This is a genomic window from Klebsiella sp. 7-CIP_Kleb. (genome assembly GCF_050378655.1).
Taxonomy (GTDB): domain Bacteria; phylum Pseudomonadota; class Gammaproteobacteria; order Enterobacterales; family Enterobacteriaceae; genus Klebsiella; species Klebsiella quasipneumoniae.
The window spans coordinates 447,534-505,204 of the sequence record NZ_JBNRLJ010000002.1; the positions used below are offsets into that span (position 1 = coordinate 447,534).

General features: G+C 57.2%; 50 protein-coding genes and 3 pseudogenes (2 of these 53 cut by a window edge). 25 read left to right on the forward strand and 28 right to left on the reverse strand.

Going from position 1 to position 57,671, the window contains the following annotated elements; translation table 11 throughout:
• The 5 genes from potF to ACQUTI_RS09780 all read right to left on the reverse strand — a co-directional run.
• Window positions 1-696 carry the 5' portion of a spermidine/putrescine ABC transporter substrate-binding protein PotF gene (gene potF / locus ACQUTI_RS09760; RefSeq protein WP_049116974.1) on the reverse strand. 417 nt of this gene lie to the left of the window's left edge, so the window shows 696 of its 1,113 coding nt (coding positions 1-696); it begins with the start codon at window positions 694-696; its stop codon lies beyond the left edge, outside the window.
• A 348-nt stretch (window positions 697-1,044) separates the two neighbouring features.
• A complete protein-coding gene (locus ACQUTI_RS09765; protein ID WP_017899416.1) occupies window positions 1,045-1,524 on the reverse strand; it encodes a YbjN domain-containing protein in 480 nt (159 codons plus the stop codon).
• 88 nt (window positions 1,525-1,612) lie between these two features.
• Window positions 1,613-2,515 carry a 30S ribosomal protein S6--L-glutamate ligase gene (rimK, locus tag ACQUTI_RS09770; RefSeq protein ID WP_004201328.1) on the reverse strand — a complete coding sequence of 301 codons (903 nt, stop codon included), beginning with the start codon at window positions 2,513-2,515 and terminating at the stop codon, window positions 1,613-1,615.
• A gap of 114 nt (window positions 2,516-2,629) precedes the next feature.
• Window positions 2,630-3,352: a nitroreductase NfsA gene (nfsA, locus tag ACQUTI_RS09775; protein ID WP_194006945.1), complete on the reverse strand. Its 723-nt coding sequence runs from the start codon at window positions 3,350-3,352 to the stop codon at window positions 2,630-2,632.
• The gene (locus ACQUTI_RS09780; RefSeq protein ID WP_004201326.1) at window positions 3,336-3,623 is read right to left on the reverse strand and encodes a YbjC family protein; all 288 of its coding nucleotides are present in this window, start codon (window positions 3,621-3,623) and stop codon (window positions 3,336-3,338) included. Before ACQUTI_RS09780 ends, nfsA begins: the two co-directional genes overlap by 17 nt.
• Before the next feature lie 202 nt (window positions 3,624-3,825).
• On the opposite strand from ACQUTI_RS09780, the gene ACQUTI_RS09785 reads away from it, so the two are divergent.
• Entirely contained in the window at window positions 3,826-4,089 is a 264-nt protein-coding gene (locus ACQUTI_RS09785; protein ID WP_002896352.1) for a GrxA family glutaredoxin, read from the forward strand.
• Between the two features lie 6 nt (window positions 4,090-4,095).
• Here ACQUTI_RS09785 and ybjM read toward each other — a convergent pair whose 3' ends face one another.
• Window positions 4,096-4,479, reverse strand: a complete 384-nt coding sequence (gene ybjM, locus ACQUTI_RS09790; protein WP_004201325.1) for an inner membrane protein YbjM — start codon at window positions 4,477-4,479, stop codon at window positions 4,096-4,098.
• 267 nt (window positions 4,480-4,746) lie between these two features.
• On the opposite strand from ybjM, the gene ACQUTI_RS09795 reads away from it, so the two are divergent.
• Window positions 4,747-6,432 (forward strand): aspartate:alanine antiporter, encoded by a 1,686-nt coding sequence (locus ACQUTI_RS09795; RefSeq protein ID WP_004179131.1) that lies wholly within the window; start codon window positions 4,747-4,749, stop codon window positions 6,430-6,432.
• 230 nt (window positions 6,433-6,662) lie between these two features.
• On the opposite strand, the gene ACQUTI_RS09800 is transcribed toward ACQUTI_RS09795, so the two are convergent.
• From ACQUTI_RS09800 to ACQUTI_RS09820, 5 genes and pseudogenes are all read right to left on the reverse strand, one after another.
• The gene (locus ACQUTI_RS09800; protein WP_155009356.1) at window positions 6,663-7,445 is read right to left on the reverse strand and encodes an FRG domain-containing protein; all 783 of its coding nucleotides are present in this window, start codon (window positions 7,443-7,445) and stop codon (window positions 6,663-6,665) included.
• A gap of 371 nt (window positions 7,446-7,816) precedes the next feature.
• Window positions 7,817-8,056: a hypothetical protein gene (locus ACQUTI_RS09805; RefSeq protein ID WP_155009355.1), complete on the reverse strand. Its 240-nt coding sequence runs from the start codon at window positions 8,054-8,056 to the stop codon at window positions 7,817-7,819.
• Window positions 8,057-8,196: 140 nt separating this feature from the next.
• Window positions 8,197-8,769 (reverse strand): annotated as a pseudogene (locus ACQUTI_RS09810) (hypothetical protein); the annotation flags it as partial.
• A pseudogene (locus ACQUTI_RS09815) lies at window positions 8,746-9,192 on the reverse strand (phage regulatory CII family protein); the annotation flags it as partial. The pseudogenes ACQUTI_RS09815 and ACQUTI_RS09810, both read right to left, overlap by 24 nt.
• A 32-nt stretch (window positions 9,193-9,224) precedes the next feature.
• Window positions 9,225-9,446 carry a regulator gene (locus ACQUTI_RS09820; RefSeq protein WP_155009353.1) on the reverse strand — a complete coding sequence of 74 codons (222 nt, stop codon included), beginning with the start codon at window positions 9,444-9,446 and terminating at the stop codon, window positions 9,225-9,227.
• A gap of 143 nt (window positions 9,447-9,589) precedes the next feature.
• Between ACQUTI_RS09820 and ACQUTI_RS09825 the strand changes: the two genes are divergently transcribed.
• The 3 genes from ACQUTI_RS09825 to ACQUTI_RS09835 all read left to right on the forward strand — a co-directional run bounded on the left by ACQUTI_RS09825 (window position 9,590) and on the right by ACQUTI_RS09835 (window position 12,778).
• Entirely contained in the window at window positions 9,590-10,147 is a 558-nt protein-coding gene (locus ACQUTI_RS09825) for a phage repressor protein CI (RefSeq protein WP_155009352.1), read from the forward strand.
• Between the two features lie 16 nt (window positions 10,148-10,163).
• Window positions 10,164-11,750, forward strand: coding sequence for a hypothetical protein (locus tag ACQUTI_RS09830; RefSeq protein ID WP_428923249.1), 1,587 nt, complete (start codon window positions 10,164-10,166; stop codon window positions 11,748-11,750).
• A gap of 71 nt (window positions 11,751-11,821) precedes the next feature.
• Window positions 11,822-12,778, forward strand: coding sequence for a phage integrase (locus ACQUTI_RS09835; RefSeq protein WP_277449046.1), 957 nt, complete (start codon window positions 11,822-11,824; stop codon window positions 12,776-12,778).
• A gap of 218 nt (window positions 12,779-12,996) precedes the next feature.
• On the opposite strand, the gene ACQUTI_RS09840 is transcribed toward ACQUTI_RS09835, so the two are convergent.
• Window positions 12,997-13,560, reverse strand: coding sequence for a TetR/AcrR family transcriptional regulator (locus ACQUTI_RS09840; RefSeq protein WP_122542891.1), 564 nt, complete (start codon window positions 13,558-13,560; stop codon window positions 12,997-12,999).
• A gap of 82 nt (window positions 13,561-13,642) precedes the next feature.
• Between ACQUTI_RS09840 and ACQUTI_RS09845 the strand changes: the two genes are divergently transcribed.
• Together ACQUTI_RS09845 and ACQUTI_RS09850 are read left to right on the forward strand one after the other, a co-directional pair.
• A complete protein-coding gene (locus ACQUTI_RS09845; RefSeq protein ID WP_017900139.1) occupies window positions 13,643-14,845 on the forward strand; it encodes an MFS transporter in 1,203 nt (400 codons plus the stop codon).
• Window positions 14,845-15,657: a Cof-type HAD-IIB family hydrolase gene (locus ACQUTI_RS09850; protein WP_017900140.1), complete on the forward strand. Its 813-nt coding sequence runs from the start codon at window positions 14,845-14,847 to the stop codon at window positions 15,655-15,657. Before ACQUTI_RS09845 ends, ACQUTI_RS09850 begins: the two co-directional genes overlap by 1 nt.
• A 38-nt stretch (window positions 15,658-15,695) precedes the next feature.
• Here ACQUTI_RS09850 and kdeA read toward each other — a convergent pair whose 3' ends face one another.
• Window positions 15,696-16,928 (reverse strand): multidrug efflux MFS transporter KdeA, encoded by a 1,233-nt coding sequence (kdeA, locus tag ACQUTI_RS09855; protein ID WP_004201293.1) that lies wholly within the window; start codon window positions 16,926-16,928, stop codon window positions 15,696-15,698.
• A gap of 326 nt (window positions 16,929-17,254) precedes the next feature.
• Here kdeA and ybjG point away from each other — a divergent pair, with 326 nt between their 5' ends.
• Together ybjG and deoR are read left to right on the forward strand one after the other, a co-directional pair.
• Window positions 17,255-17,848 carry an undecaprenyl-diphosphate phosphatase gene (gene ybjG / locus ACQUTI_RS09860; protein WP_048294431.1) on the forward strand — a complete coding sequence of 198 codons (594 nt, stop codon included), beginning with the start codon at window positions 17,255-17,257 and terminating at the stop codon, window positions 17,846-17,848.
• 102 nt (window positions 17,849-17,950) lie between these two features.
• Window positions 17,951-18,709: a DNA-binding transcriptional repressor DeoR gene (gene deoR / locus ACQUTI_RS09865; RefSeq protein ID WP_004151717.1), complete on the forward strand. Its 759-nt coding sequence runs from the start codon at window positions 17,951-17,953 to the stop codon at window positions 18,707-18,709.
• A 53-nt stretch (window positions 18,710-18,762) separates the two neighbouring features.
• Here the strand turns inward: deoR and dacC are convergent, their stop codons facing one another.
• Complete coding sequence (gene dacC / locus ACQUTI_RS09870) at window positions 18,763-19,965, reverse strand: serine-type D-Ala-D-Ala carboxypeptidase (protein ID WP_004201290.1); 1,203 nt, start codon at window positions 19,963-19,965, stop codon at window positions 18,763-18,765.
• 255 nt (window positions 19,966-20,220) lie between these two features.
• On the opposite strand from dacC, the gene ACQUTI_RS09875 reads away from it, so the two are divergent.
• A complete protein-coding gene (locus tag ACQUTI_RS09875) occupies window positions 20,221-20,847 on the forward strand; it encodes a glutathione S-transferase family protein (protein ID WP_017900142.1) in 627 nt (208 codons plus the stop codon).
• Window positions 20,848-20,849: 2 nt separating this feature from the next.
• Here ACQUTI_RS09875 and ACQUTI_RS09880 read toward each other — a convergent pair whose 3' ends face one another.
• Window positions 20,850-21,959 carry a PQQ-dependent sugar dehydrogenase gene (locus ACQUTI_RS09880; RefSeq protein ID WP_004201287.1) on the reverse strand — a complete coding sequence of 370 codons (1,110 nt, stop codon included), beginning with the start codon at window positions 21,957-21,959 and terminating at the stop codon, window positions 20,850-20,852.
• Window positions 21,960-22,074: 115 nt separating this feature from the next.
• Window positions 22,075-22,458: a biofilm formation regulator BssR gene (gene bssR / locus ACQUTI_RS09885; protein WP_004201285.1), complete on the reverse strand. Its 384-nt coding sequence runs from the start codon at window positions 22,456-22,458 to the stop codon at window positions 22,075-22,077.
• Window positions 22,459-22,835: 377 nt separating this feature from the next.
• On the opposite strand from bssR, the gene ACQUTI_RS09890 reads away from it, so the two are divergent.
• A complete protein-coding gene (locus ACQUTI_RS09890) occupies window positions 22,836-24,077 on the forward strand; it encodes an oligosaccharide MFS transporter (RefSeq protein ID WP_080935889.1) in 1,242 nt (413 codons plus the stop codon).
• A 235-nt stretch (window positions 24,078-24,312) separates the two neighbouring features.
• Window positions 24,313-25,638 carry a 30S ribosomal protein S12 methylthiotransferase RimO gene (gene rimO / locus ACQUTI_RS09895; protein ID WP_004141985.1) on the forward strand — a complete coding sequence of 442 codons (1,326 nt, stop codon included), beginning with the start codon at window positions 24,313-24,315 and terminating at the stop codon, window positions 25,636-25,638.
• Between the two features lie 530 nt (window positions 25,639-26,168).
• On the opposite strand, the gene gsiD is transcribed toward rimO, so the two are convergent.
• The 5 genes from gsiD to iaaA form a co-directional block, all read right to left on the reverse strand.
• Window positions 26,169-27,080 carry a glutathione ABC transporter permease GsiD gene (gsiD, locus tag ACQUTI_RS09900; protein ID WP_117263372.1) on the reverse strand — a complete coding sequence of 304 codons (912 nt, stop codon included), beginning with the start codon at window positions 27,078-27,080 and terminating at the stop codon, window positions 26,169-26,171.
• Between the two features lies 1 nt (window position 27,081).
• On the reverse strand, window positions 27,082-28,002 hold the full coding sequence (gsiC, locus tag ACQUTI_RS09905) for a glutathione ABC transporter permease GsiC (protein ID WP_032455765.1): 921 nt from the start codon (window positions 28,000-28,002) through the stop codon (window positions 27,082-27,084).
• Between the two features lie 72 nt (window positions 28,003-28,074).
• Window positions 28,075-29,616: a glutathione ABC transporter substrate-binding protein GsiB gene (gene gsiB, locus ACQUTI_RS09910; protein ID WP_004886272.1), complete on the reverse strand. Its 1,542-nt coding sequence runs from the start codon at window positions 29,614-29,616 to the stop codon at window positions 28,075-28,077.
• Between the two features lie 32 nt (window positions 29,617-29,648).
• Entirely contained in the window at window positions 29,649-31,508 is a 1,860-nt protein-coding gene (gene gsiA, locus ACQUTI_RS09915; RefSeq protein ID WP_017900145.1) for a glutathione ABC transporter ATP-binding protein GsiA, read from the reverse strand.
• Between the two features lie 17 nt (window positions 31,509-31,525).
• Complete coding sequence (iaaA, locus tag ACQUTI_RS09920) at window positions 31,526-32,467, reverse strand: beta-aspartyl-peptidase (RefSeq protein ID WP_023320035.1); 942 nt, start codon at window positions 32,465-32,467, stop codon at window positions 31,526-31,528.
• Window positions 32,468-32,702: 235 nt separating this feature from the next.
• Here iaaA and moeA point away from each other — a divergent pair, with 235 nt between their 5' ends.
• The 6 genes from moeA (at window position 32,703) to ACQUTI_RS09950 (ending at window position 40,585) form a co-directional block, all read left to right on the forward strand.
• Window positions 32,703-33,938: a molybdopterin molybdotransferase MoeA gene (gene moeA / locus ACQUTI_RS09925; RefSeq protein WP_428923250.1), complete on the forward strand. Its 1,236-nt coding sequence runs from the start codon at window positions 32,703-32,705 to the stop codon at window positions 33,936-33,938.
• Complete coding sequence (gene moeB / locus ACQUTI_RS09930) at window positions 33,938-34,693, forward strand: molybdopterin-synthase adenylyltransferase MoeB (protein WP_017900148.1); 756 nt, start codon at window positions 33,938-33,940, stop codon at window positions 34,691-34,693. The genes moeA and moeB overlap by 1 nt, the downstream gene beginning before the upstream one ends.
• A gap of 154 nt (window positions 34,694-34,847) precedes the next feature.
• Window positions 34,848-35,747 carry a glycyl-radical enzyme activating protein gene (locus tag ACQUTI_RS09935; RefSeq protein WP_219713694.1) on the forward strand — a complete coding sequence of 300 codons (900 nt, stop codon included), beginning with the start codon at window positions 34,848-34,850 and terminating at the stop codon, window positions 35,745-35,747.
• Window positions 35,748-35,751: 4 nt separating this feature from the next.
• Window positions 35,752-38,184 (forward strand): formate C-acetyltransferase/glycerol dehydratase family glycyl radical enzyme, encoded by a 2,433-nt coding sequence (locus ACQUTI_RS09940; RefSeq protein WP_004886253.1) that lies wholly within the window; start codon window positions 35,752-35,754, stop codon window positions 38,182-38,184.
• Window positions 38,185-38,363: 179 nt separating this feature from the next.
• The gene (locus ACQUTI_RS09945; RefSeq protein WP_004886250.1) at window positions 38,364-39,179 is read left to right on the forward strand and encodes a Cof-type HAD-IIB family hydrolase; all 816 of its coding nucleotides are present in this window, start codon (window positions 38,364-38,366) and stop codon (window positions 39,177-39,179) included.
• A gap of 140 nt (window positions 39,180-39,319) precedes the next feature.
• On the forward strand, window positions 39,320-40,585 hold the full coding sequence (locus ACQUTI_RS09950) for a DUF1479 domain-containing protein (RefSeq protein WP_017900150.1): 1,266 nt from the start codon (window positions 39,320-39,322) through the stop codon (window positions 40,583-40,585).
• Here ACQUTI_RS09950 and ACQUTI_RS09955 read toward each other — a convergent pair.
• On the reverse strand, window positions 40,582-41,655 hold the full coding sequence (locus tag ACQUTI_RS09955) for a LacI family DNA-binding transcriptional regulator (RefSeq protein WP_428923251.1): 1,074 nt from the start codon (window positions 41,653-41,655) through the stop codon (window positions 40,582-40,584). The two genes, ACQUTI_RS09950 and ACQUTI_RS09955, sit on opposite strands and share 4 nt — an antisense overlap.
• A gap of 301 nt (window positions 41,656-41,956) precedes the next feature.
• Here ACQUTI_RS09955 and ACQUTI_RS09960 point away from each other — a divergent pair, with 301 nt between their 5' ends.
• Window positions 41,957-43,258, forward strand: coding sequence for an MFS transporter (locus ACQUTI_RS09960; RefSeq protein ID WP_004886240.1), 1,302 nt, complete (start codon window positions 41,957-41,959; stop codon window positions 43,256-43,258).
• Window positions 43,259-43,273: 15 nt separating this feature from the next.
• Window positions 43,274-45,637, forward strand: coding sequence for a TIM-barrel domain-containing protein (locus tag ACQUTI_RS09965; protein WP_428923252.1), 2,364 nt, complete (start codon window positions 43,274-43,276; stop codon window positions 45,635-45,637).
• Between the two features lie 375 nt (window positions 45,638-46,012).
• Here ACQUTI_RS09965 and ACQUTI_RS09970 read toward each other — a convergent pair whose 3' ends face one another.
• Complete coding sequence (locus ACQUTI_RS09970) at window positions 46,013-47,605, reverse strand: ABC-F family ATPase (RefSeq protein ID WP_004886235.1); 1,593 nt, start codon at window positions 47,603-47,605, stop codon at window positions 46,013-46,015.
• Window positions 47,606-47,653: 48 nt separating this feature from the next.
• Between ACQUTI_RS09970 and ACQUTI_RS09975 the strand changes: the two are divergent.
• Both ACQUTI_RS09975 and ldtB read left to right on the forward strand, forming a co-directional pair.
• Window positions 47,654-48,569 (forward strand): annotated as a pseudogene (locus ACQUTI_RS09975) (tyrosine-protein phosphatase).
• A gap of 177 nt (window positions 48,570-48,746) precedes the next feature.
• Window positions 48,747-49,661 (forward strand): L,D-transpeptidase, encoded by a 915-nt coding sequence (gene ldtB, locus ACQUTI_RS09980; RefSeq protein ID WP_004886230.1) that lies wholly within the window; start codon window positions 48,747-48,749, stop codon window positions 49,659-49,661.
• A 131-nt stretch (window positions 49,662-49,792) separates the two neighbouring features.
• Here the strand turns inward: ldtB and ACQUTI_RS09985 are convergent, their stop codons facing one another.
• From ACQUTI_RS09985 to mntR, 4 genes are all read right to left on the reverse strand, one after another.
• Complete coding sequence (locus tag ACQUTI_RS09985) at window positions 49,793-50,509, reverse strand: GntR family transcriptional regulator (RefSeq protein ID WP_428923253.1); 717 nt, start codon at window positions 50,507-50,509, stop codon at window positions 49,793-49,795.
• A 67-nt stretch (window positions 50,510-50,576) separates the two neighbouring features.
• On the reverse strand, window positions 50,577-51,953 hold the full coding sequence (locus tag ACQUTI_RS09990; RefSeq protein ID WP_023320027.1) for a glycoside hydrolase family 1 protein: 1,377 nt from the start codon (window positions 51,951-51,953) through the stop codon (window positions 50,577-50,579).
• A gap of 170 nt (window positions 51,954-52,123) precedes the next feature.
• Window positions 52,124-53,236 carry an anion transporter gene (locus tag ACQUTI_RS09995; RefSeq protein ID WP_048323481.1) on the reverse strand — a complete coding sequence of 371 codons (1,113 nt, stop codon included), beginning with the start codon at window positions 53,234-53,236 and terminating at the stop codon, window positions 52,124-52,126.
• Complete coding sequence (gene mntR, locus ACQUTI_RS10000; RefSeq protein WP_004886216.1) at window positions 53,233-53,706, reverse strand: manganese-binding transcriptional regulator MntR; 474 nt, start codon at window positions 53,704-53,706, stop codon at window positions 53,233-53,235. Before mntR ends, ACQUTI_RS09995 begins: the two co-directional genes overlap by 4 nt.
• Window positions 53,707-53,891: 185 nt before the next feature.
• Between mntR and mntS the strand changes: the two genes are divergently transcribed.
• Window positions 53,892-54,017: a manganase accumulation protein MntS gene (mntS, locus tag ACQUTI_RS10005; protein ID WP_004886214.1), complete on the forward strand. Its 126-nt coding sequence runs from the start codon at window positions 53,892-53,894 to the stop codon at window positions 54,015-54,017.
• A gap of 268 nt (window positions 54,018-54,285) precedes the next feature.
• Entirely contained in the window at window positions 54,286-55,866 is a 1,581-nt protein-coding gene (locus ACQUTI_RS10010; RefSeq protein WP_428923254.1) for a phosphoethanolamine transferase, read from the forward strand.
• 96 nt (window positions 55,867-55,962) lie between these two features.
• On the opposite strand, the gene ompX is transcribed toward ACQUTI_RS10010, so the two are convergent.
• Window positions 55,963-56,475: an outer membrane protein OmpX gene (ompX, locus tag ACQUTI_RS10015; protein WP_004886207.1), complete on the reverse strand. Its 513-nt coding sequence runs from the start codon at window positions 56,473-56,475 to the stop codon at window positions 55,963-55,965.
• 351 nt (window positions 56,476-56,826) lie between these two features.
• On the opposite strand from ompX, the gene rhtA reads away from it, so the two are divergent.
• On the forward strand, window positions 56,827-57,671 hold the 5' portion of the coding sequence (rhtA, locus tag ACQUTI_RS10020) for a threonine/homoserine exporter RhtA (RefSeq protein ID WP_004886203.1). 43 nt of this gene lie beyond the right edge of the window; only the first 845 of its 888 coding nucleotides appear in the window; the start codon lies at window positions 56,827-56,829; its stop codon lies off the right edge, out of view.

Here is a 57,671-nt window from a genome sequence, read left to right on the forward strand (position 1 = left end):
GTCGTTAATATATTGCGAAGAGTGGAAGTAGCGAATGTTCGGCCGCAGCTTCAGCAGCAGATCGGTCGCCGGGCCGGTGTAATCATCCGCTTTGCCGCTGTTCGGATCTTTGCCGAGGTAGTTCAGCACGGTGGCGAAAATCTCTTCCGGCGCGTCGAGGAAGGAGACGCCGCAGCTTTTCAGTTTTTCGAGGTTCTCCGGCTTCAGCACCAGATCCCAGCTGTCCACCGGCGCATCTTTGCCGAGGACGGCTTTCACTTTATCCACGTTATAGCCAATGCCCGTCGTCGCCCACAGGTAAGGCATAGCGTATTTATTATCCGGATCATGCTTGGCGACCAGCTTCAGCACTTCGGGATCAAGGTTCTTCCAGTTGGGCAGCTTGCTCTTATCCAGCGGCTGGAACACCCCCGCCGCCAGCTGGCGCTCAAGGAAGCTTGCCGACGGCACCACCAGATCGAAACCGGTGCTGCCGGCCATTAATTTGCCTTCCAGCACTTCATTGGAATCAAAAACGTCATACACGACTTTAATCCCGGTCTCTTTTTCGAAATTGGCCACAGTGTCCGGCGCAATATAATCAGACCAGTTATAGACATGCAGGGTTTTTTGTTCGGCGGCGAGCGAACCGGCAGAGACGGCCATCAGCGCACCCGTAACCAGACCTGTTAACCATTTTTTACCAAAGGCGGTCATATCTCTTTTCCTTCTCAACGCCCGTTAACTTACGGGCTCAAATATACGCATTTCTACGCATGCAAAAATCATGCATATTTTTTCATTGCCTGAGAAAAGGAGAGCGGATCTCTCCCGGAGTGGTTGCTCGCAACTGGAAGCATCGCCAGAATAACTGTAGCCAGAATAAGAGGCTATAGCCCAGGTAAAAAAACGCCTTTTATCAAATTTTTATGCAGTAACGGTCTACGTGATAAGCCAAAACGGCCTGAATGGCGGTGAATAATGCTTTAAAGAAAGGTTAAATACAGAATAAAAGCGGGTAATACGCAGCCGCTGCGGTAGTGGCTGCGCTAATTTTAGGCAGGTTTAGTGAAGAAAATGGTATTGCACGTTTTCCGCGGCCGGCTCTTCTTCTTCGCCTTTGTACAGCAGCTGATTGGCGCCGGCTTCAAGGATCACCATCGAGATCTGCTCCTCGCTTTGGCGGAAGAACCAGGCGAACTGCTCCATGGTCACCCCAGGACCGATAGACAGCGACTGGCAGACCACCAGCTTGGGCAAATTATCGTCCTGAATGTCGATAAACGCCTTCACGGTTAACGAGCTGGCGTTGATGGCCGAGAGATCCGCTGACAGCGCCAACAGAGCAGTCGGCTTCACCTCCGCCAGGGCGGAAAAGAGCACCACGTTGTCCACCAGGTCAATTTTGGCATCAAAAATACCGTCGAAATTCTGCATATGCGGCAGGTGCAATGCCTGGCAGGAATCGCACTCAAAAAAGCTGATGCCGATCTCATCCAGCCAGCGACGTAGCGTATCCAGACCCGGTACGACCAGTGAATCCATAGTGCCTGTGACCTCTTACAGTGGAAAAACGACGCCATAGCTTACGCAAAAAAAGCGCCGCATACCATGACAGTCTTGCATCCGGCGGTTAGCCGCCTATTTTCAAACAGAATTCCGGTGTCGCCTGGCGCTCGATCCAGGCGATCATCCTGCTGGCGATGTCCACACCGGAGGTGGTTTCCACCCCTTCCAGCCCGGGCGAGGCATTTACCTCCATCACCAGCGGCCCGCGGGTGGCGCGTAAAATATCGACACCGGCGACGTCCAGCCCCAGGGTTTGCGTCGCCTTGATGGCGATGGCCCGCTCCTCGTCGCTAATCTGCGCCACCGAGGCCATGCCGCCGCGGTGCAGGTTAGAGCGAAAATCGCCCTCTTTCGCCCGCCGTTCGATCGCCGCCACCACCTCATTGCCGACCACCAGGCAGCGAATATCGCAGCCTTTTGCCTCGGCAATGTACTCCTGCACCAGGATGTGGGCGTTCAGCCCGCGAAAGGCGTCTATCACGCTCTCCGCCGCCTGACGGGTCTCCGCCAGCACCACGCCGATCCCCTGGGTGCCCTCCACCAGCTTCACCACCAGCGGCGCGCCGCCGACCATGGCGATCAGATCGCTGGTGTCATCGGGGGAGTGAGCGATGCCGGTCAGCGGCAGATCGATGCCCTGGCGCGCCAGCAGCTGCAGCGAGCGAAGCTTATCGCGAGCGCGGGTAATAGCGACCGATTCGTTCAGCGGATAGCTTCCCAGGAGCTCAAACTGTCGCAGGGCCGCGGTGCCATAGTAAGTGATCGCTGAGCCAATGCGCGGGATCACCGCATCAAAGTGCGGCAGCTGGCGACCTTTGTAGTGGATCGACGAGGCCACCGGACTGACGTTCATATAACAGGAAAGCGGATCGAGGATCTCGACCTGATGCCCGCGCTGTTGCGCCGCTTCGCGCAGGCGTCGACATGAATAAAGCGTTCCATCCCGGGATAATATGGCAATTTTCATCCTGCACCTCTGCAAAAAGACCCGCTCTGGCGGGCCTCAGCTATCGAACACATTTTCACCTTTCCTGCCGCCAGCGGTGGATACCGCCTGGCCGGAGCAGCAGTGTACACGTAATCAGCGCGTTGCCCACCCCTGCTTATGCAGATAGTCGAGAATAAACGGACGACTCTCTTTCACGATAGTGCGACGGATATGATCGCTCCAGGTATCGCGGCGGGCGTTGCTGCCGCGCGACAGATAATAGTGCGCCAACTGGTCGTCATACTCCGCCAACAGCGCGTTATCCAGCGGCTGATAGCGGTTCTCATGCACCAGCATGGCGGCCGGCATCCGCGGCTTGATGTCCGGGTTATCCGCCGGCCAGCCAAGGCAAAGGCCGAACAGCGGCAGGACGTGCTTTGGCAGCTCCAGCAGCTCGGTCACCGCCTCGATGCTGTTGCGCAACCCGCCGATATAGACGCCGCCCAGCCCGAGGGACTCGGCGGCGGTCAGCGCGTTCTGCGCCAGCAGCGCCGTATCGACAACGCCGATCAGCAGCTGTTCCGCCAGCCCCAGCTCCGCCTGCGGGCAGATCTGCAGGTGGCGATTAAAGTCGGCGCAGAAGACCCAAAACTCCGCCGCCTGGGCGACATGCTGCTGGCCGCCAGTCAGCGGGACCAGACGTTCACGCAGGGCCGGGTCAGTAATACGGATGATGGAGGTGCACTGTAAAAAACTCGAGGTAGATGCCGCTTGCGCGCTGGCGATAATCGCCGCGCGCTGTTCGTCGCTCACGGGCGCATCGGTGAAGTGGCGGATAGAACGGTGGTTGCGCAGCAGCTCAATGGTCGGCGTCATTTCGTTTTTCTCTGTCAGACAAGGATTCAGGCTCAGGAGAGTGGGTTAACTGCGGGGCCACGATCTGCGCCATCCGCCACATCACGACGATGGCGGCAGGGATCATCAGCACGATCCCGGCAAAGAGCATCACCAGCGCCGCGGTCGGGCTGGCAATGGGCGCAGGCAGCTGGACATACTGGTTAAGTGAGAGCCAGGCGAGGGTTAACAGCCCCATCCCGAGGATCTCAACCAGCAGAATGCTTTTCGGCAACGGGGCAAATTTTCGCATCACGCCTCTCCGGTTGATAAACGCAACGCGCCAGCTAATGCCGCCGCGCCGCCGGGTCAGTATACGGGTTTTGATAGTACGACATTTATCAAACATAGCCGTAAACCATCGAAGCAAAAGGCAGAACCTGCTTTCCCTCACCGGCCAATGCAGGCATCATAAGCGCCATTCGCCATCCGGCTGAGGTTTAAGGAGAGAAGCAATGTTTACCGTTATTTTTGGTCGTCCAGGCTGCCCTTACTGTGTTCGCGCCAAAGAGCTGGCCGAAAAACTGACCAACGAGCGTGATGATTTTAACTACCGTTACGTGGATATTCACGCCGAAGGCATCAGCAAAGCTGACCTGGAAAAAACCGTCGGCAAACCGGTTGAAACCGTACCGCAGATTTTCGTCGACCAGAAACACATCGGCGGTTGCACCGATTTCGAAGCCTGGGCGAAAGAGAACCTTGGCCTGTTTGCCTGAGTAAATTCATTTGCTCGATGAATGACTGCGCCAGGTATCAAGCCAGGCGCAGATAAACAAAAAGCACAACGCCCCCAGCGCACACCAGAACACCGCGCTCAGTACCCACGCCATCTCCTGCCAGAACGTCCGGTGCGTGACGAAAAACAGCCGCATCGTCACCATACAGACCGGCGCCGCCAGCATCGCGCCGAGCAAAGGACGCAGCACCCGCCGACCGGGAGAGAGACAGCTCGCCGCCGCTCCTGGCAGCAAAAAGAAGAGCAGGCCCAGCTCCGGGTTGCCGCTGGCGCGAAAGGCCCCTTTCATATGTAACAACAACGATAAGCACACCACAATGAACAGAACGAAGCCACAGATAATGCCGGCCCAACTACGCTCAGATTTCACCGTATCCTCCTGATGTTGCCTCTAACTCACGTCCACGTCGCCCAGTCAGATAAAGCATTTCGGCAATCCATGCCAATAACTCCCCTGCCAGCCTGAAAACGATTGTCACTAGCCGCCGCATCCAGGAAGGATTAAACTAGCGGGTATATTTTTGCTGGTTATAACAGGGTGCCAGAATAGGTTCGCGACAACGCGAACGCCTGAGCAACCTTAGACCAAATAACCATTTCCTTCAACAACTTACTAGTAAACGAGAAGTTGGCTTTCGTGAATATAAACGTCGCAGATTTGTTAAACGGGAATTACATCCTGTTATTATTCGTTGTACTTGCATTAGGACTATGCCTGGGAAAACTGCGTCTCGGCTCAGTACAACTTGGTAATTCCATTGGCGTTTTAGTCGTTTCTCTATTATTAGGTCAGCAGCATTTCGCGATTAACACCGATGCCCTTAATCTCGGCTTTATGCTGTTTATTTTTTGCGTCGGCGTGGAAGCCGGTCCTAACTTTTTTTCGATTTTTTTCCGTGACGGGAAAAACTATCTGATGCTGGCACTGGTGATGGTCGGCAGCGCGATGCTGATCGCCATGGTGTTGGGTAAAGTGTTCGGCTGGGATATCGGGCTCACCGCCGGTATGCTGGCGGGGGCGATGACCTCCACCCCGGTGCTGGTGGGCGCGGGGGACACTCTGCGCCATTTCGGCCTGCCCAGCGATCAGCTGGCGCAGTCGCTTGACCATCTGAGCCTCGGCTATGCCCTGACCTACCTGGTTGGTCTGGTGAGCCTCATCGTCGGCGCCCGCTATATGCCCAAGCTGCAGCATCAGGATCTGCAGACCAGCGCCCAGCAAATCGCCCGCGAGCGCGGCCTCGATACCGATTCCAAACGTAAAGTTTACCTGCCGGTGATCCGCGCCTATCGCGTCGGCCCGGAACTGGTGGCGTGGGCGGATGGCAAAAATCTGCGCGAGCTGGGCATTTATCGCCAGACTGGCTGCTATATCGAACGCATCCGCCGCAACGGCATTCTGGCCAACCCGGACGGCGACGCGGTGCTGCAGATGGGCGACGATATTGCGCTGGTGGGCTACCCGGACGCGCACGCTCGCCTCGACCCGAGCTTCCGCAACGGTAAAGAGGTGTTCGACCGCGATCTGCTCGACATGCGCATCGTCACCGAAGAGATTGTGGTTAAGAATCACAACGCCGTCGGCCGCCGCCTGGCGCAGCTCAAGCTCACCGACCACGGCTGCTTCCTGAACCGGGTTATTCGCAGCCAGATCGAGATGCCTATCGACGACAACGTGGTGCTGAACAAAGGCGACGTGCTGCAGGTCAGCGGCGACGCCCGCCGCGTGAAGACCGTAGCCGACCGCATCGGCTTTATCTCCATTCACAGCCAGGTGACCGACCTGCTGGCCTTCTGCGCCTTCTTTATCGTCGGCCTGATGATCGGCATGATCACCTTCCAGTTCAGCTCCTTCAGCTTCGGCATCGGCAACGCCGCCGGCCTGCTGTTCGCCGGCATCATGCTTGGCTTCCTGCGCGCCAACCACCCAACCTTCGGCTATATCCCGCAGGGGGCGCTGAACATGGTGAAAGAGTTTGGCCTGATGGTGTTTATGGCCGGGGTCGGGCTCAGCGCCGGGGCCGGGATCAATAACGGGCTGGGCGCCGTCGGCGGCCAGATGCTGGCGGCAGGGCTTATCGTTAGCCTGGTGCCGGTGGTGATCTGCTTCCTGTTTGGCGCCTATGTGCTGCGCATGAACCGGGCGATGCTGTTCGGCGCCATGATGGGGGCGCGCACCTGCGCCCCGGCGATGGAGATCATTAGCGATACCGCGCGCAGCAACATTCCGGCGCTCGGCTATGCGGGCACCTACGCCATCGCCAACGTGCTGCTCACCCTCGCCGGGACGCTCATCGTGATCATCTGGCCGGGGCTACAATAAATTTTTTGCGAAAAAAGCCGCCACAGGTAGAACTTTTTCTCAGGGCATCAGTCATAAGTAATGCCACTGCTTTTCTTTGATGTCCCCATTTTGTGGAGCCCATCAACCCCGCCACTTCGGTTCAAGGTTGATGGGTTTTTTGTTGCATGGAATTCAATTCATTATAAGTCAAACACTTAGATACGAGCTTAACTATAAGTGGCGACAAAATGGCGGCAGAGTATTTCTCATTACCATCGTTCGTTGTCCCAGCGCCCATTCTTTTCTGTATTGGCATGGCAGAATCCATCAAGATCAGGGAAGAGAGTAAGCTGACGAACATCAAAAGTACCTTCTAGAAGCCTTAAAAACTCTTCTTTCATACTTGCCGTGATAGCAATTGGAAGATAGGCCTCTTCTGAGTGATCAAAATCGAGACTTCCCATTGGGTCATCACTTACGATGCTATACATAAATTGCGCACTTTGAGCTGCAATTCTTTTAGTTACCGCTGGAGGCTCCCATGTTGTAGCACCACCATTGCTTATCCCTTTCTCAAATATCTGATCATAGTTGCGCTCCTCTGTTTCTCCTTCCTGCCCATATATAGAATCTGAATGAATCCCAAACAGCAACCCTGGCTTTCCTCTTTCTGATTGGCAAGCGAACCACAATGCAACCAGCATATTCCTTGAAAAATCTATTAAACGAGTAGCTGCACCATGGTGTTGAAGCTTAGCAAGTACTTCGAAATCAGCTAGACGTCTTCCCTCTTCATACCCATAACCCTTGTGGCGAGCTTTTCTTAACAACTCAACCTCGTAGTTTCTCATTCTTCGCTCAGAGACATTACGGTGAGTAAACTTCAACCGTCTATAAGCAGCACTGTGAATCGCCCAATCAACGTTTCCCTGCCCTCTCCACATATAAACATTCATTCGGTTAGCTGCATGTTCTTCTGTTATTTCAATTAGTTGCCCTAAATTCTTGGGCGCTTTGATTCTTCCAAATAATTTCGTTTCAATTGAATCCACTGCTGTATCCCCAATAGTGGTGGCTATTACTTTTAGAACAAGCTAATTCTTTCTTTACATAGCAGGCTAGGCATTTGTATAAACATATCTAACCTGTTTTACGCTTCAAGGTTCCCCTTCGCTGGGTTAACCTACTAAACAAATGGTTATGAATCTATATTGGTGCAATTTTTACCGCCGTCGCCTTGAGTTTGACAGCGTCAAAGTATCTGCTCTAATCGTTACCACATTTTTCAGTGGTTGAAATATATCCTTCTTCCATGAAACCCGTACCAGTTCTAGCATTGCGGGTTTTTCTTGCTTATCAAATTTTTCATTATTTGATCCTACCGATTCACCTAAAAATATTTTTATCCTTATTTATCAACTAGTTAAAAATATATTAGATCCTCCGCAGATCCATAAAACTGAAAAAAACTGAAATTCTTTTCAATCTTTTCAGTTTTGGATTTCTGGTAAGCCGCCAGCACTGGCGCGGTGCGGCGACCTGGTTTGTAGAAAAATAAAACTGAAAAATTTTTATGATCCAGAAACCGCAGGCGGGTGCGGTGTAGCGCCGTTTTCGTCACGGAAAGATTTATTTTGTCAGGCTCACACGCTGCCAGCGCCATGCTGTGCGCACGATCTGTTTTGCATGTTGCGGTGGATTGTTTAGCCGCGAAAAGACCGCTGCGGGCGTTACGCAGCGTTTTATGGGGGGCATAAAAAAACCCGCATTACGCGGGCTTTAATTCTGGCTGGGGTAGAATGGTTACTGGCCAATCACAGGCGAGTACTTACCGTTAAGCTGATCGGCTTTCTGGCCAGCGCCACGGATAGCGCCCGCATTCGTGGGGGCCCCCGTATTACTGTGGGTATGGCTGGCCGTCTGTTCCGCCAGCTCCTTTAATACGTCAAGGGTATCCAGCATCAGCTGTGCCACGTTGATACTGCCGGAACCAATCCACACCACCGGCGCAATTATTTGCTGCTGAATCGCCGCCACACTTTTGCGAATTTTCCCGATCTGTTCAGTCAGATCCCCGCCAGCATGCATTGTACGATTACCGGCAATTCTGGTTTCAGCATTACCGCTGACACTGGCCAGCCAGTTCCCTTTCACCGCCTGGCTGTAATCTCCGGCGCTCACCTGCTGAATGGCACCGGCCATCAGCGTGGCGGTACCCAGCACGCGAGTGTTATCCGTGGCTTTGATTGTTGTGTCACGGCTGACCAGTTCACGGCTTTCCGTATCGGCCTTGATAACCCTGGTCATTGACGATTCATCAATGGCTTGATCGGTCTGTCTCACCCAGTCACCGGCCTGCGTAATACGGCTTTCAACGGTATAAGCCAGCACGGAAAGGCTGCGGATGGCATCGCGGGCGCGATCAAGGATTTGAGTTCGGCGGGCGGAGGTCATGCACTCCGTTGATACGGCTTCCCCAGCGATCGCACCGACACTGGCGGTGGCGGTCAGGGCACAAAACTGCATGTTCGCTTCAGTGGCGTTATTGACCGGAACGGAAGGAAGGCAGTTAATCTGCCCCAACATCCCATCCAGTAAACGCGCATCTTCGGTGTAATCGGTAATTGCCAGTAGCTCGTCACAGGTCAGACGATGCGGTTGAACCGGGTTCAACTTATTGCGCAGGATCTGGGGACGCATACCAACGGCAGTGGCCACATCTTCAAGATTGTGGGACAGCGCAAACGCTCGGCAAGCTGCATCAAAATGAGCATGTTTGGAAGTTTGGTAATCAAACATAGTAACCGTCTCCTAAAGATTTCAAAATCGAACTAAGAGATAACTACGTTGCTATTTGAGAGCGCGTCGACAGTCATTGCTGCGATGTTAATCATTACTTTTTCACGCTTTTTATCTTTGCGAAGACGATGTCTTATTAGGCGTCCATCAGCCAGCATGTCATTTATGGTTTCTACAGACAGCCCTGTAAGTTCGCTATAGCGTTCAATGGTCACATGAGGAGTTGCGATTGAGATTGAAATGTGTTGGTTCATGATGCATGATTCCATGTTGGCCAGCTTGTGGTGAGCAAGGTTAACGAGTGTTATCTGGTGAAGATTCCAAATGGAACCATCAAGTGCGAGATTACGATCGCTTTTGGAATCAGTCAAGAAGGATTAGACTCCAAGGGGAATCAATGGATTTTAATAGTGGCGGGCGTAAAGCCATAGAAAGGTTGGTAGAAGCATATGGTTTTCATACAAGACAGGCTCTAGCTGATCACCTTGGGGTATCAAAAAGCACTTTGGCCACAAGATATATGAGAGATATTTTCCCTTCTGACTGGGTAATTACATGTGCCCTGCAAACAGGTGCATCTCTAGCTTGGCTCGTTGAAGGGAAAGGGCCAATGTTCGATATCGGGAAAACGGATATTCTGAGGCTAAAAAAGGAAAAAGTAATTGGTGGAAATTTACTAGATTCCGGAACTGTTTATTTTGATAAAACTATATTACCTCTCAACATAACTTCTCCAATTATTTTGGAAGAAGATAACAACTTATATGTTGCTGATAAATCATTCAATGAAATAGTAGATGGACAATGGCTTATTAGCATCGATGGTAAATACAGTATTCGAACTGTTTCTCGCATCCCTAACAACAACATTCGCGTAACAAAAGGCGAAATAACTTTTGACTGCCCAATCGATGATCTGCACTTTACCGCCATCATAAAAAAATCCTTTATATGATAAAAGGGAATTAATAATGACATCAGAAACCTACTCGCTTGTAGATACAGCATTAAAATATGCTTTATGGCCTTTTCTGTTAATTTTAATTATTGTTTTATTTCGCAAACAAATAAAAGAATTTTTAAACACATTAAATTCCGCAAAAAAAGTTAAGCTAGGTGTTGATGGTTTTTCTTTTGAAACAAATACAGACAATCCAATTATAAACAATGAAGTTAATGATGAGAATGGGAAACTAGATCCACCTCCCATTATTAAAGAAAAAGAGATTGAGAAAACTTACTGGTATTTATCTGTAAACGACTTGTTAAAAGACAATAAGATCCAAGAGGCAAAAACTGAGTTTGAAACATTCGTTCGAGAGCACAAGGACACTATTAATTATGATGCCGAGTATGCTTTTTTTTCATATCTTTTATACCAAACAACAAAAGATGAAAACATACTGGATGATTTATTACTGAACATAAAACAGTCCAAAGAGCCAAATATTAAAAAAGAATATGTTAACTCATACATATATTGTCTTAATCTTACACTTCAATACACTAAAGCAATAAGTTTTTTAAAAAAAATAATTTCTGAAACCGATGATTTGAAAATAAACTCGGCGTACATAATTTCACTTTCAAAAATCTACTTATCAAGTCTTGATATAAATAAGGGGGAAAGTGAAATTATAAAACTAATTAGAACTCTTTCCAACGATGATATAGAAAAATTCGAAGATGAACTTTTCCTTGCTTATCTTCAGCTAGCTGAAATTGAGAAAACGAAAGATGACAAAATTAATTATGCCCTGTGTCTCGATAAGGCACTAGAATTTAAACCTTCAAACGAAAGCACTCTATTTTCTGCAGCCTATGAATCCAGTCAGTTGAACTTTTTGGATTCATTGGCTATTTCTAATTATTCTCACCTTGAAAATCTCGCTCCGAAAAATGATGCTGTAATTAACAATCTAGGAGTTGCAGCCAATAAATTAGAACTGAAAATTATAGCGTGTGATTATTATAGAAAAGCTAAAGACTTAAACAGTTCAATTTCATACTCGAACATTGGCTATAAATTATTGGAGGCTGGATGTGCAAAAGAGGCTGAAGAGCTTGCAAGAGTAGCGATCACGTTTGCCAATCCCGACAAAAATAACTATGAATTACTAGCAAAAATAAAAAAAGACACTGAAGAAGAGCATGTTAAATGGCAAAAACACAAAACAAAATCCAATGAAAAACAAAAATTCATTAGAAACTATGTCGGTAGAAAATATAATTCACAAAATCAGTTTCCAACAAATCAACTTTGGATCGATGAAAAAGAAAGACAAGTTAAGATCGCAATTACAGAAAAAAGTATAGCCATTACATGGCAAGATCCAATTAAAGATATTAAATTTTACGGTTCAATTAGCAATACAACTTTAAAAGGAATCTACATTTCATCACCGCTGCAATCGCAAACTCTATTAGGCGGTGGCGATAAAACGATAACCGCTCACTGCGTTGGATATTATGATGAGAAACTATCTCAAATAATTATATCAGCAACAGAGTCTGACAGTGACTTAAAAATAATACTCAAGAAAAATGACAATGTTTGAGTTGCTAATTAACATACATTAACACTGTATACATATCCAGTAAAAATATCCTACTGATGGAGGACATTTTTATGACTGTGCGAAAACTTATCTCAGGTAAATGGATTTGTGAATGCTACCCCGCAGGGCGTAGCGGGAGACGTGTGCGTAAGCAGTTCTCCACAAAAGGTGAAGCTCTGGCTTTTGAAAGGCATGCTATGGCAGAGGCTGAATTGAAGCCTTGGATGAGTGAATCGATTGATCGTAGGACTCTAAAAGACATAGTTGAACTCTGGTACAAACTACACGGTAAATCTCTTTCAGCTGGCAAGCATGTTTATGACAAGCTTCTCTTGATGGTTGATGCTCTAGGAAACCCACTTGCTACGGATCTCACTTCTAAAAGGTTCGCTCACTATCGAGATAAGCGCCTAACTGGCGAAATCTACTTTAGCGAGAAGTGGAAAAAAGGAGCCAGCCCCGTAACAATAAACCTCGAGCAGAGCTATCTAAGTGGTGTTTTTAGCGAGCTTACCCGACTCGGTGAATGGGCTGCGCCAAATCCACTTGAGAATATGCGTAAGTTCACTATCGCAGAAAAGGAAATGGCTTGGCTAACTCATGAGCAAATCACTGAACTTTTGTACGACTGTTCTCGTCAATGCCCTCTGCTTGCATTGGTTGTTAAAATCTGCCTGAGCACAGGAGCTCGCTGGCGTGAGGCGGTGAACCTGACACGCTCTCAGGTCACCAAATATCGGATCACATTTGTTAGAACCAAAGGCAAAAAAAATCGTAGCATTCCAATAAGCAAAGAGCTGTATAACGAAATCATTGCTCTCGACGGTTTTAAGTTTTTTACAGACTGCTATTTCCAGTTTCTGTCAGTCATGGAAAAAACTTCCATTGTTCTCCCTAGAGGGCAGTTAACACACGTTCTACGTCATACTTTTGCTGCACACTTTATGATGTCCGGAGGAAACATACTTGCCCTTCAGAAAATCCTGGGGCATCACGATATAAAGATGACCATGCGCTACGCTCACTAGGCCCCTGACCACCTTGAAACAGCCCTGCGATTTAATCCGTTGGCTACGCTTCCAAATGGCGACAAAGTGGCGGCAGCTATTGGCATTTCTCCGTAATCACCACTCCTTATCACTGACCTAACTCATTGATTAAATTACAAGTCATTATTTTTTCTAACCCATTTACATAAATGGGTTTTTTGTTGCCTGCGTTTAGCCATCCCGGGTAAAACACCGCCTCAGCGCCCCTCTTGCTGCGCCCTCTCCCCCGCCAGCTGCCCGACCATCATGCGGATCGCCGCCTTCGACAGCGGCGCGCGGTCGGTGACAAAGTGCAGGGTCATCCCTTCAATAAAGGCGTCGAGGCCGCGGGCGGTGTCGGGGGCAAACCACTGCTCCAGCGTCTGCTGGCTGCGCCGCATCCAGTTCTGCATCACCGCCTTCAGCGCTGGCTGGCTGCTACAGAACGCATACAGCTGGTACATCAGCTCCATATTGCGCGCCGTGGTCACCTGGGCGCTGAAGATCAGCTCCGAGATGGCATCGCAGGCTTGTTGCCGGTTCGCTACCCCGGCGAAGCTTTGCTGATACTGCGCAGACATCTCGGCGGTAAACAGGCTGAACGCCTCCTCGATCAGCGCCTCGATGCCGCTGAAATAGTAGGTCAGCGACCCCAGCGGCACATTCGCGCAGGTGGCGATTTTACGGTGCGTCACCGCATGGACGCCGTGCGCCGCGATGGTGTCCAGCGTCGCCTGCAGGATGCGCTCGCGGCGCTGCGGATCGTTCGGTCTACGGGCCATGATTTTCCTCTTCCGGTTTATGTACAAATGTACACATGCTTGCTACTGTTGTCTTCATTCTTCTCCTTTAAGGCGTTTACGGATGACGACGCAATCTTCGCGCAGAGCGCTCCAGCTTCGACTGTGGGCGCTGTTTATGTTCTTTTTCATCCCTGGCTTATTAATGGCCTCCTGGGCCACCCGCACGCCGGCGATCCGCGATCTGCTGGCGCTTTCTACCGCAGAGATGGGCGTCGTGCTGTTTGGCCTGTCGGTGGGGTCGATGAGCGGTATTCTCTGCTCGGCGTGGCTGGTGAAGCGCTTTGGCACCCGCAAGGTCATCCGCACCACCATGTCCTTCGCCGTACTCGGCATGCTAGTGCTCAGCCTGGCGCTGTGGCTTGCCTCCGCCCCGCTGTTCGCCTTCGGTCTGGCCATCTTTGGCGCCAGCTTTGGCTCGGCAGAGGTCGCCATTAACGTCGAAGGCGCGGCGGTTGAGCGGGAGATGAATAAAACGGTGCTGCCGATGATGCACGGCTTCTACAGCTTTGGCACCCTGTTCGGCGCCGGGGTGGGCATGGCGGTGACCGGGTTCGGCCTTCCCGCCGCCCCGCATATCCTGGCGGCCGCGCTGGTGGCCATCCTGCCCATCGCCATTGCTATCCGTGCCATTCCGGAGGGTACCGGTAAAAATGCCGCCGAAGCCGCCCACGGCGAGGCGAAAGGTCTGCCGGTATGGCGCGATGCGCAGCTGCTGCTTATCGGGGTTATCGTCCTGGCGATGGCCTTCGCCGAAGGCTCAGCCAATGACTGGCTGCCGCTGCTGATGGTGGACGGCCACGGCTTTAGCCCCACCTCCGGCTCGCTGATCTATGCCGGCTTCACCCTCGGCATGACGCTGGGCCGCTTTACCGGCGGCTGGTTTATCGATCGCTACAGCCGGGTGACGGTGGTTCGTGGCAGCGCGGTGATGGGCGCTCTGGGCATTGGCCTGATTATCTTCGTCGACAACCCCTGGGTGGCGGGCATTTCGGTGCTGCTGTGGGGCATTGGCGCCTCGCTCGGCTTCCCGTTGACCATCTCCGCCGCCAGCGATACCGGTCCGGATGCCCCTAAGCGCGTCAGCGTGGTGGCGATTACCGGGTATCTTGCTTTCCTCGTCGGGCCGCCGCTGCTGGGCTTCCTCGGCGAGCATTTCGGCCTGCGCAGCGCCATGATGGTGGTGCTGGGCCTGGTGATGGTGGCGGCGCTGGTCGCCCGCGCGGTGGCTAAGCCACAGTCTGAACCCGTTATGGAGAACAGCTAATGAGCATCAAACTGATTGCGGTGGATATGGACGGCACCTTTTTAAGCGATGCCAAAACTTACAACCGGCCGCGCTTCCTCGCCCAGTATCAGCGGATGCGCGAGCAAAACATTCGCTTCGTGGTCGCCAGCGGCAACCAGTACTACCAGCTGATCTCCTTCTTCCCGGAGATCGCCCACCAGATCGCCTTCGTTGCGGAAAACGGCGGCTGGGTGGTGAGCGACAATGAAGACGTCTTCAACTGCCAGCTGCCGGTTCACCATTTCAACGCCGTGGTCGACCATCTGCAGACGCTGCCGAATATCGAAATCATCGCCTGCGGGAAGCGCAGCGCCTACACCCTCAACCGCTACAACGACGCGCTGAAGACGGTGGCGGCGAAGTATTATCACCGCCTTGAACTGGTGGATGATTTTAACCATCTCGATGACACCATCCTCAAATTTGGTCTCAACGTGCCGGACCGCCTGATCCCGGAAATTCAGCCGAAGCTGCACGCGGCGCTGGGGGACATGGTGACAGCGGTAGCCACCGGCTACGGTAGCATCGACTTAATTATCCCGGGGGTGCACAAAGCCAACGGCCTGCGTATTTTGCAACAGCGCTGGGGTATTGAAGATCACGAGGTGGTGGCGTTCGGCGACAGCGGCAACGATATCGAAATGCTGCAGCACGCCGGATTTGGCTTCGCCATGGCCAACGCCCGGGAAGACGTCAAAGCCGTCGCCCGCTATCACGCGCCGCACAATAACGAAGAGGGTGTTCTGCAGATTATCGATAAGGTATTGGATCGCGAAGCGCCATTCGCCTGATAAGACCCGGATGCGAGCGCATCCGGGTTTTCAACCGGTTATCCCTGCTGCGAATTGCCGACGCTTTTATCTTTCAGGAAGTAGATCATCAGCCCCAGCCACAGTACACCGCCCAACAGGTTAAACAGGCTGAACAGCCCGTTGCCGCCGAGCTCGTAAGCATGTTTGCTGAGCTCGATGCCGACGGTGAAGATCAGCATCTGCAGCATCCCCATCGCCGCCGAAACCGTGCCTTTGCTCATCTCGCTGGCGAACAGGGTTAAGCGCACCAGGCCGGCGTTCGCCAGGCCAATCCCGAAGGCGTAGAAGCTCAGACCGGCGGTCATCCACAGATAGGCGTGGGAAGAGACCACCGTCGCCGCCGCGGAGAGGAGCAGGCCAAACACGATCGGCCAGCCGCCCATGATAATCAGCGAGCGCACGGTACGGCGCGAAGTCAGGCGCGCCAGCACTAGGTTGCCGGCAATCAGCGCGCCGAAAATCGGCACCTGCAGCATGCCATACTCATAGCTTGTCGCCTGTTCGCCGCTGATAATAATCACCGGCGACTGGGCGATCCACGCCAGCAGCGGCAGGCTGACAAAGCCGGTAGCCAGCGCGCCGGCGACGAAGCGCAGGTTCTTCAGCACCAGCCGATAGTCGCGGCCCAGCTCTTTGACCGACAGCTTTTCACCCAGTCGCGTCGCGGTTTCCGGCATCGCCCGCTGCAGGCCGACAAACGAGATAGCCGCCAGCACGGCGAACAGCACGAACATCATCTCCCACGGCAGGATATGCACCCAGGCGGCGCCCACCAGCGGCCCCAGCAGCGGGGCAATCAGCGCCACATTGGCCATCAGGGCGGTGATTTTAATACACACCGCCTCCTCAAAGGACTCCTGGATCGCCGCGTAGCCGACCGCGCCGATAAAACACAGGCTGATCCCCTGCAGGAAGCGCAGCAGGGTGAACTGTTCAATGGTCTGCGCCAGCAGCGTCGCCAGGCAGGTGACGATAAACCACACCACCCCGGTCAACATCACCGGACGGCGGCCAATACGGTCCGACAGCGGCCCCAGCAGCCACTGTAGAAACATGCCGCCGGCCAGATAAGCGGTCATCGAGGTGGGTACCCACTCGTTGCCCACCTGAAACTCCTGAACCACGGCCAGCATACCCGGCTGGATCATATCGTTGCCGATATAGGTGGAAAACTCGTACAGCACCAGACATAGCGGGAACAGCAGCGCCTGCCTTCCGAGGCGGCGACCTGAAAGCGAATAATTTTGCATGAAATCTCTTATCTATCAAAAATCGCGCAAAGTGTAATGAAACTCCCGGCGCGGAGATAGTGAATTGTGGGTGACACCGCACAATATTGCGAGTTGCGCGCCAGCATCAGGGCTCGCCTTAGCAATTCACTCTGCGTATATATTCCGTTTATGTTTCAGCCATGTGACAAAGGATATACTGACGCTTTTCAGGGGGTTAGCGCCGCACCTCAGAAGGCGACATTTCTTAACAACCTGATATTTAAGACAATACTGCTTTATCTCCGCACCGCTTTTATTTAGGGTAAGCGGCTTATTTGCTATCGGACCAACGAGCCTGGAAGTCTATGCTGGAAAATATTAACTACGCGCTGTTCGCCCTGCTCAACGCGACCCCGGCCTCGCCGCAGTGGGCCATTGAGGTGGCGATTTTCATCGCTAAAGATCTAATTCTGATCGTGCCCCTGCTGGTGGTGACCTTGTGGCTGTGGGGGCCTGCCCAGCGGCAGATGGTGTTTAAGCTGATGCTGGCGCTAACCATCAGCCTGACCGTCTCATGGGCGATCGGCCACCTCTATCCGCACGATCGGCCGTTTGTCGCTGGCGTGGGCTATAACTTCCTACACCACGCGGCGGACGATTCCTTCCCCAGCGACCACGGCACCGTCAGCTTTACCTTTGCCCTGGCCTTCCTGTTCTGGCACCGCGTCTGGTCCGGCGCCCTGCTGATGGCCCTTGCCGCCGCCATCGCGTGGTCCCGCGTCTATCTCGGCGTCCACTGGCCGCTGGACATGGTCGGCGGCCTGCTGGCCGGGATGTGCGGCTGCCTTGGCGCGGCGCTAATCTGGCATACTGTCGGCTCGGCGCTGTACCGTCAGCTGCAGCGCCTCTATCGCCTCTGCTTCTCCCTGCCGATCCGCAAAGGCTGGGTGCGCGGCTAAACGCCGACCGTCGCGGCGGCGAGCGCGTGACTAACCCGCAAGCGACAGGTAAAATCCCGCTAACGCCCTGCCTCCGCAGGGCGATTTTAGCGCAGAGGGAATATGGAAACTCGCCGTGACGAACGCATCAGTCAGCTCATTCAGGCACTCAAGCGCAGCGATAAGCTGCATCTGAAAGAAGCGGCCTCCCTGCTCGGGGTGTCGGAAATGACCATTCGTCGCGACCTCAACGGCCACAGCGGTCCGGTCGTGCTGCTCGGCGGATACATTGTGCTGGAGCCGCGCAGCGCCACCCATTACCTGCTCAGCGACCAAAAAACCCGGCTGGTCGAGGAAAAACGCCGCGCCGCCCGCCATGCGGCCGCGCTGCTGGAGGCCCATCAGATGGCCTTCTTCGACTGCGGAACCACCACCCCGTGGATCATCGACGCCATTGACGACGCCCTGCCCTTCACTGGCGTCTGCTACTCCCTGAACACCTTTCTGGCCCTGCAGGAAAAGCCCCAGTGCCGCGCGGTCCTGTGCGGTGGGGAATTTCATGCCAGCAACGCGATTTTTATGCCGCTGAGCCTTGAGGATACCCTCAGCCATCTGAGCCCTGACATCGCCTTTTACTCGGCGGCGGGCATTGACTGCGAGCAAGGGGCAACCTGCTATAACCTGGAGGAACTGCCGGTCAAGCACTGGGCGATGCGACACGCGCGCTACCACGTGCTGGTGGTAGACCACAGCAAGTTTGGCAAAGTGCGTCCGGCGCGCATGGGGGCGTTAGCGAAGTTTGACGTGATCGCCAGCGATATCTGCCCGGATGATGAGCTGGTGGCGCTGGCGAAGGCACAGCAGATCTCCCTGCTGTATTGAAGCGTCACTATAGAAGCGTAACTGACCGCGCCCCGCCGGGCGCGGTCATGGCATCAGGAGAACCAGCTGCCGAACCAGCCGTGCAGTTTCATCAGTACGAAGTCGATCATCCGGCTGAAGAAGCCGCCCTCTTTCACCGGCTCCATGACGATCAGCGGGCGCTGCTCGATGGTTTTATCATTCAGCTTAAAGTCGATAGTCCCGACCACCTGCCCCTTCTCCAGCGGCGCGGTAAGCTGCGGCTGGTTTAAGGTGTAGCTGGCTTTCAGGTTTTTCAACTGCCCCTTCGGCAGGGTGATAGAGCCCGCTTCGCCAGCCCCCAGTTTCGCTTCGCTGCTGTCGCCAAACCACACGCGCTGAGTGACGAAGGTGGCATCCGGTTTAATCGGCGTCACGGTTTCATAGAAGCGGAAGCCCCAGGTCAGCAGTTTTTCTGACTCGTTAAAACGAATGCGGTCGGTTTTGGTCCCCAGCACCACGGCAATCAGACGCATATCGCCCTGCGTGGCCGAAGAAACCAGGTTATAGCCGGCCCCGGCGGTGGTCCCGGTTTTCACGCCATCGGCGTTGAGGTTGGTGCTCCACAGCAGACGGTTACGGTTTGGCTGACGAATTTTATTAAAGGTGAACTCTTTCTCTTTATGTACCGCGTACTCTTCCGGTACATCGTGGATCATCGCTTTGGTCAACAACGCCATATCGCGAGCGGTACTGAACTGCCCCGGCGCATCAAGGCCGTGAACGGTCATAAAGGTGGTGTTGGTCAGCCCCATTTTTTTGGCGTAGCCGTTCATCAGGCTGACGAAAGCATCCTGGCTGCCCGCCACGTAGTCCGCAATGGCAATGCTGGCGTCGTTACCGGACTGAATGATGACCCCTTTGTTCAGATCTTCCACGGAAACCTGCATGCCGGGCTTGAGGAACATCACCGATGAGCCGCGCAGCGCCGGGTTGCCGGTCGCCCAGGCATCGCGCCCGACGGTCACCATATCGGTCAGTTTAATTTTTCCCGCTTTTATCGCCTGCCCCACCACGTAGCTGGTCATGATCTTCGTCAGACTGGCCGGGTCGAGTTTTTCATCGGCATTGCCTTCGCTCAGCACCTTCCCGCTGGCGTAGTCCATCAGGATCCAGGCGCGAGCGTCAATCGAAGGGGCGTCGGGGAGTTGTTCTGCAGCCTGCACCGCAGGTGCGACAAGAAATAACAGCGCGCAACCTGCCGCGAGGCCGCGAAGGGAAAAAGCGTCATGCATCATAAGAGCCACCCAAGTATCCTTTCCAAACAAAATATGCCGCGCCACTCTGACCGCGCCGCAGCAACCGGTGAGTAAAGCGTACAAATGACCTTAAAGAAACAGCGAGTTGGTAAAGTTTTTAAAGTTTACGCAATAACATGCCGCCGTGCTTTAATCAGAACAATTTTTTTGATCGTGATTGCCTAAATATTAACTTTATCCCAACATGATCGCCGATCGCGCTGCAACGGCAGTGAAACAAACTCAGGAGCGAAAATGATTACACTGTGGGGACGTAATAATTCGACCAACGTGAAGAAAGTGCGCTGGGTGCTGGAGGAGCTGGATCTGCCGTATGAGCAGATCCTCGCCGGGCTGGAGTTTGGTCTCAATCATGACCCGGAATATCTGGCGATGAACCCCAACGGGCTGGTGCCGCTGTTAAAGGACGATGCCACCGGGGTGGTGTTGTGGGAATCAAATACGATTATTCGCTACCTTGCCGCCCAGTATGGCGTTGACCGTCTGTGGCTGGCCGCGCCGGCGCAGCGCGCGCAAGGCGAAAAGTGGATGGACTGGTCCAACGGCACCCTCTCTCCCGCCCATCGCCCGGTGTTAATGGGCCTGGTGAGGACGCCGCCGGAGCAACGCGACCCGGCGGCCATAGCCGCGGGGATCAGCGCCTGCGAAGCGCTATTCGCCATGCTGGATGACGAACTGGCCAAAATGCCGTGGCTCTCTGGCGAGCAGTTCGGCCTTGGCGATATTGCCGTCGCCCCCTTCGTCTACAACCTGTTGTCGATCCTCGACAGCTGGCAACCGCGGCCCCATCTGCAGCGCTGGTATCAGCAGATTAGCCAGCGTCCCGCCTGGCGCGAAGTGGTGCAGATCCCGGTCACCTGACGCTACTTCTCCGGACTCAGCCGCAATAGCTCGCCGTTAGACTCGTCGGTTAACACATACAGATAGCCGTCGGGTCCCACGCGAACGTCGCGGATACGTTTCCCGCGCGCCTCCAGCAGGCGCCCCTCCTCGCGGACCTGGTTGCCGTCCACCGCCAGGACAATCAGCGACGTCTCCTTCAGCGCGCCGATAAACAGCTTATGTTGCCACTGGGGAAAGGTCTGCGCCGCGTAGAAGGCCATCCCGCTTACCCCGGGTGAGACCGGCCAGACATACAGGGGAGGCTCGGTTCCCGGAACCGTTTTGCCCCTGGCCTCCGGAATGGGCAGGCCACTGTAGTTAATGCCGTGCGTCGCCAGCGGCCAGCCGTAGTTTTTTCCCGCCTGCGGGATATTAATTTCATCCCCGCCGCGCGGGCCGTGCTCGTTCAGCCACAGCGCCCCGCTCCACGGATTTATCGCCATCCCCTGTGGGTTGCGGATGCCGTAGGCCCAGATCTCCGGCCTCACGTCGGCCCGGCCAACAAAGGGATTATCCGGCGGCACACCCCCGTTCTCCGTCAGGCGGACCACTTTTCCCTGCAGCTTGTCGAGATCCTGAGCGGTGGGACGCTGATTGTTCTCCCCGAGGCCAATAAAGAGATGCCCTTTGCCGTCAAACACCAGCCGGCCGCCAAAATGATTGCCGACGGAGAGTTTCGGCTGCTGGCGAAACACCACGGTGAAATTCGTCAGTTGAGTGGCATCCTGGCTCAACTGCCCGTAGCCCACCGCGGTGCCCGCTTTGCCGCTGGCGTCGCTTTCCGCATAGCTTAGCCACACCCGCCGCGACTGCGCGAAATCCGGGGCCAGCGCCACGTCCAGTAAGCCCCCCTGGCCGTTGGCCCACACCTGCGGCACGCCGGCTATCGGCGCCGACAGGCCTTTACCCGGCTGCCAGCGCTTGAGCTCGCCGCCACGCAGGGTAATCAACATGCCCTGGTCGCCGGGGAGAAATGCCAGGCTCCACGGATGGGCCAGCCGGTTCTGCAATACCTCCACCCGCGCCGCGGCCTGGCTCAGGGCCGGCAGCGACAGGGCGCTCAATAGCAACAGCAGCGGGATCGGACGCATGGCATTCTCCTTTCGTCAGCTCTGCGCTAAAGGGTAGCCAGCGGGGAAATTTGCGCGGGGATTTTTACATAACCTTTAACAGGGGAAGCATCCACTTCCCCTGGGTTTCAGCCGATCAGGCATGAGGAATTGGCGACAATTTATTCAATTTATGAATATTTGAAGTCAATCCTGTCAGACAGCGTTCTAGCTTCTCTACGTTAACAGCGATGTACAGCGGACAATCATGATGCCCGCTCATCAGGCATACTGCAGCGGCGGCGACGGACTCGCCGGCCAAACGAAGGGCATCCTTTTCCTCCGGTGAAATGACATGCTGCAGGCGCGGCGCCTGGGCACGCATTTCACGGCAAAGCTCAAACAAGTTTTCACGCAGATGGTCATTTTCGCTGACTGACATGTAGCCTTTGGCCTTCCGCAGCTGCAGATAGGCGTCAATATCGATATTGGCGTTAATGAGCTTCTGCAAAAGGTGGCGGTATAGTCTGTCAACGGTCATCACGGTTCCTCCTCTGTCGTCCTTTACCCTATCCATGATACGGTTATTTTTTGTACAAAATGATGCGCCAGGTCAATTATTCCCAAGACTTTAACACCATTTACAATTTGACAACCTTGCCGCTTTGTCAGGTCTATAACAAAAATAATGTAATACGATCACATTTAATTTCGCAAAGAAACAAAATCGCTATCATCGCTATTAAGTGGCCAAAATAGTGCTGCAATGATCACATTATATCGCAGACTCTATTGCACGATCGTCAGCCAGAGTGCCATAACAAATCATTAATGTAATACGTATAACATTTAATAAAAACAGCGACCGCGGCCGCGGTTCGCTGATAATCTCTCTGCCCGTTTGTAAGGAACTGAACCATGACGTCCGGTAAAAGAAACTACCTTCTGTTGAGTCTTTTCGATTTCCTCTACCTGTTCGCCTGGTCGTCGACCATGGCTTTCTTTGTCATTTGGACCACCCAGCATCTTGGCATCAGCGCCACGAAAACCGGCCTGCTCTACTCGGTAAACGCCTTTATCGCCCTGCTGATGCAGCCTTTCTTCGGCTTTATTTCCGACAAGTTCGGCCTGAAAAAACGGCTTATTTGGCTGCTGGTCGCCCTGCTCCTGCCGGTAGGCCCCTTCTTTATCTACGTTTACGCGCCGCTGCTGATGCACAGCTTCTGGATTGGCGCGCTGCTGGGGGGGATCTATCTGGGGATCATCTTTAACTCCGGCTGCGGGGTGATCGACTCTTATATCGATAAGATTTCCCGCCGCTACCAGTTCGAATACGGTCGGGTGCGGATGTGGGGCTCGTTAGGCTGGGCGGCAGCGGCCTGGATCGTCGGTAAATATATCGACAGCAATCCCAATCTGGCCTTCTGGCTCGCCAGCCTCGCCATCGTCATCGCCGCCGTCTGCTTTATGCTGACCAAAATCGAATTAACCGACGCCGATGTAGCGCGAAGCGAATCGCTGAAGGTCTCCCATGCCCTCGAGCTGGCGAAGAATGGTCAGTTCTGGATGCTGCTGCTCTTTACCCTGTTCGTCACGCAAATTTATGACACCTACGATCAGCAGTTTGCCCAGTACTTCTCGCAACAGTTCCCGACGCCGGAGGAAGGCAACCGCTGGTATGGGATCCTCGCCTCCATTCAGGTTTGCGGCGAAACGCTGTTCTTATGCCTGATGCCGTGGTTTGTTAACCGGACCGGCGCCAAGTGGGCGCTGATCATTGCCGGGCTGATCATGTCGGTACGTATTGTTGGTTCGGCGGTGCCTCTCGGACCGGTGTGGATTGGCGCAGTAAAAATGATGCATGCCCTGGAGAAACCGTTAATTCTGGTGTCGGTCTTTAAATTCATCGCCGCCAACTTCGACCACAAGCTCTCTTCGACAGTCTATTTACTGGTGCTGTTTGTCGCCTCGATCGCCACCGCCATTTACTCCCCGCTGGCTGGCTATCTGTACGATACCATTGGCTTCGCCGACACCTATCTGATCCTCGGCGGCATCGCCGGGCTCTTTACTTTGATCTCTGTCTTCACGCTGCAGGATAAGCGCGAGCCGAAAAAGCCCGGCGCCGCCCCCTCCGGAGCCGTCACCCCGGCGCAATAAGTCTCTGCCCGGCAGCAACGCCGGGCGTGAATCGCCGCCTGCGCGCACGGCTTGCCGGAAGCGTTTCCCGCCCCTCTGCTCCGGGGCGTGCGGGATCCGCTTTAGCGGCAGGGGCATGAAAGGCAGGGCTGGGTGCGCTTTTTCACCATTAACCGTGACGGAGCTATACTCTTTTTCGCAAAGATCTGTAGAATTCCTGCCCTGACCATTCCAATAATTGAACACTTTTTAAGCTATGAGCAATGTCACGCACCAGCCGAAAATCGGCTTCGTCTCCCTGGGCTGCCCGAAAAACCTCGTGGACTCAGAGCGTATCCTGACCGAACTGCGCACCGAAGGTTATGACGTCGTCCCTACCTACGACAACGCCGATATGGTGATCGTTAATACCTGCGGCTTTATCGACAGCGCTGTGCAGGAATCGCTGGAAGCGATCGGCGAAGCGTTGAAAGAGAACGGCAAGGTGATCGTCACCGGCTGTCTCGGCGCAAAAGAGGATCAGATCCGTGAAGTGCACCCGAAGGTGCTGGAGATCACCGGTCCGCACAGCTATGAGCAGGTGCTGGAGCACGTCCACCACTATACGCCAAAGCCGAAGCACAACCCGTTCCTGAGCCTGGTGCCGGAACAGGGCGTTAAGCTGACGCCGCGCCACTACGCCTACTTAAAAATTTCTGAAGGCTGCAACCATCGCTGCACCTTCTGCATTATTCCGTCCATGCGCGGCGACCTAGTGAGCCGTCCGATTGGCGAAGTGCTGGCGGAAGCCAAACGCCTCGCTGACGCTGGCGTGAAAGAGCTGCTGGTGATTTCGCAGGACACCTCCGCCTACGGCGTCGACGTCAAGCACCGCACCGGTTTCCACAACGGTATGCCGGTGAAGACCAGCATGGTCAGCCTGTGCGAAGAGCTGGCGAAGCTCGGCATCTGGGTGCGCCTGCACTATGTCTACCCGTACCCGCACGTTGACGATGTGATCCCGCTGATGGCAGAAGGCAAAATTCTGCCGTACCTCGATATTCCGCTGCAGCACGCCAGCCCGCGCATCCTGAAGCTGATGAAGCGTCCAGGTTCCGCTGACCGTCAGCTGGCGCGCATCAAGCAGTGGCGTGAAATCTGCCCTGATCTGACCCTGCGCTCCACCTTTATCGTGGGCTTCCCGGGGGAAACGGAAGAAGATTTCCAGATGCTGCTCGACTTCCTGAAAGAGGCGCGTCTCGACCGCGTCGGCTGCTTCAAGTACAGCCCGGTTGAAGGCGCCACCGCCAATGAGCTGGCGGATCAGGTGCCGGAAGAGGTGAAAGAGGAGCGCTGGAACCGCTTTATGCAGCTGCAGCAGCAGATCTCTGCCGAGCGTCTGCAGGAAAAAGTGGGTCGCGAAATCCTGGTGCTGGTGGATGAAGTTGATGAAGAAGGCGCCATTGGCCGCAGCATGGCCGACGCCCCGGAAATCGACGGCGCGGTCTACCTGAACGGCGAAACCCGCGTTAAGCCGGGCGACGTGGTGCGGGTGAAAGTCGAGCACGCCGACGAATACGACCTGTGGGGAACCCGGGTCTAGTCCAGCTTCCCGGATAGCGGCTTAGCGCATTCCCAGCCTACGGGGTCCTCCCGTAGGCTCCCCCCAGGCCCCCGCAAGCGCAGCGCTGCCAGGCAAGCGTTGATGACCTTCCAGGCAACCCTGTTGCGCCGTTATTTTGCCGGGTGGCGCTACGCTTACCCGGCCTACGTTCGTACGACCTGTCGTTAATTTATTCACCTTTGTTGCTGAAACTGCCGATGCTGGCGGCCTCAACATCGCTGAGACGTTCCCGGAAGGCCGGGGCAGCCCGCATGGATGCGGGCTGAGGGCCGTGTTTTGCACGGACGCTGCCTCGGCCCGACCCGAAGCCTGCAGGGATAAGTCGAAGGCACCACGCAGTGGCGATGTTGCTGGCCGGAGCCCGGGGGTACAGGGGGCGGCGGCGACTGGCCGCCCCCTGTGCGCTCCCTGCGCTATGAGAGACATAACGCAGAAGATTAACCGGGAGCGCAATGTGCGCTGAAGCCACAAATAATATAAAGCACCGCACGGCGGTGCTTTCCCTCACCCTACCCCTTTAACTTCGGATCCAGCGCATCGCGCAGGCCATCCCCCAGCAGATTAAACGCCAGCACGGTCACGAAAATCGCCACCGCCGGAAACAGCGCCACGTGCGGGGACATCACCATATCCGCCCGCGCCTCGTTGAGCATCGCGCCCCACTCCGGCGTGGGCGGCTGCGCGCCGAGACCGAGAAACGACAGACTGGCCGCCGAAATAATCGATACCCCAATGCGCATGGTGAAATAAACCACGATCGACGACACCGTCCCCGGCAGGATGTGGTGGAAGAGGATGGTGGAATCGCTGGCGCCAATGCTGCGCGCCGATTCAATAAAGGTCTGCTGCTTTAATACCAGGGTGTTGCCCCGCACCAGCCGGGCGAACGCCGGGATCGAGAAGATCGCCACGGCGATAATCACGTTGGCCATCCCGCTGCCCATGACGGCGACCACCGCGATCGCCAGCAGGATCCCCGGAAAGGCGAACAGCACGTCGCACAGACGCATAATCAGCCGGTCCCACCAGCCCTCATAGTAGCCGGCCAGCAGCCCAAGCACCGTGCCGATGGCCGCGCCAATCAGCACCGCCAGCACCCCGGCGGCCAGCGAGATCTGCGCCCCCACCAGCACCCGGCTGAAAATATCGCGCCCCAAAGAGTCGACACCGAACCAGTGCACCAGCGAAGGCCCCTCGTTAAGCCGGTCGTAGTCGAAATAATTTTCCGCATCGTACGGCGCTATCCATGGGGCGACGATGGCCACCGCAATCAGCAACAGCACGAAAATACCGGCGCCCATGGCCACCGGCTGACGCCGAAAGCGCCGCCAGAACTCATGCCAGGGGGTATGGATTTCGCCGGGCCTGATGCCCGGCATGGCGTTCAGCGCCGCCTGCCTTCTCCAGTTAAGCAATCGCACCTTACTTATACCTGATAGCCGGGTTTATGGCCGCGTACAGCACATCCACCACTAAATTGATAAGAATAAACTCCAGCGAAAAGAGCAGCACTTCCGCCTGAATCACCGGGTAATCGCGCATTTCTACCGAATCGACCAGCAGTCGCCCCAGCCCGGGCCAGTTGAAGACCTTCTCCACGACGATCGAGCCGCCGAGCAGGAAACCGAACTGCAGCCCCATCATGGTGACCACCGGGATCATCGCATTGCGCAGACCATGCTTGAGCACCACCCGCGTTTCGCTCACCCCTTTCGCCCGGGCGGTACGCATATAGTCTTCATGCAGCACATCGACGAACGACGCGCGGGTAAAGCGCGCCATCACCGCCGCCACCGCCGCGCCGAGGGTCAGCGACGGCAAAATATAGTGCCGCCAGCTGTCGGCGCCCACCGTCGGCAGCCAGCCCAGCTCAACCGAAAACACCTGCATCAGCAGCATGCCGAGGGCAAAGGCCGGAAACGAAATACCGCTCACCGCCAGCGCCATTCCCAGACGGTCAGGCCAGCGATTGCGCCACACCGCCGCCGCGATCCCCGCCGCCATGCCAAACAGCACCGCCCAGCTCATGCTGGCCAGCGTCAGCCACAGGGTGGGCATAAAGCGGCTGCCTATCTCACTGGCAACGGGACGCCGCGAGGCCATGGACATGCCAAAATCGCCGCGCAGCACGTTGGTGATGTAGTGCCAGAACTGGACGTGCAGCGGCTGGTCAAGTCCCAGCTGCTGGCGCACCATCGCCACCACCTGGGCATCGGCCTCTGGTCCGGCAATCAGCCGCGCCGGGTCGCCGGGCAGCATATGGACGAAGAGAAACACCAGCACCGCGACGATTAGCAGGGTGGGGATCAGCCCCAGCAGGCGCTTAATCACATAGTTGAGCATCGTACCTCCACAACCCGCCCCGCGGAAAAACCGCCCTCCGCCCACTAGCGCCGGAGGGCATCATCTCGACCTTCACGGTGTTAAATCTGCCTGTTCGAAGCTGAAGCCGGTGTCCGGCTGGATATAAAAGCCGGTGAGGTTCTTGCTGTGGGCGGAGACCAGTTTCTCCACCACCAGCGGCACCCACGGCGACTCTTTCCAGATAATATCCTGCGCCGCTTTGTAGAGTTTGGTTTTCTCTTGCGGATCGGTGGTTTTCAGCGCCTCGCTCAGCGCGCTATCCACCTGCGGGTTGCTGTAAAAAGCGGTGTTGAACAGGGTCGGCGGCCAGTTTTGAGAAGCAAACAGCGGCGAAAGCGCCCAGTCGGCTTCGCCAGTGGAGGCGGACCAGCCGGTATAGAACATCCGTACCCCGCTCTCTTTCTGCCCTTTACCTTCCACTTCCGCCGCCCGCTGACCGGCGTCCATCGCCGTCACTTGCGCCTTTATGCCCACCTGCGCCAACTGCTGCTGGGTAAACTGCAGCACTTTCTGCGCGGTGCTGTGGTTATGTGACGACCACAGCGTAGTGCTAAACCCGTTGGGGTAGCCGGCCTCTTTTAGCAGCTGGCGCGCTTTCGCCGGATCGTAAGGCCACGCGGGGTAGCTCTGAGCGTAGGCAATCGATGGCGGCACCACGCCGGTCGCCGGGGTGGCATAGCCGGCAAACGCCACCTTGACCAGCGCCTGGCGGTTGATGGCGTAGTTGATCGCTTCGCGCACCTTCGGATTATCGAACGGTTTCTGCGTCACGTTCATGCTGATGTAACGCTGCATGATCGACGGACTGGCCACCAGCTCCAGTTTGCTGTTTTTCGCCAGCAGCGGCGCCTGCTCGTAGGGGATCGGGAAGGCAAACTGCGCCTCGCCGGTCTGCAGCATCGCCGCCCGGGTATTGTTATCGACCACCGGTCGCCAGGTAATGGAATCCAGCTTCGGCAGCCCCGGCTGCCAGTAGCCATCGAACTTGCTGACCTTCACGAAGTCGGTCTGGTTCCAGGTATCGAGCTTATACGGCCCGGTGCCCACCGGGTGGAAGCCGATATCCTTGCCATATTTTTTCAGCGCCGTCGGCGAAATCATCGCCGTCGCCGGATGGGCGAGAATATTAATAAACGCCGAGAACGGCTGTTTGAGGGTGATTTTCACCGTGGTCGGATCAACCGCCTCGGTGCTGGCGATATTTTTATACAGGTTATAGCGCTTGAGATGGTTTTCCGGGTTGCTGGCGCGGTCGAGGTTAGCCTTGACCGCCTCGGCGTTAAAGTCGGTGCCATCCTGGAATTTCACCCCGCTGTGCAGCTTGATGGTGTACACCAGGCCATCCGGCGACACGGTGTAGCTCTCGGCAAGGACATTTTGCAGCTTCATCTCTTTATCAAGGCCGAACAGGCCTTGATAAAAGGACTTCGCCACCGCCTGCGACAGAGTATCGTTAGCATCATAGGGGTCGAGCGTCGTGAAGTTAGACCCGACCGCCACCACCACATCTTTGGCAGCAAAAGCGGGGGCGCTCGCCAGGGCCGCCGCGATACTCAGCGCCAGCCACCATTTGCGTGAAACAGGTTGTGTCATCGTGTTCTCCTGAAAAGGTGCGTTATGTGTTGTTATGTTCTGCCCAGCACGTCGGCGGCGTCGCGGGCGACAAAGTGGCCCGGCCCAACTTGCTGCAATGGCGGGCTGGCGATCTCCTCGCCCCGCTTATAGATATTGCCCGGGACGTCATCAGACAGCAGGACCCGCTGCGGATGACGGTAGGCCGGGTCGGCCACCGGTACGGCAGCCATGAGCTTACGGGTATAGGGGTGCTGCGGGTTTTCAAACACTGCGCGGCGCGGGCCGATTTCGACTATCCGGCCGCGATACATCACCGCCACGCGGTGGCTGATGCGCTCCACCACCGCCATATCATGGGAAATAAACAGAAACGCGATGCCCATCTCGCGCTGCAGGTCGAGCATCAGATTGATAATCTGCGCACGAATGGAGACATCCAGGGCCGACACCGACTCATCGGCAATCACCACCTTCGGATTCAGTGCCAGCGCGCGGGCAATGCAGATCCGCTGCCGCTGGCCGCCGGAAAAGGCGTGGGGGTAGCGCCAGGCATGCTCCGGCTGCAGCCCCACGCGCTTCAGCAGCCAGGCGACCCGCTCGCGCGCCGCCTCCCTGTCCAGCAGGCCATGCACCCGCAGCGGCTCCATAATCGAATCGCCGACCGTCTGGCGCGGATCGAGCGAGGCGTAAGGATCCTGAAAAATAAACTGAATATTGCGCCGCAGGGACTGCAGCTTGCTGCCGGAGAGGGTATCGATCCGCTGACCATCGAAGGTAATGGTGCCGCCCTGGGTCTCAACCAGCCTCAGCAGCGCCCGGCCGGTGGTCGACTTGCCGCAGCCGGACTCCCCCACCAGAGAGAGGGTCTCTCCCGGCCAGAGATCAAAACTCACCTTCTCCACCGCATGCACTTCGCGCGTCACGCGATTGAGCAGCCCGCCGCGCACCGGGAAACGGGCCACCAGATCGCGCACCTGCAGAATCGGCTCCCCCGCCACCACCGTGTCTGGCGTTTCTGTCTCCGCCAGCGGCTGCCCCGGCAGCGGAAAGCGGCGCGGCAGATCCCGACCGCGCATCTCACCCAGCCGGGGGACCGCCGCCAGCAGGGACTGCGTATAAGGGTGCTGCGGTGAACGGAAAATCTCCTCGACGCTGCCGGTCTCCACCGCCTCGCCGCGATACATGACCAGCACCCGATCGGCGATATCGGCCACCACCCCCATGTCATGGGTGATAAAGATTACCCCCATCGCCATCTCCTTTTGCAGGACAGCGATAAGTTGCAAAATTTGCGCCTGGATGGTGACATCCAGCGCCGTGGTCGGCTCGTCGGCAATCAGCACCGCCGGCCGACAGGAGAGCGCCATGGCGATCATCACCCGCTGGCGCATGCCGCCGGAGAGCTGGTGCGGATAGCGTGAGAGCATCTCTTCCGCCTGGGGAATACGCACCTGGTCGAGCATCTTTTTTGCCGCGCGCAGCGCCTCTTCGCGCCCCAGCCCCTGGTGCAGACGCAGGGATTCGGCGATCTGCTCGCCGATGGTGAACACCGGGTTCAGCGAAGTCATCGGCTCCTGAAAAATCATCGCCAGGTCCGCGCCGCGTACCCGGCGCATTTCGGCCTCCGATTGCTCATTGAGCGCGATCACCTGCCGGTTGCGCCGTCGCAGCCACAGCCCCTCGCTGCTCACCTCGCTGCTGGCGGCGTCAAGCAGACGCATCAGCGCCAGAGCGGTGACCGATTTTCCCGAACCGGACTCCCCGACAATCGCCAGCGTCTCGCCGCGGCGCAGGCTGAAGGAAAGCTGACGCACGGCCTGCACCTCTGGCGCATCCTGCTGGCGAAACGCCACGTTCAGGTTGCGCACCACCAGTACTTCGCAGGTATCCGTTTCGTGAGTTTGCGGCACTCTCCCTCTCCCTTGTTCTATTCGCGATAAATGCCAATGGTCGGCGTATCGCCGGCATAGCACCAGGCGCGGTACATGCCTTCGCTGTTAAACGGTAAAACGACGTTGCCTTCGCGATCGACGGCAATCAGTCCGCCGCTGCCGCCGAGGGCCGGCAGCTTCTCCATCACCACCCGCTCGCAGGCGGAATAGAGACTGAGCTGACCGTACTCCATCAGGGCGGCGATATCGTAGGCCGCCAGAGTACGCATAAAGACTTCGCCGGTGCCGGTGCAGGAGACCGCCACGCTGGCGTTGTTGGCGTAGCACCCCGCGCCCGGCAGCGGGCTGTCGCCAACGCGTCCGGGCAGTTTGTTGGTCATGCCGCCGGTGGAGGTCGCCGCCGCCAGATTGCCGGCCAGATCGAGCGCCACCGCCCCGACGGTGCCCATTTTCTGGCGTTCGTCGAGCGGAGCGGCATGGTGGTCAAGGATGATCTCCCCACCCGCTTTCGCCTCCTGCAGCTGCAGCAGGCGCTCGGGGGTGGAAAAGAGATCGTTATCGACGCGCGCCATTCCGTGGGAGAAGGCGAAATTTTCCGCCCCCTCGCCGATCAGCAGCACGTGCGGGCTCTTCTCCAGCACCAGACGCGCCGCCAGCACCGGATTACGTAAATGTTTGACCCCGGCCACCGCCCCCGCCTGCAGGCTGTAGCCGTCCATCACGCAGGCGTCCAGTTCGTGGGTTTGATCGTGGGTAAATACCGAGCCGATCCCGGCGTTAAACAGCGGACACTCCTCCAGCAGACGGACGGCCTCGGTCACGGCATCCAGCGCACTGGCGCCCGCAGCCAACATTTTCTGTCCGCTTTCGACGATAGCCGACAGCGCCGCCACGTACTCCCGCTCCCGCTCCGGCGTCATCTGCGCGCGAGAAATCGCCCCTGCGCCGCCGTGAATTGCTATAACCGCCTTGCCCATTTCGCCAGTCCTTAACGATGAAGTGGATAGCCCCCGCCCTGTCGTAGCGCGTCGCGGCGCCGGTCACGTCAGGAATAAGGGTATTGATATCATTATATTGCTGAATGTCTTATACAATTTTTGAATATAGAAAGAGCGGCGGGCGATGTAAAGCCTCGTACCCAGGTGGCATACAGCCCGCGGCGCTTTTCTGCCATAATAGGCGTTTTCGCCGTTTTGCCCGCAGGAGTGACCCATGGATTTTACCGCCGGACTGATGCCGCTCGACACAGCCCTCACCCAGATGCTCGATCGTATTACGCCGCTGAGCGCCACGGAAACTGTACCGCTGTTGCAGGCCTTCGCGCGCGTTACCGCCCATGACATTATCTCCCCGCTGGATGTCCCCGGCTTTGATAACGCGGCGATGGATGGCTATGCCGTCCGGTTGAGCGACCTTCGCGACGGCGCGGCCCTGCCGGTCGCCGGGAAGGCCTTCGCCGGCCAGCCGTTTCACGACGCCTGGCCCACCAGCACCTGTATCCGCATTATGACCGGCGCGCCGGTGCCTGCAGGCTGCGACGCGGTAGTCATGCAGGAAGAGACTGAACAGACCGACGCCGGCGTGCGCTTTACCGCGCCGGTGAAAGCCGGGCAGCATATTCGCCGCCGCGGAGAAGATATCGCCCACGGCGCGGTGGTCTTCCCGGCGGGAACGCCGCTGACGGTAGCCGAGCTGCCGGTGCTGGCCTCGCTGGGCATTGCCGACGTCGAGGTGGTGCGCAAGATTCGCGTCGCGGTCTTCTCGACCGGCGATGAGCTGCAGCTGCCGGGTCAACCGCTCGGCGACGGCCAGATTTACGATACCAACCGCCTGGCGGTGCATCTGATGCTCGAACAGCTGGGCTGCGAGGTCATTAACCTCGGCATTATTCCTGACGATCCGGCGCAACTGCGTGAAGCCTTTATCGCCGCCGACCAGCAGGCCGACGTGGTCATCAGCTCCGGGGGCGTCTCGGTGGGCGAGGCCGACTACACCAAAACCATTCTTGAAGAGCTGGGGGAGATCGGCTTCTGGAAGCTGGCGATCAAGCCGGGCAAACCCTTCGCCTTCGGCAAGCTCAGCAGCAGCTGGTTCTGCGGCCTGCCGGGCAACCCGGTTTCCGCCACCGTCACCTTCTGTCAGCTGGTGCAGCCGCTGCTGGCGAAGCTCTCGGGCAAGCACGGTCCGCTTCAGGCAACCCACCTGCGGGTACGCGCCGCCACGCGACTGAAAAAGTCGCCGGGCCGCCTCGATTTTCAGCGCGGTATTCTGCAGCGCAACCCGGACGGCGAGCTGGTGGTGACCACCACCGGCCATCAGGGCTCGCACATTTTCAGCTCTTTCAGCCTCGGCAACTGCTTTATCGTGCTGGAGCGCGAGCGCGGCCACGTTGAAGCGGGCGAATGGGTCGACGTCGAACCGTTCAGCCATCTGTTTGGGGGGCTGTAATGGCCGTGGAGCTGAGCGATGAAGAGATGCTGCGCTATAACCGGCAGATTGTTTTGCGCGGTTTTGATTTTGACGGCCAGGAGCGGCTAAAGGCCGCTCGGGTGCTGGTGGTCGGCCTCGGCGGGCTTGGCTGCGCCGCCGCGCAGTATCTGGCCGCCGCCGGGGTGGGGCAGCTCACCCTGCTCGATTTCGACACCGTCTCGCTCTCCAATCTGCAGCGCCAGACGCTGCACAGCGATGCCACCCTCGGCCAGCCTAAGGTGAATTCCGCCCGCGAGGCGCTGGCGCGCATTAATCCGCACGTTCATCTGGTGCCGCTCAATGCCTTACTGGATGAACCGGCGCTGGCGGCGCAGATTGCCGGGCACGATCTGGTGCTCGACTGCACCGACAACGTCGCCATCCGTAACCAGCTCAACGCCGGCTGCTTCCGCCACCAAACCCCGCTGGTTTCCGGGGCGGCGATCCGCATGGAGGGGCAGATCAGCGTCTTCACCTATCAGCAGGGCGAACCCTGCTACCGCTGCCTGAGCCGCCTGTTTGGCGAAAATGCCCTCACCTGCGTCGAAGCCGGCGTGATGGCCCCGCTGGTGGGCACTATCGGTTCCCTGCAGGCGATGGAGGCCATTAAGCTGCTGACCGGCTACGGCACCCCTGCCAGCGGAAAAATCGTGATGTACGACGCCATGACCTGCCAGTTTCGTGAAATGAAGCTGATGCGCCACCCGCAGTGCGAGGTATGCGGCTCGCACTAACCCCCCTACCGGCGACGAGAGTCGCCGGTGGTTTTGTGACCGCTCTCGTTATTTTCTCCCCTCTGACTTATCCCCATCCCGCTTGTTGATTTGCGTCAATATAACTTTCATTCGAAGGTGTTTTTATATTCATACGCAAACAAGAGGGTAAGCCATGATCTTCAATATCCAGCGCTATTCCACCCATGACGGCCCAGGGATCCGCACCGTCGTCTTCCTGAAAGGCTGCTCGCTGGGCTGCCGCTGGTGCCAGAATCCGGAGAGCCGCGCCCGCAGCGAAGACCTGCTGTATGACCCGCGCCTGTGCCTTGCCGGCTGCGAGCTGTGCCAGCAGGCGGCGCCGGCGGTTATCACCCGCACCCTCGATGGCCTGATCATTCACCGGCAACACGTTAACGACAGCCATATCGCCGCGCTGCGCGACTGCTGCCCCACCACCGCGCTCACGGTGTGCGGCGAAGAGAAGAGCGTCGAGGAGATCATGGCGACGGTGCTGCGCGATAAACCCTTTTACGATCGCAGCGGCGGCGGCATCACCCTTTCCGGCGGCGAACCCTTTATGAATCCGGGCCTGGCGCGGGCCCTGTTCGAGGCCAGCCATCAGGCAGGGATCCATACTGCTGTGGAAACCTGCCTGCACGTCCCCTGGAAATACATTGAACCGGCTTTACCCTTCGTCGACCTGTTTCTCGCCGACCTGAAGCATGTCGACGAGGCCGTTTTCCGGCAGTGGACCGACGGCAGCGTCCGCCGGGTGCTGGACAACCTGCAGCGTCTGGCGCAGGCGGGGAAAAACATGATCATTCGCGTGCCGTTAATCCAGGGATTCAACGCCAGCGAAGCCGACATCACCGCCATCACTGATTTTGCCGCCGACCGCCTGCGGGTCAGCGAAATCCATTTCCTGCCCTACCACACGCTGGGAATGAATAAATACCAGTTACTCAGTCAGCCCTACACCGCACCGGATAAACCGCTGGATGCTCCCGAGCTGCTCGCCTTTGCGCAGGATTATGCGCGGAGCAAGGGGCTAACGGCGATCTTACGAGGATAACCTTATGACGACTCTGAAACTCAACACCCTCAGCGCCCGCATCCAGGCCCATAAAATGGCGCTGGTGCATATTGTCAAGCCACCGGTCTGTACCGAACGCGCCCGCCACTACACCGAGATGTATCAGCAGCATCTTGATAAGCCAATCCCGGTGCGTCGTGCCCTGGCGCTGGCGCATCACCTTGCCGAGCGCACCATCTGGATCAAGCACGATGAGCTGATCGTCGGCAACCAGGCCAGCGAAGTGCGCGCCGCGCCGATCTTCCCGGAATACACCGTCAGCTGGATCGAAAAAGAGATCGACGATCTCGCCGACCGCCCCGGCGCCGGCTTCGCGGTCAGCGAAGAGAACAAGCGCGTGCTGCATGAAGTGTGCCCGTGGTGGCGCGGCCAGACCGTACAGGACCGCTGCTACGGCATGTTTACCGATGAGCAGAAAGCGCTGCTCGCCACCGGCATTATTAAGGCAGAGGGCAATATGACCTCCGGCGACGCCCACCTGGCGGTCAACTACCCGCTGCTGCTGGAGAAAGGCCTGGACGGCCTGCGCGCGAAAGTCGCCGAACGCCGGTCGCGCATCAATCTGACGGTGCTGGAAGACCTGCACGGCGAACAATTCCTGAAAGCGATTGATATTGTGCTGGCGGCGGTCAGCGACCACAGCAAACGCTTCGCCGCGCTGGCGCGCGAGATGGCGACGGCAGAATCCCGTGACGCACGCCGCGAGGAGCTGCTGACGATTGCCGAAAACTGCGACATCATCGCCCATGAGCCGCCGAAGACCTTCTGGCAGGCGCTGCAGCTGTGCTACTTCATTCAGCTGATCCTGCAGATTGAATCCAATGGCCACTCGGTCTCGTTTGGCCGCATGGACCAGTACCTCTATCCGTACTACCGCCGCGACGTTGAGCTGCAGCAATCGTTGGATCGCGAACAGGCCATTGAGCTGCTGCACAGCTGCTGGCTGAAGCTGCTGGAGGTTAACAAGATCCGCTCCGGCTCGCACTCCAAGGCCTCGGCCGGCAGCCCGCTGTATCAGAACGTCACCATCGGCGGCCAGAACCTGGTGGATGGCCAGCCGCAGGACGCGGTCAACCCGCTGTCGTATGCCATCCTGGAATCCTGCGGTCGTCTGCGTTCGACCCAGCCGAACCTCAGCGTGCGCTACCACGCCGGAATGAGCAACGATTTCCTCGACGCCTGCGTCCAGGTGATCCGCTGCGGCTTCGGTATGCCAGCGTTTAATAACGACGAAATCGTGATCCCGGAATTTATCAAGCTGGGTATTGAGCCGCAGGACGCCTACGATTATGCGGCCATCGGCTGTATCGAAACCGCGGTCGGCGGCAAATGGGGCTATCGCTGCACCGGCATGAGCTTTATCAACTTCGCGCGGGTGATGCTGGCGACGCTGGAAGGCGGCCGCGATGCCACCAGCGGCCAGGTGTTTCTGCCGCAGGAGCACGCCCTGTCGAAAGGCAACTTCGCTAACTTCGACGAGGTGCTGGCCGACTGGGACCGCCAGATCCGCTACTACACCCGTAAGTCGATTGAGATTGAGTACGTGGTCGATACCATGCTGGAAGAGAACGTCCACGATATTCTCTGTTCGGCGCTGGTGGACGACTGCATCGAACGGGCGAAGAGTATCAAGCAAGGCGGCGCGAAATATGACTGGGTGTCCGGTCTGCAGGTGGGCATCGCCAACCTCGGCAACAGCCTGGCGGCGGTGAAAAAGCTGGTCTTCGATCAGGGCGTTATCGGCCAGCAGGAGCTGGCGAAGGCGCTGGCGGAAGATTTCGACGGCCTGACCCACGAGCAGCTGCGCCAGCGGTTGATCAACGGCGCGCCGAAGTACGGTAACGATGATGACAGCGTGGACACGTTGCTGGCGCGGGCCTACCAGACCTATATCGACGAGCTGAAGCAGTATCACAACCCGCGCTATGGCCGCGGCCCGATCGGCGGCAACTATTACGCCGGCACGTCGTCTATCTCCGCCAACGTGCCGTTCGGCGCGCAGACCATGGCGACGCCGGATGGCCGTAAAGCGCACACCCCGCTGGCGGAAGGGGCCAGCCCGGCTTCCGGAACCGACCATCTGGGGCCGACGGCGGTCATCAGTTCGGTGGGTAAACTGCCCACCGGGGCGATCCTCGGCGGCGTGCTGCTTAATCAGAAGCTGAATCCGTCCACCCTGGAGAACGAGTCCGATAAGCAGAAGCTGATGGTGCTGCTGCGCACCTTCTTCGAGGTGCATAAAGGCTGGCATATCCAGTACAACATTGTCTCGCGCGACACGCTGCTGGAGGCGAAGAAACACCCCGACCAGTACCGCGATTTGGTGGTGCGCGTCGCCGGGTACTCGGCGTTCTTTACCGCCCTGTCGCCGGATACCCAGGACGATATCATCGCCCGTACCGAGCATACGCTCTAACCCCTCAGGCCCGCTGGCGCGACGCTTAGCGGGCCTTCCCTGTCCTGCAGGCCGGGAAAGGCAACGCCGCCTCCCGGCATTTTCTGAATGCATGAACTTTCATTCGAAATAAATTTGTGCTCCCCATCACATTGTAATTAGAATGTTACTGGTCGAAGTTAAGCCAGGAGCACCCCCTTATGACCGTTAAAGTTATCGTCACCGATATGGACGGAACTTTTCTCAATGACGCCAAAACCTACGATCGCGCACGGTTTCTGGCGCAATTCGCCCAGCTGCAGCAGCGCGGCATTGAATTCGTTGTCGCCAGCGGCAACCAGTACTATCAGCTGATCTCCTTCTTCCCGGAGATCCGCGAGCAGATCTCATTCGTCGCCGAAAACGGCGCACTGGTCTTTGCGCATGGTAAGCAGCTGTTCCACGGCGAACTGACCCACCACGAATCGCAGGTGGTGATTGGCGAACTACTCAAAGATCCGCAGCTGAACTTCGTCGCCTGCGGCCTGCAGAGCGCTTACGTCAGCGATAACGCCCCGGATGCCTTCGTCGACCTGATGTCAAAGCACTACCACCGTCTGCAGCGGGTAAGCGACTATCACGCCATCGACGATACGCTGTTCAAATTCTCTCTGAACCTGCCGGACAGTGAGATCCCGCAGCTGATCGATAAACTGCACGTGTCGCTCGACGGCATTATGAAGCCGGTCACCAGCGGCTTTGGCTTTGTCGATTTGATTATTCCCGGCCTGCATAAAGCCAACGGCATCAGCCGCCTGCTCAAGCGCTGGAACCTGTCGCCGCAGCAGTGCGTGGCCATCGGCGACAGCGGCAACGACGCCGAAATGCTGAAGCTGGTGAAATACGCTTTCGCCATGGGTAACGCCGCCGACAGCATTAAGGCTATCGCCGGATACGCGACCGACGATAATAACCATGACGGCGCGCTGAACGTCATTCAGGCCGTCCTCGATAACAGCGCTCCCTTCAACGATTGACCTCTCTCCGGGGCTGCGCGCCCCGGCTTGTCCATTTTGTGCGCCGCAGCAAGATTTTAAACTTGCATTAACTTCATTTTAACTTAAATTAACGTTTGTAAGATTTAATACTTTCGAATGAAAGATACAGCGAGGTTATTATGGCTGCTCTCCCGACCCACGAAACACTCCCCGCCGACCACAAAGCGGCGATTCGCCAGATGAAGCAGGCGCTGCGGGCGCAAATCGGCGACGTCCAGGCGGTGTTCGATAAGCTCTCAGCGCGCATCAGCGAGCGCCTGCAGGAGATTGAGACGCTGAAAGCCGCAGGCCAGGAGGTCTGGCCAACCATTCCGTTCCGCGATATCGCCGAGGGAACCGTGAGCGATGCCCAGCGCGCGGCCATTAAGCGCCGGGGCTGCGCGGTGATCAAAGGCCACTTTCCGCGCGAACAGGCGTTGGCGTGGGATACCGCGATGCTGGAATATCTGGATCTGAACCATTTCGACGAGGTCTACAAAGGGCCAGGCGACAGCTTCTTCGGTACGCTGGAGGCTTCGCGGCCGGAAATCTATCCCATCTACTGGTCGCCCTCGCAAATGCAGGCCCGCCAGAGCGATGAAATGGCGGCGGCGCAGTCCTTCCTCAACCGCCTGTGGCGCTTTGAGCAGGACGGCAAGCGCTGGTTCGATCCGGACGTCAGCGTCATTTACCCTGACCGCATTCGCCGCCGTCCGCCGGGAACCACCTCGAAGGGGCTGGGCGCGCATACCGATTCCGGTGCGCTGGAGCGCTGGCTGCTCCCCGCCTACCAGCAGGTCTTCGCCAACGTGTTTAACGGTCATGTCGACGCTTACGATCCGTGGGACGCCGCGCACCGTACTGAAGTGGAAGAGTACACCGTCGACAACACCACCAAATGCTCAGTGTTCCGCACTTTCCAGGGCTGGACCGCGCTGTCGGACATGATCCCGGGTCAGGGGCTACTGCACGTGGTGCCGATCCCCGAGGCGATGGCTTATGTTCTACTGCGCCCACTGCTTGACGATGTGCCGGAAGATGAGCTGTGCGGCGTCGCGCCGGGCAGAGTACTGCCGATCTCTGAGCAGTGGCACCCGCTGCTGATCAAAGCCCTCAGTTCGATTCCGGCGCTGAACGCTGGCGATTCCGTCTGGTGGCACTGCGACGTCATTCACTCGGTGGCGCCGGTGGAAAATCAGCAGGGCTGGGGCAATGTGATGTACATTCCGGCAGCGCCGATGTGCGAAAAGAACCTCGCCTACGCGCAGAAAGTGAAAATTGCTCTGGAAAAAGGGGCCTCGCCGGGGGATTTCCCGCGCGAGGACTATGAGGCCAGCTGGCAGGGGCGCTTCACTCTGGAAGATCTGAACATCCACGGCAAGCGGGCGCTGGGTATCCCGGTTTAATTGTCATACAGCCCCTGCGGCTCCACGGCGGTATGGCCTTTGCCCGGCCGGATCCGCCGTACCGAATCGCGCACCACCAGCGTGCCGTGCAGCAGCAGCGAACCGTGCGGCGCCTCCGGGCGCAGCAGGCGCTGCTGCAGGAGATGCACCGCCTCGCTGCCCAGTTCATCCCGCGGCACATGCACCGCGGTCAGCGGCACCTCCTGGATCGCCGCCAGATTAAACCCGTCGATGCTCATCACCGAGACATCCTGCGGCACCCGCAGGCCGCGCTTTTGCAATGCGCTGACCGTGCCGGCGGCCATGAAATCGCCGCCCACCAGGAAGGCGGTGGGCAATGGCCTGCCCTGTAAGCCATCAAGCCAGGCCCCCACCTGCTCTTCGGTCTCTCTGGCGCTAAAGTTGGCGACGCTGATGAGATCCCGGCTGGCGGTAAAGCGCAAATTGCGCGCGCGCCACGCCTCCTCGATCCCATCCAGCCGCAGCTCCATGGTATAGCGGCGCAAACACATGACGTTCATCACCACCCGATGCCCCATATCAAACAGATAGCGGGCGGCGCACTGGCCAATCAAACGATGATCGGGGGCAATGGACGGCAACCGCATCCCTTCATCCCGACAGTTGATCAAGACGCAGGGTTTACCCAGATCCGCCGCCAGGCCATGAATATGCGGATCGTCGATCCCCAGCAGCACCGCGGCCTGGGTTTCCGCTTCGTTCATGCGGGCAAGAAACAGATTGGCGTCACTGTCGTTTTCGTCCAGCGCGCAGTAGCGCAGGCGCACTTCATGCGCCGCCAGCGCGTTATTGATGCTCTGGATCACCCGGTAGTAGAAGATATCCGACCGCTCATCGAAGGCGCGCTGCGGGGCAAACACCAGCAGATTATTGAGCAGCAGACGCCCGGCGGCCAGCCCCTGCATGACCCCCAGCTCGCGGGCGCACTCCAGCACCGCCCGGCGCGCCTTGTCGCTGGTATTCGCCTTTCCGGCCAGGACGCGCGAAACGGTACTGGCCGACAGCCCAGTGCGGGCAGCGATTTCGGCGACGCGCAGCTTTTTATCCATTTTGTGATCCAGCTCCGATTGGAAAATGAAAGAATTTTCATAATCGCCAAAGCGCTCACTGTAAGCAAATGACAGCGCAAAATTTGAGATCCCGGTCATTTCATGAAAAAACTTGCATAAATAGCACTTTGCCCGCCGTTTTTTCTCCCTTAGCCTGAATTGGTCCAACATCTCCCATACTAGTTATACCAATGATGTTGAGATAAAAAAAATAGACTATTCAAATAGTTAATAACACTACGTGGCCACTCAAGGATTGAGGTCGTCACTTTCCCCCTACTAACGTCATGTGGAGTGTGCTATGAGTCAAGGCCTCAACAATGATATCGCGGTCAGCAAAACGCGCCGGGTGGTAAAAAACCTGCGCTGGTGGGTGCTGGTCCTGTTTTTACTTGGCGTCACCGTCAACTACATCACACGCAACTCGCTGGGGATTATCGCCCCGGAACTGAAAGCGACGCTCGGCATTACCACCGAACAATATTCCTGGATCGTCGGCGCGTTTCAGCTGGCTTACACGATTTTCCAGCCGCTCTGTGGCTGGCTTATCGACGTCATCGGCCTGAAGCTCGGGTTTATGATCTGCGCCACCTTGTGGGCGCTGGCCTGTATCGCCCACGCCGGGGCCGGCAGCTGGCTGCACCTGGCGATATTGCGCTTCTTTATGGGCGGGGCCGAGGCGGCCGCCACCCCGGCCAACGCCAAGACCATCGGCGAGTGGTTCCCGAAGTCTGAACGGCCAATCGCCGCCGGCTGGGCTGGCGTCGGGTTCTCTATCGGCGCAATGCTCGCCCCGCCGATCATCTACTTCGCCCACGCTTCCTTCGGCTGGCAGGGGGCGTTTATGTTTACCGGCGCGCTGGCCCTGCTGTGGGTGGTGCTGTGGTGGGCCTTCTATCAGAACCCGGAAAAGCACCCCAACCTCAGCAAAAGCGAGCTGGAGTACATCAAGCAGGATAACGAAGCGCCACCGGTGAAACAGCCCTTCTTTACTGCACTCAAAACCGTCTCGAAGAATAAACGTTTCTACGGGATCGCCATTCCCGCGTTTATGGCCGAGCCCGCCTGGGCGGTGCTGAGCTTCTGGGTACCGCTGTACCTGGCCAAAGAGCACGGCATGGATCTCAAGCAGATCGCCATGTTCGCCTGGCTGCCTTTCCTCGCCGCCGACCTCGGCAGCGTGGTCAGCGGCTACCTCACCCGCCTGTACGTTCGCTGGTTCGGCTGTACGCGAGTCAACTCAGTGATCGCCAGCTCGGTGACCGGCGCATTTCTGATGATCTCCCTGGCCCTCGTCGCTATCACCCGCGATCCCTATATCACCATCGTCCTGATCTCCATTGGCGGCTTCGGACATCAGATCATCTCCTGCATGCTCAGCGCGCTGGTGGTGGAGTCGTTCGACAAGGGACAAATGGCGACGGTAAACGGTATGCGCGGATCCGCGGCGTGGATCGCCAGCTTCCTGTTCTCGTTATTAATCGGGGTGACCGCCGACAAAATTGGCTTCAACCCGCTGTTCATCGCCATGGGTTTCTTTGACCTGATTGGCGCCGTTTTCCTGGTGGCATTTATTGCTGAACGTCGCGCCAAGCGCGCCTGAGAGTGGATGTAAGATATGAAAACGTTGAAACACTGGAGTTTACATCAACAGCTGGAGCATCACGTTGAACTGACGGTCGATGGCCAGCACACCCTGTGCCTGTACGTACTGGAAGAGAATTTATTCCGCGTGCTGCTGAAACGCCAGGGCCAGCTGGCGCTGGATCGCACCTGGAGTATCGCTCCGCAGCAGGATGTGCCGTGGGAAGGCCGCGCCCGGGATGACCTCAGCGGTTTTAGTCTCCCGGCCTGGCAGCTGACACAGGAGGGCGATACGCTGACCATCGCCACCCGCCAGCTGCGCGTCACCGTCCATCAGCCGCTGTGGCTGGAGTGGAGCTATTGCGACGACGCCGGGGAATGGCAGCTGCTTGCTAACGACCGCCCCACCAGCGCCTATCTGGCCAATGCCCACGGCGACGGCGTCGCCCACTATCTGAGCCGCCGGAAAGACGAGCGTTTCTATGGTCTGGGCGAAAAGGCCGGCGATCTGCAGCGCACCGGTAAGCGTTATGAGATGCGCAACCTCGACGCTATGGGCTACAACGCCGCCAGCACCGACCCGCTGTATAAACATATTCCGTTCACCATCACCCAACGCAGCGACGTCAGCTATGGTCTGTTTTACGACAACCTGAGCAGCTGCTGGCTGGATTTGGGTAACGAAATCGACAACTACCACACCGCCTACCGCCGCTGGCAGGCGGAAGCCGGCGATATCGATTACTACCTGTTCACCGGTAAACAGGTGCTGGATGTCACCAAAGCCTTTGTACGTCTGACCGGCAAAACCCTGTTCGGGCCAAAATGGAGCCTCGGCTACAGCGGCTCGACCATGCACTACACCGACGCGCCGGATGCGCAAAATCAGCTGATGAACTTCATCCGCCTGTGCGATGAGCACGCTATTCCGTGCGATTCGTTCCAGCTCTCATCCGGCTATACCTCGATTAACGGCAAGCGCTACGTCTTTAACTGGAACTACGACAAGGTGCCGCAGCCGAAAGTGATGAGCCAGTCGTTTCACGACGCCGGGCTGAAGCTGGCCGCCAATATCAAACCCTGCCTGCTGCAGGACCATCCGCGCTATGGCGAGGTGGCGGAGCGCGGCCTTTTCGTTCGCGATTCGCAAACCGACGCTCCGGAGCGCTCCAGCTTCTGGGACGATGAAGGATCGCACCTCGACTTCACCAATCCGCAAACCGTGGCCTGGTGGCAGGAAGGGGTCACCAGCCAGCTGCTGGAGATGGGCATTGATTCGACCTGGAACGATAATAACGAGTATGAGGTGTGGGACGGCGAAGCGCGCTGCTACGGCTTTGGCCGCGAAATCGCCATCAAGCATATTCGCCCGGTGATGCCGCTGCTGATGATGCGCGCCTCGATGGAAGCCCAGCAGCGCTTTGCGCCGGAAAAGCGCCCGTATCTCATCTCCCGCTCCGGCTGCGCCGGGATGCAGCGCTACGTCCAGACCTGGAGCGGCGATAACCGCACCAACTGGGATACGCTGCGCTATAACATCCGCATGGGGCTGGGCATGAGCCTTTCCGGGCTGTTTAACGTCGGTCACGACGTCGGCGGTTTCTCCGGCGATAAACCGGAGCCGGAGCTGTTTGTGCGCTGGGTACAAAACGGCGTGATGCACCCGCGCTTTACCATTCACTCATGGAATGACGACCAGACGGTCAACGAAGCCTGGATGTATCCGGCCGTTACCCCGGCCATTCGTTCCGCGATTGAGCTGCGCTACCGCCTGCTGCCCTATCTGTATACCCTGCTGTGGCAGGCGCATGCTGACGACGAGCCGATGCTGCGCCCGACCTTCCTCGATCATCAACACGACGCGCAGACCTTCGCCGAATGCGATGACTTCCTGCTGGGGCGCGACCTGCTGGTGGCCAGCGTGGTCGAGCCTGGCGCCCGTCAGCGTGAGGTGTGGCTGCCGGATAATCAGGCCGGCTGGTATGATTTCTACAGCCACCAGTGGTTCGCCGGCGGCCAGTGGGTCACCCTCGACGCGCCGCTGGAAAAGCTGCCGCTGCTGGTCCGCGCCGGGGCCGGATTGCCGCTCAGCGAGCGCATCCGTCATGTTGCGGCGCAACAGGACGATCGTCGCGAACTGCAGCTGTTCCCGCTGAAAGGCGTCGGGACCTCTTCGGGTCTGCTGTTTGAGGATGACGGCGAAAGCTGGGGCTATAAACAGGGCGATGCGCTATGGCTGGAGTGGGAAATGGCGTGCGACAGCAGCACCATCAACCTGAAGGTCAACGCCCGCGGCAACTATCGCCCGGCCTGGAAAGCGCTGAAGCTGTCATTACCGGCGGGAGAAAAACGCAAACTGCTGGTGAATGGCGTTGAAGGAACGGAGTGGAGGCGCTAAGCGATATGCCGGGCGGCGGCTTACGCCTTGCCCGGCCTGGATTTAATGATGTTCCCGGATTGCGCTACGCTAATCCGGGCTACAAACTGGTGGCCTCAAAATCCACGGTGTCGCTACCGCTTACCGGGGCTACAGCACTGTGCGGTTTGGTAGCCCGGTAACGGACAGTTTCAGTAACCATGGGTACAAGATAGGGCTCTTAAGCTCACAATAGCACCGACCGTAGGCCGGATAAGGCGCAGCCGCCATCCGGCGCGAAAGTGGCTCTTTACCCGCGGTTATTGCCCGGCGGCGCTACGCTTGCACGGGCCTACAGATCCCATACCAGGCGTAGCCCGGGTAAGGCGTAGCCGCTACCCGGGTAACGAAGAGGGATTACTCGATACCTTTGCTGCGCAGGTAGTCTTCGTAGTTGCCGCTGAAGTCGATCACCCGTTCCGGGGTAATCTCCAGCACGCGGGTGGCCAGCGAGCTGACGAACTCTCTGTCGTGGGAGACGAATATCAGGGTACCCTGATACATCTCCAGCGCCATGTTCAGCGATTCGATGGATTCCATATCCAGGTGGTTGGTCGGTTCGTCCATGATCAGGATGTTTGGCTTCTGCATCATCAGCTTACCAAACAGCATCCGCCCCTTCTCACCACCGGACAGTACTTTCGCCGGCTTCTTGATGTCATCCTGGCTAAACAGCAGTCGACCAAGGATACTGCGCACCGCCTGCTCGTCGTCGCCTTCCTGTTTCCACTGGCTCATCCACTCGAAGACCGTCAGGTCGTTTTCGAACTCGTATTCATGATCCTGCGCGTAGTAGCCAAGTTGCGCGTTTTCAGACCATTTCACGGTGCCGTTATCGGGCTGCAGTTCGCCCACCAGGGTTTTCAGCATCGTGGATTTACCCACACCGTTGGCGCCCAGAATGGCAATCTTCTCGCCCACTTCCAGCAGCAGGTTGACGTTTTTGAACAGCGGACCTTCTTCAAAGCCTTTGGTGAGGGCTTCCACTTCCAGCGCGTTACGGAACAGTTTCTTGTCCTGCTCGAAGCGGATAAACGGGTTCTGACGGCTGGAGGCTTTAACCTCTTCCAGCTTGATCTTGTCAATCTGACGGGCGCGCGAGGTGGCCTGACGCGATTTAGAGGCGTTGGCGCTGAAGCGGCTAACGAAAGACTGCAGGTCGGCAATCTGCGCTTTTTTCTTGGCGTTGTCCGCCAGCAGACGCTCACGCGCCTGGGTGGCCGCCGTCATGTATTCGTCGTAGTTGCCCGGATAGACGCGCAGCTCGCCGTAGTCCAGATCCGCCATGTGCGTACAGACCATGTTCAGGAAGTGACGGTCGTGCGAGATGATAATCATCGTGCTGTCGCGGTCGTTCAGCGTCTGCTCCAGCCAGCGAATGGTGTCGATGTCCAGGTTGTTGGTCGGTTCGTCGAGCAACAGAATGTCCGGGTTAGAGAACAGCGCCTGTGCCAGCAGGACGCGCAGCTTCCAGCCCGGGGCGACTTCGCTCATCGGGCCGTAATGTTGTTCAACCGGAATGCCCACGCCCAGCAGCAGTTCGCCCGCGCGCGCTTCAGCAGAGTAGCCGTCCATTTCGCCATATTTAACTTCCAGGTCGGCCACTTTATAGCCATCTTCTTCGCTCATCTCAGCGAGGGCGTAGATGCGATCGCGCTCCTGCTTCACTTCCCACAGCTCGCTGTGGCCCATGATCACCGTATCCAGCACGGTGAACGCTTCAAAGGCGAACTGATCCTGACGCAGCTTACCGATGCGCTCGTTCGGGTCGAGAGAAACGTTGCCCAGCGTCGGTTCGAGATCGCCGCCGAGGATCTTCATAAAGGTCGATTTACCGCTGCCGTTGGCGCCGATCAGACCATAACGGTTGCCGCCGCCAAATTTAACGGAGATATTTTCGAACAGCGGCTTACTGCCAAACTGCATGGTAACGTTGCTGGATACTAGCACGGGGATATCCTGAAAAAAGAGTATGAGGGGTGTGATACAGCAGACATTATGCCAGTAAATGACGCACTTTTCACGGTCTGCGGTAAATTCCGCCGCGGCGCTTGTGCTATGGTCTTTGTCAGATGCGCCAGAGACCTGCGCGCAAACCGTTATTCTGTACGTGATGATGAGGAGTACCATGACCACCAGCCTACCGCGACATCCGGCCTTTTTATCCCTGCAGGGCGGCATCAATTTTCGCGACCTGGGCGGCCAGCGCACCGCCGACGGACGCCGGGTACGCAGCGGCAAGCTGCTGCGCTCCGGCGCGCTAAACCGGCTAACGGCTGAGGATCTCAACCACCTGGATACCCTGCCGCTCAGCCGGGTGCTCGACTACCGCGACCCCGGTGAAGTGCAGCGCACCCCGGACAAACTGAGCCCGCTCACCCACTATCTCAACGCGCCGGCCAATCCGCCGCTCGGCGAGGTCAATGCGAAGGTCACCGAGCTGAATGCCGCCACCCTTAATGCGCTGAACGGCGAGCAGTTTATGCTGCAACTCTATCGCCAGCTGCCGTTTAACAACCCGGCCTATCGCCAGCTCGCCGCGTGGCTGACGACCCCTTTCGACGGCGCCTTGCTGCAACACTGCGCGGTCGGTAAAGATCGCACCGGCGTCGGCTGCGCGTTAACCCTGTTCGCCGTCGGATGCGACAGCGAGACGGTGATGGAGGAGTATCTCCTCACCCATGGCATGCTGACGCAGGTGGAGGCCTGGATGCTGGAGATGCTTGGCAACGACCTGACGGCCCAGGGGCGCCAGAGCCTGGCGGACATCCTGACGGTGAAAGAGTCCTATCTCGCCGCCGCGCTGTCGGCCATTCAGCAGCGCTATGGCAATGTCGACGCCTGGCTGGCGGAAGAGTATCAGCTCACCGCCCCGGCCCGCGTCGCGCTGCAGGCCCGGCTGCTGGAAGACTAACCCCTGTCGCCCCCAACGCCAGGGCGCGGCAGCCGAGGCGACAGGGAAAAAAATGTGATTTCGTACACATCTGATTTACCTGTTCAGCGGAATGCACATATAATGCGCTCCCATCTACTGTCTCAATCATTAACAAAGGCCTGTGTGGCGTTGATTTCGCACACGACATTAAAAACTATGAAATTATCTACACTCTTAGCGGCAGCCTTCGCCATCGTAGGCTTTTGCAATACAGCGTCTGCTGTCACCTATCCTTTGCCAACCGATGGCAGCCGTTTGGTTGGTCAGAACCAGGTCATCACCATTCCGGATGATAACAAGCAGCCGCTGGAATACTTCGCGGCCAAATATCAGATGGGGCTTTCCAACATGCTGGAAGCCAACCCGGGGGTGGATACCTATCTGCCGAAGGGCGGTAGCGTCCTGAACATCCCTCAGCAGCTGATCCTGCCGGATACCGTGCATGAAGGGATCATCATCAACAGCGCGGAAATGCGTCTGTACTACTACCCGAAAGGCACCAATACCGTGATCGTTCTGCCGATCGGCATCGGCCAGTTGGGTAAAGATACGCCAATCAACTGGACCACCAAAGTCGAACGTAAGAAGGCTGGCCCGACCTGGACCCCGACCGCCAAGATGCATGCGGAATACGCTGCCGCCGGCAACCCGCTGCCTGCCGTCGTACCGGCCGGTCCGGATAACCCGATGGGTCTGTACGCGCTGTATATCGGCCGCCTGTACGCCATCCACGGTACCAACGCTAACTTCGGTATCGGCCTGCGCGTGAGCCACGGCTGCGTGCGTCTGCGCAACGATGACATCAAATTCCTGTTTGAGAACGTGCCGGTCGGCACCCGCGTGCAGTTTATCGATGAGCCGGTAAAAGCCACCACCGAGCCGGACGGCAGCCGTTACATCGAGGTTCATAACCCGCTGTCGACCACCGAAGCCCAGTTCCAGGGCGGCGAGATCGTGCCTATTACCCTGACTCAGCCGGTACAGGCGATCACCAGCCAGTCTGATGTCGATCAGAGCGTGGTTGAGCAGGCTATCCAGAACCGCTCCGGTATGCCGGTGCGTCTGAACTAAGTTCTGCATGACAAGAAAAACGGCGGGCATCAGGCCCGCCGTTTTTTTATCTGTATTGTCCCGGGCTGCGGCTGACTAAACCTGACAACACCGTGGCCCTGTTGAGCGCTGCGCCGGCAGGGTCCCCCGGTCTAGCCGTTATTCACCAGAATAATCCCGCCGTGGTCGTAGCGATAGTGGCAGTGGGCGTACTCCAGCGGCGTGCCGTCTTCCAGATAGATAACCTGTTCCACCTCCAGCACCGGATCGGTGGCCTCGCAGTGAAGATGCTGTTTATCCAGTTCGTCCGGCTTCATCGCCCGCACCACGCGGTAAGATCCCATCAGCTTCAGCCCCAGCGTCTCCTGCACGTAGCGAAACACCGAACCCTCAAGATGGCTTTTGGTTAACCCCGGCACCAGCCCCACCGGCATGACCGTCAAATCCAGCGACACCGGCTCGCCGTTGAGCAGCCGCAGGCGGACAAAGTCATATACCGGGGCATCGGCGTCGATCAGCAGCGAACTCTGCTCCTTCTCAGTGGGAAAACGCACCTCGAAGCGCACCACTTCGCTTTGCACCTCGCCAAGATGTTCCCAGGTTTTGGTGGCGCCGAAATAGTCGCTGCCGGGCAGCTCCCACTGCGACAGCTGAAGGAAATTTTTCCGCACAAAGGTGCCCTGCCCTTTGCGAGTATAGATAAGCCCTTCGACGATTAACTGGCGCATCGCCTGCTGGATGGTCATCCGGCTGGTGTTGAACTCCGCCGCCAGCGCAAACTGGTCGGGTAGCGGCGCGCTGGAAGGATACTGCTGGCTGATGATGCGTTTTTTTATTTCCCGCGCAATTTGCAGATACTTCGCCGTCATTCCCGGTCCTTTTACATTCTGTGAGTGACTGGCGGGCAGCATACTTGACCTGACCGCCAGAACATCGTTACATCACGTCGCCGTTGCTGTGGATCACCTGCTTCAGCCACGCATAGCTCTTCTTCGGCACCCGCCGCAGATCCTTGAGGTCATGGTTCTCGCGATTGACGTAGACCACGCCGTAGCGCTTACGCATATCACCCTGCGAGCTCAGGATATCGATTAATCCCCAACCGAGATAGCCGATCACCTGCGCCCCATCCTCAAACATGGCCGCTTTCATGGCGTTGATATGGTCGCGATGGTAGGCGATGCGGTAATCGTCGGCAACCGGATGTTCACCGTCCCACGACTCAATCACCCCGATGCCGTTTTCAATCGGGAACACCGGCAGGCGCCAGTCGTTATAATAACGGGTGATGATGGTCCGGAAGCCCAGCGGATCGATCTGCCAGTTCCATTCTGTCGCTTTCAGGAACGGGTTATCCTGATTGCCAAACAGCATATAGTTGTTAACCGCCGTTCCCGCCGGGATCGCGTCGCTGTTCAGCGTCCGGCTGGCGTAATAGCTGAACGCCAGATAATCGACCTTCACCGTCGCCATCAGCGCCAGATCCTCAGGACGATAGATATCATCGAACCCTTCAGCGGCGACAAAATGCATCACTTCAGGGCTGTAGCCCTCCCCGGCGTAAGCCCGCAGCAGGTTCTGGTTTAAAAACTCGTCCAGCTGCTGGGCGCACAGGATATCGCGCGGTTTGCAGGTCGCCGGATAAACCAGGGCGTGGGCCAGCATTCCGCCCATCAGACACTGCGGCTTTGTCTGATGCAGGTGATCGGTCAGATGGACGTGCGCCATCATCACATGATGCTGGATCAGGTACAGCTCGCGCAGGGTCTTCTCCCCCTGCAGGTAGCCGGAAATCAGAAACGCTTCCGGCGAATGGTACAGATTCTGTTCATTAAAGGTGAGCCAGTATTTCACCTTGTCGCCATAGCAGGCGATCATCTTCTGGCCATAGCGAATAAAGGCGTCCATCACCCGGCGGTCGGTGAATCCGTTGTAGCGCTCCGCCAGCGAGAGCGGCATGTCGAAGTGGTACAGGCAGATCATCGGCTCGATGCCGCGGGCGATCAGTTCATCAATAAACTGATGGTAGAAGGCGATGCCCTCTTCATTAAATTCGCCGTCTCCCTCAGGACACACCCGGCTCCAGGCGATCTGAAAACGATAGCAGTTCATGCCCAGATCCTGCATCAGATCGAAATCTTCCCGATAGCGATGATAAGAGTCGGTCGCCACCTTCCAGTCGGAAGCGAATTCCGCCGGTTGCCGGATATCGTACACCGACATCCCCTTGCCGCCCTCGTTCCATGCCCCCTCCGTCTGCATGCTGGAGACGGAATTACCCCATAAGAAATCTGCCGGTAGTCTGTTCTTCATCCTGCGCCTCAGTATATGACTAGTCATTTAAATTTCATGACTAGTCATATACCGAAAAGCGAACGGATGCGCAAAGCCAGGGGTCGTTTTCTGTGAGCCGGGCAAAAAAAAGATCGCCCCGAGGGGCGATCCTGTCGAACGGCGTGGAGGGCGGCGTACCGCTGCGGAAATCAGGCGCAGAGTTTGAAGAGCCAATAGCCGGTAAGGGCCGCCCACAGCAGCATGGGAATGGAGTAGAGATGGAAACGCCACCAGATCCGCCGATCGCCTGCCATGCGCAGCGCGATGATATTGGCCAGCGAGCCCGGCAGCAGACCAAAGCCGCCCACGTTAACCGCCCAGGCGAGGAGGATCGACGGCGGGACATAGTTGAGCAGCAGAATGGTCGAGGGCACATTGCTGATCACCTGCGACAGGCCGATGGCGGTCAGCCACAGTCCACCGCCGGAGAGCGTCCCGACCCCGCTCAGCACCTGGTGCAGCGCCGGAAGCTGGGTCAGCAGATGGACGTCGATAAACATCACCATAAACACCAGCAGTAGCGACCAGTCTACATGGACGATCACCGCCCGGGCCAGTATCAGGAAGCCCAGCAGCACCAGCGCCAGCCCCCACAGCGCCTGATTCATCTCCAGCGCGGCCAGGAACACCAGATACAATCCCAGACAGCTCCAGACCAGCTTTGGCTGCCACGATGGCGCCTTATCGCTACTCTGGTAGTTGAGCCGGTTTGCCGGGAAACAGAACCAGCACAGCGCCAGCAGGGTCAGCATCATTGCCGCCGCCAGCGGTAGCATCTGGCCGATGAATCCAGGGAAAGAGAGACCGGAGCGTCCCCACAGTAAGATATTCTGCGGGTTGCCGATCGGCGTCAGCAGCGACCCGGCGTTCACCGCCAGCGCTTCGAAAATAATCAGCCGGTTCACCGGGATGGCGCACCACTTCTTCAGCGTCAGGGTCAGGGGCACCACGATAAACAGCGCGACGTCGTTGGTGAGGAAGGTGGATAGCAGCGCCGCCGCCAGCACCATAAACATAGCCAGCTGGCGTTCGGTGACAAAGCGGCGGGCCATTTTACGCCCCAGCACGTCAAAATAACCGCTCAGTTCAATCCCCTTGGTCAACAGCATCAGGCCGCTGAGGGTGATGATAGTATGCCAGTCAATGGCCGCCGGCCAGCTTGCCGGGACAAACGGCACCATCACGCTGAGTACGCAGGCGATAATCAGTAGCAGATGGAGAAAACGGTCGCGCAGCAGCGACTGGACGAAGGGAAGAGTCATGCTTCCTGAGATCCCTGTGTTTGGGTAAATTTCAGGAACATCGCCAGCGTCTCCTCGCTCACGTGATGCTCCATTCCCTCCGCATCGCGGCGGGCAATCTCCGGGCTGACGCCGATAGCCAGCAGGAAGTTCTCCACGATTTGATGGCGCTCGCGGCTCTCCTGGGCCAGCTTCTCACCCTCCGCCGTTAAGAATATGCCGCGCCACGGGATCTGTTCGATAAGGCCGACGCTGGCCAGCCGTTTGAGCATCTTGGCGACGGTGGGCTGCGAGACCCCCAGCCGGGCGGCCATATCCACCTGACGCGCCTCGCCCACCTCGCGGATGAGATCGGAAATCAGTTCAACATAGTCGTCAATCAGCTCGCGTCGATGCGCTTCCCGCACCTGACGGAACCCTTCAACGTGCTCTTCAACATTTACTAACTGCGTCACTTTTTTTGTTATTGGCTTACCTGCGCGACGGTTCATTGTGCTTCCTCATTCGTGTGACGCGTCAAGCATCATATAAAAAGATCCACATTGTAATGGATTGCGCCAAGAGCACAAAAATTTAACGTTTTAGCCATAGCTATAAAATATAGCCTGTGCTATATCTGTATATAATGCAAACATCCATCAGGGAATGATGGAGCGAACAGGCAGGAGGAGAGCAGATGAATGAATTCAAGAGGTGCTTAAACGTGTTTAGTCATTCCCCCTTTAAAGTACGCTTAATGCTGCTCGGTATGCTGTGCGAGATGATCAACGGTAAACCGCAGCAGGACAAACCCCATTCCTGAGGCGGCGTCGCGGTACGCCGCTTCATTTTTCTGTCATCATCCGCCGCTAAACTGACCGGTTTATCCCGTTTCCCCCACCTTTTTTCAAGTTTTGTAAGCGCCCTCGCAAAACAATCTGTTATGTCTGGTTGACCTTACCATTTACAAGCCCTATCTTTGCACAGCCCTGCCACATTCGCGGCTCGCAGAGACCCTCTTCACGCACTGTCCAGCAGGTTTTACCCCTTGAAGCCAGGGGATGCGCATGGCCTCTTTTTGATTGTTTACTATGAATGTCACCACCCTGAAAGATACGCTGGTCGCCCGCCGACTGGCACTGAACCCATGGACAGGATTCTACTTTTTACAATCGCTGTTGATTAACCTGGCGCTGGGCTATGAATTTAGCCTGCTCTATACCGTGGCATTTACCTGCGTGTTACATCTTCTGTGGCGCGCCTTTCCGCGCGTGCAGAAAGGGGTGGTCGGCGCCTATTCTCTGCTGGCGGCCCTCTACTACCCCTTTGGCCAGGCTTACGGCGCGCCCAACTTCAATACCCTGCTGGCGCTGCACGCCACCAACGTGGAAGAGTCCACGGAAATTCTCACCATCTTCCCGTGGTACAACTATCTGCTGGCGGTATTTATCTTCGCGCTGGGGATCATTGCGGTCCGCCGCAGGATCGTCGAGCAGACCCGCTGGGGAAAAATGGAGACCCTGGGACTGCTGTTCAGCATCGGGATCTTTTTTCTCCAGCCGGTGCAAAATCTCGCCTGGGGCGGGGTATTCAAGGTGATCGATACCGGTTACCCGGCCTTCCGTTTTGTCAAAGACGTGGTGGTGAATAATAACGAGGTGCTGGACGAGCAGGCGCGGATGGCGCAGCTGGCCGGCATGAAAGACAGCTGGCACGTGCTGGCGGTGAACCCGAAGTACCATCTCTATGTGGTGGTGATCGGTGAAAGCGCCCGCCGCGACGCCCTCGGCGCCTTCGGCGGCCACTGGGATAACACGCCGTTTGCCAGTTCGGTGAACGGGTATCTGTTTAACAACTACGTCGCCGCCAGCGGCTCGACGCAAAAATCCCTCGGCCTGACGCTTAACCGGGTGGTCGATGGCAAACCGCAGTTTCAGGATAACTTTGTCACCCTCGCCAACCGCGCCGGTTTCCAGACCTGGTGGTTCTCCAATCAGGGACAGATCGGCGAGTACGACACCGCTATCGCCAGTATCGCCAAACGGGCGGACGAAGTGCAGTTCCTGAAAAACGGCGATTTCGAAGCCAATAAAAACACCCAGGACGAGCAGTTACTCAAGTTGACCGAGCAGGTGCTCTCCACCCAGCGCACCCAGCCGCAGCTGATTGTTCTGCACCTGATGGGCTCGCACCCGCAGGCCTGCGACCGGACCAAAGGCAAATACACGGTTTTCGTCCAGTCGAAAGAGACCTCCTGCTATCTCTACAGCATGACGCAAACCGATACCCTGCTGGCTAAGCTCTACAGTCAGTTGCAAAATTCCGGCGCCACCTTTTCCCTGACCTACTTTTCCGATCATGGTCTGGCGTTCAAGGAGCGAGGCAAAGAGGTGCAGTATCTGGCGCACGACGATAAGTTCCAGCAGAACTTCCAGGTGCCGTTTATGGTGCTCTCCAGCGATGACAAAGCGCATAAAGTGATTAAGGCGCAGCGCTCGGCGAATGATTTCCTCAGTTTCTTCTCGCAATGGACCGGAATCAAGGCGGCGGAAATCGCCCCGCGCTATCGGTTTATCTCTGAGCAGAAGGCCGGCCCGGTGTATATCACCAACTTCCAGCTGCAGAAGGTAGACTATTCACACCTCGGCAGCGATGAGTTCACCATCAACTAAAACGACGCGATCAGCGCCGGCCAGCCGGCCGGGCTGGCGATCGCCAGGCAAAAAAAATCCGCCCCGGGAGGCGGATTTTTTATATCACCGGAGTGATTAGAAGCGGTAACCCACGCCAGCAATCCAGGTGCCGACGTCAACGTTACGAATACGAGACTGCTCGTAGGAGAAGTCCAGGGCAACGTTTTCGATCGGGTTGAACTGCAGACCAGCACCGTAGGAGAAACCGTAGTCGCTCATATCGGATTTATTAGGGAAGTTGTTGTTCTGGAATTTACCGTAACCAACACCCACTACGCCGTAGATGCTTGCCCAGTCGTTCAGACGGTAAGCCGGACCTGCGGTGATGCCGTAGTACTGACCTTTGTTGTAAGTACCGTTGCTGTTGTTATCCTTCTCGGTGTAGGTGAAGGAACCGATAACACCCAGCGGGTTGTTATCTTGCTCGTAACGGTATTTCAGGTTGAAACCGCCAGCTTTGTTCGCTTTACCCTGCATGTCGCTCTGCGCGTAACCGCCGGTTACAGTAGAAGTTGCAGCAAATGCAGTGGTACCTACGGATGCAGCCAGAACAACGGCCAGTGCTGAAAGACGTGCAATTTTATTCATAACCACCTCAAATGTGTTTCTAATAAGTCCTAAGCCTTAAATATATCAAAAACTTTTGGGAAACTCTTTGGAGTTTACATTGTCTAACATACTTTTTCATGTAACCAAAAGTTTCCATATTTCTATAACAATATGGAAAACAACAGTTTTTGGCGTTAACTTACAGTTTAACGCTCATTAAGAAATTCGCAAGCATCCAGATTAATCCTAATCACTTGGTGAATTTCTCAGCAACGTTCGCCATTGTACTGTTTTTGCCCCTGTTTTTTTCAACATTAGCTCAACCGCCAGCAGCTAATTCCAGTACACTGGAACTTTTACCCCTTTTGACAAAAACTGACAGGAGAAAGGATGCCCGGTCCATCCCGAAAAGCGGCGGCATGGTTGCCGATAGTGGTGATTTTAATCGCTATGACCTCGATTCAGAGCGGCGCATCGCTCGCCAAATCGCTGTTCCCGGTGGTCGGCGCCCCGGGGGTTACCGCCCTGCGCCTGGCGCTCGGGACGCTGATCCTGGTGGTGGTGTTCAAGCCCTGGCGGCTGCGTTTCTCTCCGGCCCAGCGCGTGCCGCTGCTGCTGTACGGCCTGGCGCTCGGGGCGATGAACTATCTGTTTTATTTATCCCTGCAGCGTATTCCGCTCGGCGTGGCGGTAGCCCTCGAGTTTACCGGCCCGCTGGCGGTGGCGCTTTTCGGCTCGCGCCGCCCGCTGGATTTTGTCTGGGTGGCGCTGGCGATCCTCGGGCTGTGGTATCTCCTGCCGCTGGGCCAGAACGTGGCGCAGGTAGATTTAACCGGCGCGCTGTTCGCTCTCGGCGCCGGAGCCTGTTGGGCGGTCTATATTCTGACCGGCCAGCGCGCGGGCGAGGAGCATGGTCCAGCCACGGTGGCGATGGGGTCGCTTATCGCCTCGCTGGTCTTTGTCCCGTTAGGCATGGCGCAAGCTACCGATACGCTGTGGCAATGGTCGCTGCTGCCCCTGGGGCTGGGGATTGCCATTCTCTCCACTGCCCTCCCCTACTCCCTGGAGATGATGGCCCTGACGCGCCTGCCGACACGCACCTTCGGCACGCTGATGAGCCTCGAGCCGGCGCTAGCCGCCCTGTCCGGTATGGTCTTCCTCGGCGAAACCCTGAATCTCTCCCAGACCCTGGCGCTGGGCGCTATTATCATCGCCTCAATGGGCGCCACGCTGAC

Coding starts and splice junctions, on each gene's coding strand:
- ACQUTI_RS09765 (WP_017899416.1), bottom strand. CDS start 1,524: ATGGATTCACTGGTCGTACCGGGTCTGGATACGCTACGTCGCTGGCTG.
- rimK (WP_004201328.1), bottom strand. CDS start 2,515: ATGAAAATTGCCATATTATCCCGGGATGGAACGCTTTATTCATGTCGA.
- nfsA (WP_194006945.1), bottom strand. CDS start 3,352: ATGACGCCGACCATTGAGCTGCTGCGCAACCACCGTTCTATCCGCCAC.
- ACQUTI_RS09780 (WP_004201326.1), bottom strand. CDS start 3,623: ATGCGAAAATTTGCCCCGTTGCCGAAAAGCATTCTGCTGGTTGAGATC.
- ACQUTI_RS09785 (WP_002896352.1), top strand. CDS start 3,826: ATGTTTACCGTTATTTTTGGTCGTCCAGGCTGCCCTTACTGTGTTCGC.
- ACQUTI_RS09805 (WP_155009355.1), bottom strand. CDS start 8,056: ATGGCGCTGGCAGCGTGTGAGCCTGACAAAATAAATCTTTCCGTGACG.
- ACQUTI_RS09820 (WP_155009353.1), bottom strand. CDS start 9,446: ATGAACCAACACATTTCAATCTCAATCGCAACTCCTCATGTGACCATT.
- ACQUTI_RS09825 (WP_155009352.1), top strand. CDS start 9,590: ATGGATTTTAATAGTGGCGGGCGTAAAGCCATAGAAAGGTTGGTAGAA.
- ACQUTI_RS09830 (WP_428923249.1), top strand. CDS start 10,164: ATGACATCAGAAACCTACTCGCTTGTAGATACAGCATTAAAATATGCT.
- ACQUTI_RS09835 (WP_277449046.1), top strand. CDS start 11,822: ATGACTGTGCGAAAACTTATCTCAGGTAAATGGATTTGTGAATGCTAC.
- ACQUTI_RS09840 (WP_122542891.1), bottom strand. CDS start 13,560: ATGGCCCGTAGACCGAACGATCCGCAGCGCCGCGAGCGCATCCTGCAG.
- ACQUTI_RS09845 (WP_017900139.1), top strand. CDS start 13,643: ATGACGACGCAATCTTCGCGCAGAGCGCTCCAGCTTCGACTGTGGGCG.
- ACQUTI_RS09850 (WP_017900140.1), top strand. CDS start 14,845: ATGAGCATCAAACTGATTGCGGTGGATATGGACGGCACCTTTTTAAGC.
- kdeA (WP_004201293.1), bottom strand. CDS start 16,928: ATGCAAAATTATTCGCTTTCAGGTCGCCGCCTCGGAAGGCAGGCGCTG.
- ybjG (WP_048294431.1), top strand. CDS start 17,255: ATGCTGGAAAATATTAACTACGCGCTGTTCGCCCTGCTCAACGCGACC.
- deoR (WP_004151717.1), top strand. CDS start 17,951: ATGGAAACTCGCCGTGACGAACGCATCAGTCAGCTCATTCAGGCACTC.
- dacC (WP_004201290.1), bottom strand. CDS start 19,965: ATGATGCATGACGCTTTTTCCCTTCGCGGCCTCGCGGCAGGTTGCGCG.
- ACQUTI_RS09875 (WP_017900142.1), top strand. CDS start 20,221: ATGATTACACTGTGGGGACGTAATAATTCGACCAACGTGAAGAAAGTG.
- ACQUTI_RS09880 (WP_004201287.1), bottom strand. CDS start 21,959: ATGCGTCCGATCCCGCTGCTGTTGCTATTGAGCGCCCTGTCGCTGCCG.
- bssR (WP_004201285.1), bottom strand. CDS start 22,458: ATGACCGTTGACAGACTATACCGCCACCTTTTGCAGAAGCTCATTAAC.
- ACQUTI_RS09890 (WP_080935889.1), top strand. CDS start 22,836: ATGACGTCCGGTAAAAGAAACTACCTTCTGTTGAGTCTTTTCGATTTC.
- rimO (WP_004141985.1), top strand. CDS start 24,313: ATGAGCAATGTCACGCACCAGCCGAAAATCGGCTTCGTCTCCCTGGGC.
- gsiC (WP_032455765.1), bottom strand. CDS start 28,002: ATGCTCAACTATGTGATTAAGCGCCTGCTGGGGCTGATCCCCACCCTG.
- gsiB (WP_004886272.1), bottom strand. CDS start 29,616: ATGACACAACCTGTTTCACGCAAATGGTGGCTGGCGCTGAGTATCGCG.
- iaaA (WP_023320035.1), bottom strand. CDS start 32,467: ATGGGCAAGGCGGTTATAGCAATTCACGGCGGCGCAGGGGCGATTTCT.
- moeA (WP_428923250.1), top strand. CDS start 32,703: ATGGATTTTACCGCCGGACTGATGCCGCTCGACACAGCCCTCACCCAG.
- moeB (WP_017900148.1), top strand. CDS start 33,938: ATGGCCGTGGAGCTGAGCGATGAAGAGATGCTGCGCTATAACCGGCAG.
- ACQUTI_RS09935 (WP_219713694.1), top strand. CDS start 34,848: ATGATCTTCAATATCCAGCGCTATTCCACCCATGACGGCCCAGGGATC.
- ACQUTI_RS09940 (WP_004886253.1), top strand. CDS start 35,752: ATGACGACTCTGAAACTCAACACCCTCAGCGCCCGCATCCAGGCCCAT.
- ACQUTI_RS09945 (WP_004886250.1), top strand. CDS start 38,364: ATGACCGTTAAAGTTATCGTCACCGATATGGACGGAACTTTTCTCAAT.
- ACQUTI_RS09950 (WP_017900150.1), top strand. CDS start 39,320: ATGGCTGCTCTCCCGACCCACGAAACACTCCCCGCCGACCACAAAGCG.
- ACQUTI_RS09955 (WP_428923251.1), bottom strand. CDS start 41,655: ATGGATAAAAAGCTGCGCGTCGCCGAAATCGCTGCCCGCACTGGGCTG.
- ACQUTI_RS09960 (WP_004886240.1), top strand. CDS start 41,957: ATGAGTCAAGGCCTCAACAATGATATCGCGGTCAGCAAAACGCGCCGG.
- ACQUTI_RS09965 (WP_428923252.1), top strand. CDS start 43,274: ATGAAAACGTTGAAACACTGGAGTTTACATCAACAGCTGGAGCATCAC.
- ldtB (WP_004886230.1), top strand. CDS start 48,747: ATGAAATTATCTACACTCTTAGCGGCAGCCTTCGCCATCGTAGGCTTT.
- ACQUTI_RS09985 (WP_428923253.1), bottom strand. CDS start 50,509: ATGACGGCGAAGTATCTGCAAATTGCGCGGGAAATAAAAAAACGCATC.
- ACQUTI_RS09990 (WP_023320027.1), bottom strand. CDS start 51,953: ATGAAGAACAGACTACCGGCAGATTTCTTATGGGGTAATTCCGTCTCC.
- ACQUTI_RS09995 (WP_048323481.1), bottom strand. CDS start 53,236: ATGACTCTTCCCTTCGTCCAGTCGCTGCTGCGCGACCGTTTTCTCCAT.
- mntR (WP_004886216.1), bottom strand. CDS start 53,706: ATGAACCGTCGCGCAGGTAAGCCAATAACAAAAAAAGTGACGCAGTTA.
- mntS (WP_004886214.1), top strand. CDS start 53,892: ATGAATGAATTCAAGAGGTGCTTAAACGTGTTTAGTCATTCCCCCTTT.
- ACQUTI_RS10010 (WP_428923254.1), top strand. CDS start 54,286: ATGAATGTCACCACCCTGAAAGATACGCTGGTCGCCCGCCGACTGGCA.
- ompX (WP_004886207.1), bottom strand. CDS start 56,475: ATGAATAAAATTGCACGTCTTTCAGCACTGGCCGTTGTTCTGGCTGCA.